The organism is Chryseobacterium caseinilyticum, assembly GCF_014837145.1.
GTDB lineage: Bacteria > Bacteroidota > Bacteroidia > Flavobacteriales > Weeksellaceae > Chryseobacterium > Chryseobacterium caseinilyticum.
The window spans coordinates 398,202-455,872 of the sequence record NZ_JACYFS010000002.1; the positions used below are offsets into that span (position 1 = coordinate 398,202).

Here is a 57,671-nt window from a genome sequence, read left to right on the forward strand (position 1 = left end):
CCATATACTTCGGGGGCATTAGCATTAACTAATCAGGATGCAGCTATTACCAATTTATTTTATGCAAATAATATGGTACACGATATTTTTTATAATTTCGGATTTACTCCAGCATTTAGAAATTTTCAAAAGAATAATTTTTCTTTAGGTGGGGTAGGAAACGACTTTGTAAATGCAGAAGCACAAGACGGTGCAGCTACAGAAGTAACAGCAACTGTTTCTAATTATAATAATGCCAATTTTGCAACTCCGCAGGATGGTGGTAGTGGAAGAATGCAGATGTATGTCTGGGTGAATAATGCACAAAAATTATTTTATAATACTCCGGCATCGGCAATTACTAGAACTCCAGCATCATTTATTGCACAGTTTGGTCCCCAGATTACTGGAGTTCCTGTAACAGGTAATGTGAAACTTTCACCAGTTTTGGATGCTTGTACGGCTCTGCCTAGTGGATCATTAACTGGTTTTATTGGGCTTGCAGAGCGTGGAACTTGTGATTTTAATGTCAAAGTTGAAAATATGCAAAATGCTGGTGCAACAGGAGCACTTATTTATAATGCACCAAGTTCTACAGCGCCTGGTAACATGGGAGGAACAAATCCAAATGTATACATAATGTCTGAGTTGATGGATAATGCAGAAGGAGAATATATTAAAAGTCAGCTTGCTAACAATATCCCTGTTAACGTATCAATGAGTTATAGCACTAAACAAGACGGTAGTTTTGATAATGGAGTAATGATTCATGAATACGGTCATGGGATTTCGACCAGGCTAACTGGAAATGGATATTCTTGTTTACAGTCTTCTCAAAGTAAAGAACAGATGGGTGAGGGTTGGTCAGACTTTTTTGCCTTAATGCTTACCAATCAACCGAATGATAATGCTTCTGTTGCAAGAGGTATTGGTACGTATGTATCTGCACAGGCTACAAGTGGTTCCGGTATTCGTCCAGCTAAGTATTCACCATCATTCAGCGTTAATGCTTATACTTATGGAAATACAAATGGTATGGAATTTACAAATTCAAATGGTCAGATTCAGACAGATGTACATTCAATCGGGTTTGTATGGGCTACAATGCTTTGGGATCTTCATTGGAAATATGTTGAAAAATATGGTTACGCATCCAACGTAATGTCAAATACAACGAATGGTAGTTCAAGAGTTTTGCAATTAGTTACGAATGCTCTTAAAATACAACCTTGTAATCCTAGTTTCGTAGAAGGACGTGATGCAATTTTAGCTGCGGAACTTGCTATGACAAATGGTGCAGATAGATGTATGATTTGGAATGTATTCGGGGCCAGAGGTTTAGGTTTAAATGCTTCTGCAGGAGTTAAAAGTAATATTAACGACCAGGTTCAGAGCTTTTTGGTTCCGACAGATTGTGTATTATCTACAGACGAAGTTAAAGATGTAAAAGCAAACGCCATCTCAATCTATCCAAACCCTGCTAAAAATGAATTCTTCATCAACTTCCCAAAAAATACTATGGGTAAAGTAAATGTTGAAATCTTCGATATGAGCGGTAAGTTGGTTGCTTCAGAATACAAAGTTTCTGCAGATGAGAAAAAAGCAATTAATACTTCATCTTTAATTAACGGAACTTATATCGTTAAAGTAAAAGGTTTAGGAATTGACACTTCTTCAAAGCTTCTAATTAAAAAATAATATTAAAAAATATTTTATAGAATTACCTCAGAAATTTCTGAGGTAATTTTTTTTGTTCAAACAAAATCAATATATCGTACCTTTGCCCGCTGAAAAAAGGTTATGAAGAAGAAAAATATTTTAAAAGGAGTTTTGTTTGTAGGTTTCGGTGCCAGTATTTATGGAATGCTTGCCACCTTCGTAAAAATGTCTTACAAAGAAGGTTTCACCACCTCAGAAGTAACGACGGCTCAGTTTGCATTGGGATTAGCGGGTCTCTTAATCCTGAATTTTATCCAGACTACGACTTCAAAAAAGAAATTACCAACTCCCAGCCGAAAAGAATACAGAACACTGTTAATGGCCGGAACATCTTTGGGTTGTACCAGCTTATTTTATTACATTTCGGTGCAGTATATTGCGGTTTCAATAGCTATTGTACTGCTCATGCAGTCCGTATGGTTCAGCGTTGTTGTCGAGAGTTTCATCACTAAAAAATTTCCAAATGCTAAGAAAGTTGTGGCAACAGTAATTGTTTTACTCGGAACAGTTTTAGCAACAAATCTCGTCAATTTAGAAGTAAAATTAGATTGGCACGGGATCTTTTGGGGATTATTGGCTGCAGCTTCATTTACAATGACCATGTTTACATCCAATACTCTGGCAACGCATTTACCGGTACTCAGGAAAAGCATGATTATGCTGACTGGAGGTTCGGTGATCGTTTTAACATTCTTGTTTTTTGCACAGATCGGACCATTGTATTCTGAAAATTTAAGATCTTTTTATCTGAATTTCACCGAAAATACACATCACATCCGACCGTTTGATTATTCTATCTTCTGGACGTATGGCTTCATTCTGGCTTTGTTCGGAACAATTATTCCACCGATTCTGTTTAATTTAGGTTTCCCAGATACAGGTTTGGGATTAGGAAGTATTATTTCTTCCCTGGAACTTCCGGTCTCTGTAACGATGGCCTTTGTTCTATTAAATGAACAGGTAATTCTTATTCAATGGATTGGAATTCTTTTAATTTTAATGGCGATTGTTTTAATGAATTTACCTTCGAAAAAGGAAAAACTCATTGCAGAAGAGCTTAATTAAAAGCATAATTAAATTATAAATAACACCAAAAACCGTTTCAATTGAGGCGGTTTTTTTAAATTTATATCTAAATTCAATTTTTCATGACCAAATTTAAAAATATTCTCACAGGAATTTCACTCACTGTCACATCGACTCTGGCATTTTCGCAGATAAAACCTTTAGATGCCACGCTTTCTAACTATCAATATCCTTTTGAAGTATATTTTAAAGATTTAAATTCTCAAAAGCAAAATCTTAAAATGGCTTACATGGATGTCAAGCCCAAAAAATCCAACGGAAAAACAATCATGCTTCTCCACGGCAAAAACTTTAACGGAGCGTACTGGGAAAAAACGGCAAAAGATTTGTCAGACAAAGGTTTCAGGGTGATAATTCCTGATCAGATTGGTTTCGGAAAATCTTCAAAACCTCAGAGCTATCAGTTCTCATTTGCACAGTTGGCGAGTAATACCAAATCGATTTTAGAGGATTTAAAAATTGAAAAGGTCATCGTTTTAGGACATTCAATGGGAGGCATGGTTGCTACGAGATTCACTTTAATGTATCCTGAAACAGTCGAAAAATTAATTCTTGAAAATCCGATTGGGTTGGAAGATTATAAAGCCCTGGCAAAATATCAGACTGTTGATGAAGCCTATCAGTCGGAATTAAAAAACACAGCAGAATCCTACAAAAACTACCAGCTCAAATTCTACTATGACAACAAATGGAAGTCGGAATATCAACCTTGGCTTGACCTCATTGCAGGTTGGACTTTACACAAAGACTACCCACAAGTCGCATGGAATGCCGCTTTAACGAGTGACATTATTTTCAGTCAACCTGTCGTTTACGAATTTAAAAACATCAAAACCCCAACTTTACTGATCATTGGAACCCGCGACCGCACAGCCATTGGAAAAGACCGTGCACACAAAGAAATTCAGGCAACCATGGGGCAATATCAGGAATTGGGTAAGAAAACACAGCAGCAAATTGCCGGTTCAAAACTCGTGGAATTAGAAAATGTAGGCCACCTTCCGCATATCGAAGTCTATGATAAATTCTGGAATGCGCTGTATGAATTTATAAAGTAGGAGGGAAGCCGGATGATGGATGCTGGAAGTTTGCAAAGGTTGAAAACGACTTTATGTAAATATAATGTCATGAACGCTGACCCATACAAATATTCCCTTTTTGAAGGATGGCGAAAATTTCAAAGAAATTTTTGCCGGTGTGGTTAAAAGGAAAAATATCATTAATAGAATTTTCCTCAGTCCCGAAGCGACGGCGCAACAGAGGATAGGATAAAATCCTATCAAAAAAAATAACATACACCAAAATAAAAAGAGACCGCTAAAAATAGCAGTCTCTTTTCGTATGTATTGTTGTCTGAATTATTTCTTTTTGTAAGCAGCGTCTTTAATTCTCGCTTTCTTACCTCTAAGATCTCTGAAGTAGTAGATTCTTGATCTTCTAACTTTACCTCTTCTGTCAACTTCAATCTTCTGTAAAGCTGGCATGTTGATAGGGAAAACTCTTTCTACACCTACATCACCAGACATTTTTCTGATTGTAAAAGTTTTTGTAGCTCCGGTTCCTCTCAACTGAATTACAGTTCCTTTAAAGAACTGAGTTCTTGTTTTCTGACCTTCCTTAATTTCGTAATACACTGTAATTGTGTCTCCTGCGCTAAACTCAGGGAAATCTTTTTTTGTAATGTACTGGTCTTGTACGTACTTTAATAAATCCATTATTAATAATAAAAATTGTTTAAGCTAACCAACTTGCACGACTATCGCTAGAGGTTGAATAACAGGTTGCAAAAATAAAACAAATTTTTCTGTCCACCAACACTTTACAAAAAATATTTCCAAAAAAATCGCACACATAAACACCCATCACCCAAGACTCAACACCCATCAATCATCAATTATCAAACATTACCCATTACCGATTACTTATCCTCTAACTCTCCAACTCCCCCATTCATCATGGCGTGCCCCTCCTTCGGTCATTCCGCTTCGCTGCATTCCTTCGCTCGGGTCGGGCTGTCCGCTGTATCTTTTTTTGGTTGCCAGTGCATTTCCCTTCCAACCAAAAAAAGGATGCCGCTTCCATCCCTCACGCAAAAGAAAAGTGGTTTATCTTTTCAATATTCATATTTTAAAAGCAACTCGATGGATTTCCAAATGAAACTATAATGAGATGCTTTTTAAGGTTTCATCGTATAAAAATTTTATCAAAAGACTTTAACTGACTTAGGAAACGGAGGCGTTAAGAAATTTTACATTATTTTCGTTAAGAAATTCCCACTGTTTGAGTGGCGGCAAAAATATTGGTTTTTGAATAACTCCTGTTTCCGCCCGGGTTTTTGAAATTTTAGAAAATAATTTAAAATTTTAGCCGGAGTTTCCAGTCTTGAATTTTTAGTTCTTTTGTTTGACTTCGTCGAATCTTCGATTTCAAGACAAAAGAACAAATAAATTTTCAATCTCAAATAAAAATACTAATTTAAGACCTCAAAATTTAATCCAGAAAATGATCGATAAAAGAGTAAAAAATGCGCAGGAAGCCATTGACGGAATTCAGGACGGAATGACCTTAATGCTGGGCGGTTTCGGCCTATGCGGAATTCCTGAAAATTCAATTAATGCATTGGTAGAGAGTAATGTAAAAGATTTGACCTGCATTTCAAACAACGCCGGAGTAGACGATTTCGGATTGGGATTATTGCTTCACAAAAGACAGATCAAAAAAATGATTTCATCTTACGTTGGCGAAAACGCGGAATTCGAAAGACAGATGTTATCAGGCGAACTCGAAGTTGAATTGACTCCACAGGGAACTTTAGCAGAAAAATGCAGAGCCGCCCAGGCAGGAATTCCGGCTTTTTATACACCCGCAGGTTTCGGAACTGAGGTTGCAGAGGGGAAAGAAGTAAAAGATTTTAACGGCAAACCGCATATTTTAGAGCATGCTTACGACGCGGATTATTCCATCGTTAAAGCATGGAAAGGTGACCATGCAGGAAATTTAATTTTCAAAGGTTCAGCCCGGAATTTCAACCATCCTATGGCCGGAGCCGGCAAAATCACCATCGCAGAAGTAGAAGAACTGGTGGCGCCTGGCGAATTGGATCCCAACCAGATTCATATTCCCGGAATTATGATCCAGAGAATTTTCCAGGGCGAAAAATTTGAAAAAAGAATTGAGCAGAGAACGGTTAGAAAAAAAGATTAACTTTCTATTCAGTTTCTTAAAAAACAATGCCCCGAAATCAACTTTCGGGGGATTTTTATTAGTAATTTACAGTGATTTCTAATTTCGAAGGAGAAATAAACTAACAATTTTTATCTGTATTTTGATTTCAGAAAATTACAATCTGTATCCAATTCTAAAACCAATTATAAAATTTACAAAATCACCGGAATCTCCTTCAGTATTGTTTTGCGAAGAGAAATTATAAAAGCCTTTGTCAATTTCATATTTTGTTTCGTCAAATCGGAGATTGGTATTTTTAATCTTTCTATTCATATAACCGATTCCTGCATAAGGCTCTAAGATAAATCTTCCTGATTTTGAAAGAGAAAATTGGTTTCCTAAAATTAAGTTAACACCTAAAGCTCTTTTTTTTACTCCAAATGTTTCTCCCTGTCCGTTTTCAAAAGTGTCATCATTTATCGGATAATAATATATGCCATCTGTTTTTTGATTTTTTCTGTAAAAAAACTGTAATCCTATAAATGGCTCATTTCTTTTAGGCTGTACTCTCTTGTGAAAGAATTTTGATATATAAAACCTTCCCTCAAGATTAGTTTTAAAACCTCTTGGTTTTAAAATTGTAGAATCACTTTTAGTAGTTTCATAGAGCTGAATTCCAGCTTCTGCACTTACGCTAAAATAGGGATTTATAATTCTCTCAGCGGAAAACATAACAGTTGGAAAAGAAAAGTCATCCACCAATTGCGTAGTGTTCAGTTTCAAAATCCATTTGTTCTCCTTTGATTCCTGAGCAAAAATCAAAATCGAAGTCGTTAAAATTAGAGCAGATAAAATTTTTTTCATTCAAATGATCTTTAGTTTATGTTTAAAATTCAATTCTTACAATTTGTAACCAATTCTAAAGCCTACTACAAGATTAAGAAAATTACCCGAACCTTTTTCTAGCATTCTGTTTCGAAAGAATTCATGATTTCCATACTGTATTTCATGTTTGGCTACGCCAAATTGCAGAGCAGTATTTTCAATTTTTCTGTTCATAAAGCCTATTCCGTAATAAGGTTCAAGAATTAATCTTTTGGATCTTAATATTGAAATTTGATTGCCCATAATTAAATTAACGCCTAAAACCCTTTTTTTAACTCCAAAATAATCCGTAAATACTTCATTATTGGGATTGTCAGATGTTGGATAATAACGAAGAATATCTGTTGTTTGGTTTTTTCTGCTAAAAAGTTGTAATGCAACAAACTGTTGATTCCTCTTGGGTGTAGTTCTCTTGTTAAAAAATTTTGAAAAATAAAATCGCCCTTCAATATTAGCTTTAAAACCTTTAGAATTCAGCATTGTAGAATCAATTTTGAAAGTTTCATAAACCTGAACTCCAGCTTCTGCACTTATACTGAAATACGGATTTATCATTCTCTCCGCTGAAACCATGACAGTTGGAAAAGAAAAAGCATCAGCCAATTGCGATGGATTTAACTTAAGAATCCATTTACTTTCTTTTTCTTCTTGAGCAAAAATTAAGGTTGAAACGAAAAATATAAGAACAGATAGAAGTTTTTTCATTTAAATCAATTTTAGGTTTATAACGATTTAAAAATACTGAAAAAATCACTCTGTTATGAAAATAAAAAGTTAATTGGCAATATTTTTTTCTAAGCTCTATTTGAACTTTTTATAACCATAATTTTAGCTAAAAAATATCTTTTTCTTTTGAAAAATATCTAATTTGAATTAATTTTGAAAAGGTATGCTCCGAAAATCTTTGATTTTCAAACTTATGTGCTCTAAAATATCCTCAATAAACTGAACTTAAAACTAATATGACCTATGTGTCAAAAACTTCCGTGTTTAAATCTGCGTCGCAGTCTTTCTTTCGCCGATCTGCTGTCTCCACATCGCGTAATACAACCCTTTTTCTTCAATCAACTGCAGGTGAGAACCGGTTTCAATAATATTTCCACGCTCCAGAACAAAAATCCTGTCTGCATGCATGATCGTACTTAAACGGTGGGCAATCAAAACCGTAATCTGTTCTTTTTCCTTTGAAATTTCTTTGATGGTGGTCGTGATTTCCTCTTCCGTAATACTGTCTAAGGCCGAAGTTGCTTCATCAAAAATAAGCAAATGTGGTTTTCTTAACAAAGCTCTGGCAATAGCAATTCTCTGTTTTTCACCACCACTTAATTTCAATCCACCTTCACCGATAACAGTTTCAATGCCATTTTCGGCACGTTCCAGAAGACCGTTGCAGCTCGATTTTTTCAAAGCAATCTGTAAATCTTCCTCAGTGGCTGACGGATTCACAAACAATAAATTTTCTCTGATTGTTCCTGAAAAAAGCTGAGTGTCCTGCGTTACAAATCCAATCTGATTTCGCAGTTCATCAAAATCAAATTCTTTTCCGTCCACATTATTGTAAAAAATAGATCCTTCTTTCGGTCTATACAAACCGACAAGCAATTTTACCAACGTACTTTTCCCTGAACCACTTGGTCCGACGAAAGCAATTGTTTCTCCATTTTTCACATCAAATGAAATGGAATTCAGTGCTTTATAATGAGCAGACTGATGCTGGAAAGAAACTTTTTCGAATTTCAAATCTTCAATCGCACCGATTGTTTTAGGATGCAAAGGCTTTGGCTCAACTTCTTTTTTCATCACTCTGTCGAAATTCTGAAGTGACGCTTCGGCTTCACGGTAGGAAATAATAATGTTCCCGATTTCCTGCATCGGTCCGAAAATAAAGAATCCATAGAATACAAGCGATAAATACTGTCCGGGAGTTACAATATTTTTAAAAATCAGTAACAACAAGGTGAAAGTGATCACCTGCTGTAAAAAATTAACCAAAGTTCCCTGTACAAAGCTCAATGAACGGATGCTTTTTACTTTTCTCAGCTCTAAATTCAGAATTTTATAAGTGTTATTGTTTAAACGCTCAACTTCCTGATTAGTTAAACCTAAACTTTTAACAATTTCAATATTTCTAAGGCTTTCGGTAGTGCTTCCTGCTAAGTTGGTAGTTTCTGAAACTATGTTTTTCTGAATTGTTTTTATTCTTTTGCTTAATAGGTTGGTAATAACAGCAATGAAAATAATACCTAAAACGTACACCGGCATAATCGACCAGTGCAAACGAATCGCATAAATCGAAACGAAAATAATGCTGACCAGAATTCCAAAAAATATGTTGATGAAGTTATTGATAAACTTCACAGAATCCTCACGAACTTTGGTCAAGATAGAAAGTGTTTCACCACTTCTCTGGTCTTCAAATTCCTGGAAAGGCAATCTCATAGAATGTTGTAGACCGTCAGTGAAAATTTTAGCCCCAAATTTTTGAATGATCACACTTACCACGTAATCCTGAAATGCTTTTGCGATACGGCTGATCATCGCGGTTCCGATTAACAGGCCTAAAAAATAGAAAACACCGTGATAAATATCCGTTCCGTACAGATATTCATTCAGGTTTCTCGGGATTAATTTTTCCTTATCAAAGTGATTTGGTTGGTTGACCAGTTTATCGAGAATATTTCCGGTAATCGCCGGAGCAAAAAGTGAAAATACCTGATTGATTGAGGCTAATAACAGCGATGCAATGATCAGCCATTTATATGGTTTTAAATAATTTAGTAGAATTTTCATTAGTAAAATTAAAAGCCAACAAATTTACGACAATTTAAGCATCAAAATTTATCATAGGATAAGAAAGAAAAAATTTCATAATTCTGAAAAAATGGCTAATTTGGCGGGATAAGATTATGGTATGCTAACGAAAGAACAAATTGCAAAAAGAATTTCAAAAGAAGTAAAAGACGGATATTATGTAAACTTAGGAATCGGAATCCCAACATTGGTGGCAAATTACGTTCCCGACAATCTTTCGGTAGAATTTCAGAGTGAAAATGGTGTTTTGGGAATGGGACCTTTTCCTTTTGAGGGCGAAGAAGATGCAGACGTCATCAATGCCGGAAAACAGACGATTACGATTTTGGAAGGTGGTTCATTTTTCGATTCTGCGTTCAGTTTTGGGATGATCAGAAGCCAGAAAGTAGATTTAACCATCCTTGGAGCAATGGAAGTTTCAGAAAACGGCGACATTGCCAACTGGAAAATTCCTGGAAAAATGGTGAAAGGAATGGGTGGTGCCATGGATCTCGTAGCTTCAGCTGAAAACATTATTGTAGCGATGATGCACGTCAACAAAGCCGGAGAAAGCAAAATCCTGAAAAAATGTACACTTCCGCTTACCGGAATTAACTGTGTGAAAAAAGTGGTAACCGAATTGGCAGTTTTAGATGTAACACCCGCAGGATTTAAATTAGTTGAGAGAGCTCCCGGAGTTTCGGTAGAACATATTATCAAATCAACGGAAGCCGATTTAATTATCGATGGAGAAATTCCTGAAATGCAGTTTTAATGATTTATAAAAATTAAAGAAGGGCGGAAAACAATATTTTTTCGCCCTTTTTTTATCTAAATTTTAACCAGTTGATTTCATTTTTAGAATCTTTTAAAAAAATCGCAAAAATTTTTTTATTTTTATATCTAATAGAATTCCAAGCATGAAATTTTCGATTTTTTTTATGTCAAAATCCTGATTTAAATTTTGGACAGCTCCTTTAAAATGGAAGTTTGTGTTTTTTAACTCAATTTAACGGGAGCTAAACCATTCCTGGGAATTTTAATTAATATCTTTACATCGTAAATCATTTTAATGCAGACATCATCCTTTAAAATTGCAACTTCTGTAGCTGCAATCTGTTTCAGTACAGTCGTTTTTGCCCAGCAGAATTATTCGGTGAGCGGAACAGTAAAAGATCAGAAAAACGGCGAATTGCTGATCGGAGTTTCCGTAAAAGTAGCTCAAGATCCCAGCATTTCAGTCATGGCAAACGAATACGGTTTTTATTCTCTGTCCCTGCCAAAAGGTTCTTATACTTTACTGGTTTCCAATCCGGGCTTTAAAGATTTTCAGCAGAGCATTACAGTTGAGAATGATTTGAAGCTGAACATTCAGCTAGGTCAGGAAGGCAATGAAAAAACATCACAGATTGATGAAGTGGTCATTTCGGCCGTTAAAAAAGATAAAAATCTCAGTTCTGCCCAAATGGGAACTGAAACTTTAAGCATTAAACAAATTGATAAACTCCCTGTTTTGTTTGGTGAAAAAGACGTGATGAAAACCATCCAGCTGTTGCCGGGAATTAAAAGCAACGGTGAGGGGAGCAGTGGTTTTTCCGTAAGAGGTGGCGCAACAGATCAGAATTTGATTTTACTGGATGAGGCAGCGGTTTACAATGCATCGCATTTGCTCGGATTTTTCAGTACATTCAACAGTGATGCTCTGAAAGACGTCAGCATCATCAAAGGAAACAGTCCGGCTCAGTATGGTGGAAGACTTTCGTCTGTTTTGGATGTTAAAATGAAAGACGGAAACAATAAAGATTACAACGTCAACGGAGGAATTGGTTTGATCAGCAGCAGATTAAGCGTTGAAGGACCGATTCAGAAAGAAAAATCTTCATTTATCGTATCCGGAAGACGGACGTATGCGGATGTTTTTCTAAAGGCAACCGATGATTTCAAAGACAGCAAACTGTATTTCTACGATTTAAATTTAAAAGCTAATTATCAGATCAACGACAACAACCGACTTTACCTTTCGGGATATTTCGGAAGAGATGTTTTAGGTCTGGGTGATACGTTCTCAACAGACTGGGGAAATACAACGGCGACTTTGCGCTGGAACAGCATTATCAGCAGTAAATTATTCTCCAATACCTCATTTATCTACAGCAATTACAATTACAATGTTGCCCTGAGCAGCAACAATAATACCTTCGGCCTCGATTCTAAAATTGAAGACTGGAATCTGAAGCAGGATTTTTCATGGTTTGCAGGAAATAAGCATTCTGTAAAATTTGGTTTACAGTCGATTTATCATACGATTACTCCTAGCAGTGCTTCGGGAACGAGTGTAAGCAGTTTCCCGAGAAATCCGAGATACTCATGGGAAAATGCATTGTACATCAATGATGATTTTAAAGCAACAGAAAAGCTGACGATTAACTACGGAGCGAGACTGGCAATCTTCTCTGTTTTGGGTGGAGATACTTTTAACACTTATCAAAACGGAGTTTTAACCGATTCTGAATATTTAGAAAAAGGAAAATTTGGTAAAACTTATGTGAATCTTGAACCAAGAATTACAGCGAATTACAGAATTAACGAAGTGAGCAGTGTTAAAGGAGGTTATTCCAGAAATACTCAGAATTTACATTTATTAAGCAACAGTGGAAGCGGAAACCCTACCGACCAGTGGATAGGAAGCAGCTACACCGTAAAACCTGAAATTGCAGACCAGATCAGCGCAGGCTACAGCCGTAATTTCAACAATAATAATTATGAACTGAATGCTGAGGTTTATTATAAATCAATGCAAAACCAAATCGACTATAAAAACGGTGCACAGATCTCTTTCGATACCGCTGCAGATGTAGAAAGCGAACTTTTATTCGGAAAGGGTAGAGCTTATGGACTGGAATTAATCGCCAAAAAGAAAAGCGGAAAACTTACAGGATGGATTTCCTATACTTTATCCAAAACCGAAAGACAGATCAACGGCATCAACGATAACGAATGGTACGATGCAAGACAGGACAAAACCCACGATCTTTCCGTAGTAGCCACATATCAGCTGAATCCGAAATGGTCTTTCTCAGGATTGTTCCTGTACAGCACCGGAAATGCAGTGACTTTCCCAACAGGAAAATATGAACTGAACGGGCAAACCATTTTCCAGTACAGCAGCAGAAACGCAGACAGAATGCCCGCTTATCACAGAATGGATCTGAGCGCAACCTATGAACCCATCACAAATAAACGTTGGAAGGGCTCATGGTCGTTCGGTGTTTATAATGTTTACGGAAGAGAAAATGCCTACACAATTACTTTTGAAGACAATCCGAATAATCCGGGAACGACAAGAGCGATGCAGACTTCACTTTTTAAATGGGTTCCGAACATCACTTATAATTTTAAATTTTAATCGAGATCGCTTTTCAACCTTTAAAAGAAGAACGGTTCTAATTAACCAAAATATAAACTCCTTATGAAAAATATATTTTTAATTATATTGACTCTGTTTTTAGTCACTTCCTGCGAAAAAGAAATCGATCTCGACCTCGAAGACCAAAGCGGACAGATCGTGATTGAAGCTAATGTGACAGATCAGGCCGGTCCTTATACCGTGAAGATTACAAAGTCGGTAGCTTTTACTCAGGCCAATCAATATCCGGCAGTTGAAAACGCACAGGTTGTTTTGAGCGACAATACCGGACAGACTGAAACTCTTCAGTACACTGGTAACGGAACTTATCAGACATCTGCTTTTGTCGGGCAACCGGGAAGAACGTATACTCTGAAAATTCAGGCTGAAGGAAAAGAATATACAGCACAAAGTTCAATGCCTCAGGCAGTCCCTTTCGACAATATTGAGCAGGATTCTTTTTTGGTCGGAGGCGAAACAAGCTATACATTATTGCCTGTTTTCACGGATCCGCAGGCTTTAGGGAACCGATATCTTTTTATTTACACTGTAAATAATAATCCCAAAAAATACTTTTCAGAGTTCTCTGATAATGTCAACAACGGATTGCCCAATCAAAGACCACTCATTCTTCCGAACGATGACGGCGATAATCCCGATGATGTGAAAGTAGTTGTAGGAGACACGATTCATGTAGAAATGCAGTGCATTGATAACAGTGTGTATCTTTTTTATTCAGCGCTTCTGCAGCTTTCCGTAGGCGGTCCCGGTGGTGGAATTACTCCGGCGAATCCTCCAAGCAATATCAGCAATGGTGCGTTGGGCTATTTTTCTGCTCATACTGTGAGGGTGAGAAATATTGTGATTAATTGAGGTAAGAAGTAAGATGGAAGTTTGAATTTTACAGATCAATTTTGATTATAAATACAAAAAGCCGAAGTGTCTGCTTCGGCTTTTGACATGTTCAAGGGGTTTTACAACTTAAAAACCTTCTTCAGATGCTTCGGATAATTTTCTAATGTTCCTGCAATATCGCCGTCTTTGAAAATATCGAAACAGTTGTAATCCGCCACCACTTCAACACCACAGAAACGGTAATTGCTGGTAATCTGAATGAGCGCATCCGCAGTACTTCTGCCTTCAAAAAGAACCTGATTAGGATCATCAAAACTCGCTTTGGGTGCATTCCATGTTGCGGAAACCATAAATTTTGTGCCATGCATTTTTCCGCCAGTTCCGTACTGTTTGGTTAAATCTTCTCTGGTTCTGCCGTCGCCAGCCAAAAATTTGGCACTCAGCAATCCGCTGTTGAAAACTTCGTCCACATATTTCTTATAAATCCACGGTGCACCAAACCAGTTGATGGGCGTTTGCAAAATAATAATGTCGGCCTGCAAATGTTTTTCAACTTCTTCATCGGCATCATAGCCATCTTCTACTTTGGTTTCCAAAACTTCAAAACCTTCTGACAGAAAAAAAACTTTTGCCTTTTGGTGGAAAGCATCATTCAGAAGGCCTTCAGACCAGTTTGGATAGTTTAAATGAGTATTGATTAGCAGTACTTTTTTAGCTGAATTCATTATGATTTTATTTGAATATTTTTAATTGATTTTAAATTTAAAGTCCGAATACTTTTTTCAGATATTTTGGATAATTTTCCAGATCTTCTTTGATGTGTTTGTTATGAAAAACATCGTAGCAATAATATCCCGGAAGTACTTCAAAGCCCACGAACGAATAGTTTGAACCGATATTGAACAGCGCGTCATCCGCAGTTTTTCCTTTCCATAATTGATTTTTCGGATTGTTGAAACTCTCTTCGGGAGCATTCCAGGTAGCGGAAAGCAGAAACTTTTTACCGTACATTTTTCCGCCGGTTCCATATTGTTTGGTTGGATCTGTTTCCGAACGACCATCACCGGTTAAAAATTTTTGACTGAACATGGCATTGGTAAAAATCTCGTCAACATATTTTTTGTAAATCCACGGCGTATTTTCCCAGTTTACAGGCGTCTGGAGAACGATGATGTCGGCTTGCAGATGTTTTTTCACTTCTTCTTCTACATTATAACCGTCTTCAATTTTCGTTTCCAAAACTTTGAAATTTTGCGACAGAAAAAATGCTTTGGCCTGATCATAAAATGCCTCGTTCAGCTTGCCTTCAGAAAAACCTTTGTACGTTAAATGCGCATTGAGTAATAAAACCGTTTGCTGTTTATTGTTGTCTTTTGCAGCCTTGTTTTGAGCACTGATTTTTGTGCCGAATGATAACATTGTTAAAATGGTTATCAATATAATTTTTCCCTTCATATTTTTATTTAAAATGATAGGACAAAGGTAAAAGCTTGTATTCCTTCACACGGAAACAGATTACTACAAAAAAAGAAACAAATTACTGATAACTGAAAACGCCTTTTTTGGAGACGTTTATTTTATATTTATTTGGGCAGCTTAATCCGCCTTCCGTTCCCGCTTTTTTGCTCTTCGTTCCTCATCACAAAAAGAGCTTCACTCAAGTCGGGCTGCAAAACACAACATTCACTCAATTCCTATTCATCGCCTGTAATCGGAATTCTTTCGGCGAAAGACTGACCTGTTTTTTAAAGAATTTAGAAAAGTAATTCGGGTATTCAAATCCCAATTCGTAAGCCACTTCAGTGGTATTCATTTTTTGATTTTCCAGCAGTAATTCTTTGGCTTTTTTAATGACAAAATCGTGGATGTTTTCCAGAGCCGATTTCTGCGTGAAATGTTTCACAATATCGCCAAGATAATTCGCCGTCAAACCCAGTTTGTCTGCAAAATACTGCACATTCGGTAGCTGCGAAACTGGCTGATTATAATAATCGATGATGCTTTGCTGAAAATCGGTAACGATGTGATTGTACTGTTTCGGATCGGTGGAAAACTGTCTTTTATAAAATGCCTCTACTAACGAAACCAACACGTTAACATAAGAAAGCAACACATTGAAATTGCGTTTTTCACTTTCGTAATATTTCATCATCAGTTTAAAAACGGCAGAAATTTCTTCCACTTCTTCGCTCGTTAAATACAAAGCTTCGTGTTGCCCGTAATCCAGATATGTTTTGAATAAATATCTGTTTTCTTCAATGAATTTCTTTGAAAGTTGCAGGTACATACCTTCGTACGTTGGCTCCACATCCCAGCCTTCATCAACCACCATATCTGGACTGTTAAAAAAGACCGCCGTAATTGGTTTTGAGTCTGGTGTATTTCTATTTTTAAGATTTATTTTAAATGAAATCCTGTAAAAATCCACCGCAATCGCCTCTGACTTCGACAACATATTTGGTGGGTCGTAAAATCCAACGTCAATGTCATTGTCTAAAGGTTTTGGCAAACCAAGGTAATCGTTGTAGGCAGTGAAGTCTTTGAAAAGTTTCATATTACAAAGGTATAAAATTGAAATTCTGTTAATTTAAATCAGCTTATCAAACGCAAAATTCTCATTTTAAGCAGGGTCTGGATTTTTAATACTCACACTACTTTTTATTTGACTTAAAATTGATTTTTTTAAGCCATTTTTCCACTTCTTCCCGAACTTTTCTTTCTTTTTTGCCCTTCATTACAAACAAAACCCCATCACGCTCTTTCCCGCCTTCTACAGAAAATCCTTCCAGAATTTTTGAATTCGGAGCTAATTCTTTTACAGTTTCAAAACTGCTTCCTGCGCCATAACCTGCGTTGGTATTGAAAGGAATAATGGTTTTGCCTTTTAAATCATATTCTTTCAGAAAACTTTTCACCGGTGGTGGCAGTTTCATTCCCCAGGTCGGAAAACCAATGAAGACAACATCGTACTTTTCGATGCTGTCGATTTTTGTTTTGAGTTTTGGAAGAAAATCGGTTTCATTTTCCTTTTGAACCTGTTCTACAATTTTTTTATAATCTTCGGGATAGGGATTTTCCAGTTCCAGTTCAACCAAATTTCCTCCAACGCTTTGGTGAATCATTTCGGCAACGGCTTTCGTATTTTTGGTTCTTGATAAATAAACAATTAAAATGTTTTTTGCATTCCTATTTTCCTGAGCTTTTGCACAACCGGACATCATTAGCAATGAGAATATGATTACAGTTAAATTTTTAATTTTTAAAATCATACTTCATTGTTTTATTTTCCAACTCTCTGCTGTAAATGCTGCGGATAACGCTCTCCAACAATTTCAATCTGAGTTAAAGACTCTCTGATTTTAGCCAAATCATCTGACGTTAATTCAACAGCGGTTGAGCCCACATTTTCCTGGAGACGGTGAAGCTTCGTAGTTCCCGGAATCGGAGCGATGAAAGGCTTCTGAGCCAACAACCACGATAAAGCAATCTGTGCTGGCGTGGCTTCATTTTCAATGGCAATTCTTTTCAGTAAATCCACCAAAGTCTGATTGGCTTTTCTGTTTTCCTCAGAAAATCTCGGAATTGTATTTCTGAAATCATCTTTTGCAAACCGAGTGTTTTCGTTGATAGCTCCCGTCAGAAAACCTTTTCCCAGCGGACTGAACGGTACAAAACCAATTTCCAACTCTTCCAGCAATGGTAGAATTTCTTTCTCCACATCAGGGAAAAACATTGAATATTCGCTTTGCAGAGCCGTTACAGGTAAAACTGCGTGTGCTTTTCTGATACTTTCAGCGCCAGCCTCGCTCATTCCAAAATATTTTACTTTCCCTTCTGCTATTAAATCTTTTACCGTCCCGGCTACGTCCTCCATCGGAACATTCGGATCAACTCTGTGCTGATACAGCAAATCGATAACATCAGTCTGAAGATATTTCAATGAATTTTCAACTACCGTTCTGATGCGTTCCGGACGGCTGTCAACACCCTTCGAAGCATCGCCATCCTGAAAACCGAATTTTGTTGCAATAATAACTTTATCTCTGAAAGATTTTACGGCTTTGCCTAACAATATTTCATTTCCACCCTGACTGTATGCCTCAGCCGTATCAAAAAATGTTACGCCTAAATCGTAAGCATTCTGAATTAATTTGACGGCTTCATTTTCATCTGTTGCAGGTCCGTAACCAAAGGTTAATCCCATACATCCTAATCCTAATTCGGAAACTTCTAAGCCCTGTGTTCCTACTATTCTTGTTTTCATATTTTTTAAATTAATTTTGATTATTCTTCTGATATTTAAGTTATTATCCTTTCAAAAATTCAAAATTCATTACTCCTGTTATGATAGCGGAACTCTCAAGCCTGTGATTTCTCCAAAATATCTTTCTCATATTATATACGAAACACATTGTGTGATGCAAAAGAAATTTTTAGTGAATGATCGTTTTTGATTTTACAAATGTCTGATGAATTGATTGGTGTTCTGTTATACAGATTACTGCTTCTTCTACCATTATTACTGATGTTCGCTCTCTGCGTAAGGGATAGAAACGGCATCCTTTTTTGTTTTTCTGCGCTGGCTCCTGAAAGGCTCAGCCTAAAATTGCTTTGGCAAAAACAAAAAAGATATAGAGGATAGCCCGACCCGCTTGCATCTTATGGGTTTGTGCGCCGGAGGATGCAAAGGGATACGCCCGAATGATACAGATTACGGATTTTCTTACCATTTTTACTGATTTGGACGGTTAACTGTAAATCATTGATTTCTATTGTCTAATTTTGTTTTATAAAATCAAAAAAGATGTCCAGAGTTGCCAACTTCAATACCATAAATGATTATAATCAATTTAATAATAACGAAACCCTGCATCCGTTGGTTAGTGTAGTTGATTTGTCTAAATCTGATCCAAGGGCCGCGCATAAAATGACTTTCAATGTTTACTGTGTGGTGCTGAAACAGACCAAATGCGGCGATTTACGATATGGGAATAATACTTATGATTATCAGGACGGAACTTTGGTGTTTTTTGCTCCCGGACAGGTGGTTGAAGTGTTGAGCGATGAGGTTTACCAGCCCACAGGATTTGCTTTGGCTTTTCATCCGGACCTTCTTCTGAATACGCCATTGGGAAGGAGAATGCAGGATTTTGGTTTCTTTTCGTATCACACCAGTGAGGCACTGCATCTTTCAGATAAAGAGAAAAAACTGGTAATGGAGTGTTTTGAAAAAGTAGCCTACGAACTGCAGCAATCTATTGACAAACACAGCAAAATGCTGATCACATCCAATATCGAACTCTTCCTGAATTACTGCATCCGGTTTTACGACAGACAGTTTATTACGAGAGACAACGCCAACAAAGGAATTCTGGAAAAATTTGAAGAGCTGATGAATGACTATTTTTCTTCAGATAAACCTCAGAATATTGGTTTGCCGTCAGTTTCCTGGTGCGCAGATGAGCTGAATCTTTCTGCGAATTATTTTGGTGATCTGATTAAAAAGGAAACCGGAAAAACAGCGCAGGAATTTATACAGACGAAGGTAATTGATGTTGCAAAAGAGAAGATTTTTGATGCTGATAAATCGATCAGTCAGGTCGCTTATGATTTAGGTTTTAAATATCCACAGCATTTTACAAGGCTTTTTAAGCAGAAAGTAGGGGTGAGCCCTAATGAATACAGGAGTTTGAATTGATCTTAAGTTTAATTTAAATGAAAAGATTAATGAAATTCTAAAACGCACTTTCTATCCAATTCAACTTATTTAAAAGATCATATTTTGAAACCTCTTTCTTTACTGGAAGAGGTTTTTGTTTTTGATTAGAATCACAGATGATAACTTAAATAAAAATCATTTTTAATCGCTCATCACAGAAAAAGGAAATAAATTCAGTATATTTAGAAAAAGTTTTAAATGTTTCCAACCTCATTTCAATTTTCTGCATCTGTTAAGGTATAAAGCCACACTATGGAACACAAACTACTGATAGAATGCCAGCGGAACGACCGCAACGCCCAGCGGAAGGTCTACGAGAAAATGGCTGGAAAGCTGTACTCGGTCTGCAAACGTTATCTGAAAAACGATGAAGATATCGAAGAAGTATTGGCCGACACGTTCTACAAAATTTTCACAAAACTGAATCAACTGCAAAATCATGAAATTTTCGAAGCCTGGGCAAAGAAAATTGCCGTGAATGAGTGTTTACAGAAATTGAGAAGCATGAAAGCGCTTGAAATTTCTTTAGATGAAGAGTTTGTAGAGTCAAAGGAAGCACCTACAGACAGTATCTCGTTTGAAAAAGATATTCTGAAGCTGTTGAATTTTCTTCCTGAAGGTTGCAGAGCCATTTTCAATCTTTTTGCGATCGAAGGTTATCCTCACAAAGAAATCGCTACCATGCTTTCCATCAGCGAAGGTACTTCAAAATCTCAACTGAATTTTGCGAGAAAAAAACTGCAGGAACTTCTGGTTAATCACAACATTTAAAATTTTTTACAATGGAAAACAATCACGATATAGATAAAAAATTCAACGAGGCTTCTCAATCTTCAGAAGAACCGGCAACTTTTCCGGGGTTTGATAAAGTTTGGGCGAAAGTTGAAGAAAAGTTAGATAAAAAAGAGGATAAAAAACGGACTGTTCCTGTTTGGTTTCCTTATGGAATCGCGGCGAGCTTGATTATTGGTTTGGGAGCTTTCTATTTTATTGATAGAAATGAAAATTCTCATATTGATAAACCTGCAATTGCTACAAATACTGTTGTACCTGAAATACAATCAAACGTAAAGACCACCGACAGCCTGATTAAATCTAATTTAGAAAAAGAATTGAGCTCGCAGTCAGAAATTCAGAAACCTGAAGTTGTAGCGTACGACGCTGTTTTGCCTCCTCCAATTCCTGTTCTCGACCCTCCTGCATTACCGCGTCATCATTCTGATCCTGCATATCAAGTGATACCTGAGGCACCTGTTTATGCGAATGTTATAACTGAATCTGAAAGTAAGCCAAAGGATATTAGAGAAGTAATTGTAACGGGAGCATTAGGACTTAAGAAAAGACAGGATGTGATTGTCAGTTCTAATGCTATTGTTGATAATTCTTACATCAGTCAAAGTACTAATCCCAATACGTATATTGCATTATCTGGAAAAGCAACGGGAATCACAATCAATTCCTCAGGTAAAAGGAAAATGAGCAAAAGCGATTCGAATAACACTTTAAATCCTCAAGTCAATCAAATTGCAGGAAACCAGAAAGGCTATTTCGACAGTACACCTTACAACAATAATGTTTTAAATTCCCTTCGTGGAACTGTAGGTGGTTTAAAAATTAATTCCGGATTTAATCAAAATATTACCATTCGGGGAGCAGGAACTTTGTCAGGAGCAAATCAGCCAATATATGTGGTAAATGGTGTAGTACAAACTGGAAATATTTTAGGTAAAATCGATCCCAAAAGTATTGAAAGCGTTCAAATTTTAAAAGACGCTTCTGCAACAGCTCTGTACGGAAGCCGTGCCGCCAATGGAGTGGTAGTGGTGACCACCAAAAAACTTTCAAGAAAAGAGAGAAAGGCATTTAAAAAACTGCAGAAAGTTCAGGACAGCATCAACAGGGCAAGACAGATTCACCAACAGAATTCTGAAGAGTATGATGCTTTTGTAGAAAATCCCTTTGAACTGACAAAAAATCAGTCTGTTTCAACATTTTCAATTGATGTGGATAAGGCTGCGTATTCCAACATCCGGAGAATGATCAACAATGGTGAAGTTGTGAACAGAAATGCTGTTCGAATCGAGGAAATGATTAATTATTTTAAGTATAATTATCCACAGCCAAAAAACAGTCAGCCATTTTCAATCAACACTGAATACAACGATTCACCTTGGAATTCTCAGCATAAATTATTGAAAATAGGTCTTCAAGGTAAAGATTTACCGATGGAAAAACTACCGAATTCAAATTTCGTCTTTCTGATTGATGTTTCAGGTTCGATGAATGCTGCGAATAAATTGCCTTTATTAAAATCATCTTTCAAAGTGCTTCTGGATCAGTTAAGACCGACCGACAAAGTAGGAATTGTAGTGTACGCCGGAAGTGCCGGAATGGTTTTACCACCGACTTCAGCCAAAGAAAAAAATAAAATCATCGAAGCTTTGGATCAACTCGAAGCAGGTGGAAGTACAGCAGGCGGTGCTGGAATTGAACTGGCGTACAAACTCGCTCAGGAAAATTTCATCAAAGGCGGAAACAACCGTGTGATCATCGCAACAGACGGAGATTTCAACGTGGGAACTTCTTCAACAGGCGACCTGCAGACCCTGATTGAGGAAAAAAGAAAATCCGGCGTCTTTCTGACCTGCTTAGGTTTTGGAATGGGAAATTTTAAAGACAACCGCATGGAAACTTTAGCTAATAAAGGCAACGGAAACTACGCTTACATCGATAATCTACAGGAAGACAATAAGTTTCTTGGGAAAGAATTTGCCGGAACTCTATACGCAATTGCGAAAGATGTAAAAATTCAGATCGAGTTTAATCCGAAATATGTAAAATCCTACCGTCTGATTGGTTATGAAAACCGAAAACTGAAGAATGAAGATTTTTCAAATGATAAAATCGATGCCGGAGAACTGGGAAGCGGTCACACGGTAACGGCTTTGTACGAAATTATTCCGGCTGATGTGAAATCTGAATTTTTACCGAAAGAATCTGACTTAAAATATACTAAAAACACAAATGATGGAAATTTCAGTGATGAACTGGCAACCGTGAAATTCAGATATAAAAAACCTGATGGCGATACAAGTTCGGAAATTGTACAGATAGTGAAAAATTCAAATGAAAATCTATCTTCTGCGAGTGATGATTTCAAATTTGCTTCTGCTGTAGCTTGGTTTGGTTTGGTTTTGAGAAATTCAGATTTAATTAAAAATAAAGATTTGAAGGAGGTTGAAAAGCTGGGAAAAAAGGGCAGAGGAAACGATGAGGATGGCTACAGAGCGGAGTATGTGAGACTCGTGGAAACATACAGGAATTCAAATAAATAAATTGAAGCATAAAAAAGAAATTTCTTCGGAGATTTCTTTTTTTTCTCTATTTTTAGACATATTATTCGTGATGAAAAAAATCTATCTGTTTCTGCCTTTATTTGCAGCTCAGCTGATGTTTGCTCAGAATTCACAGCAGTATTATTCCGGAATATTTTTAGATAAAGACAAAAAACCAAAAGCCTTTATTAAAGTTTTTAATAAAAATACAGGCATTTATGAGGAAACTGATGAAGAGGGTTTTGCCATTATTCAGGCGCAGAAGTACGATACTCTTGTCTGGAACAACGGTAAAAATATTCAGGTTGTGTATGGAGTTCAGGAATTAAAATATATTCTCGAAAACCGTATTCCGAAGAAATCTGTGTCAGCCATCAGATCAAAAGATTATGACAGCCTTATTGTAAAACCCAGGTCAGATGAATACAGCATTTCAAAGCCGGATTATTATCTTTCAAAAAACTCAGATTCTTATTTTGTTAAAATCCGAAAACTGAAGCAGAAGAATGGCGATACTTTAAAAATAAAAAAGCAGGAGCAGAACAAACTGATTATCAACGGAAGTTTCAATACTTCATTTGAGGTCAGAAACCGAAATGCAATTCCACAAACCCAGAACAGATACGTGCAGGGAAGATCTCAGAGCGGAAATCTTATCTGGCGCGGTCCCGAGACCAACGAAATTTTCAGTTATGGCCCGGATATTTCAACATTAGCCTACAATTTTCAGCCCTACGATTACGATATTAATGGTCAGCTGGTTCCGCTTTTGTCAGGAATGCCTTCTGCAAAACCGTATAACAATTCACTTTTCTCAACCACCGTAGGCTTTCACAATCAGCTGCAGATTAATGCTTTCATAAAATCAGAAGATTACAATGAAAAGGTTCGGTTCTCAATGGACTTTGGACAGCATAAAAATCAAACCTATTTTATCAGTCAGTACGACATCAACAATACTTTTAAAGCAAAAGTGAATGCAAATGTTTTGAAATTTAAAGTTCAGGCATTATTTGATTTTGATGAAACAAAGGCGACGAATACAAACAGAATTGCGCTTTTCAACCGTGCCTATCAGGAATCTCTGCTCACGCCAATTTCGTTTTCCAATAATCAGGGAAGCTTTCTTGCCAATGGCCAGCAAAGAACTTACAGTCAGTTGGGTGATAATCCGGAATTTCTTTTTGTTCAGAATAATAAATATAATTTTCTTTCAAATCAGAGAAAGTACAGTTTCAATCTCTCAAGAAGGTGGGACGATTTTACATTTGAAATCAATCAATCCTACGAAAATATTTTTTTTAGAAATATAGATATTTATAAATCATCTACAAATGGTTTTCCAAACGGATTGATCAACGAAAGACAACAGAATAACGGTTTGTATAATGCGAGTATTTTGGTAGGATATACTTTAGATCCAAACGATTTTACACACGTTTTCAGATTCAATTCTATTTTTAATGACAGGCAGACAGATATTTCACATCATTTACAAAATTTAAAGTACAACTATCAACGCACTTCTCAGGACTACATTTTCAATTACGATCTGCAGTATAATGATTCCGGCTTTGTTGCCGGTCTCAATCTCGGAAACTCATTCTACATTTCAAATACCTCTAAAAATAATAAATATTGGCTTCCAAAAGCATCGGCATTCATCGATTTCAAAGATGTTTTCGCTTGGAGTGGCACTAATCTCAAAATTCTCGGTGCATACACTCAGATGAGTTCAGAGCCAGATATTACCCGTTCGTTTTCCTCTTATGCAACTACTTTAGTGACTGCACAAAACAGCTTTCAATATTTACCTTTGCAAGAAGCAGAGTCATTCAAAAACCTGTCTACAATAGATTTTGCAGAATCTAAAGTTGGCTTTAGTTTTAATTATCGGCAAAAAGTATCCTTCGGGGTAGATTATTTTCAAAAAAAGATTATTAATGATATCTTTCCTGTTTTTGACAACAGCAAAATTTCACTCAAAAATCTCGCAGACCATACATACAAAGGCTTAGAGCTGAATGCATCTTACAGAAATTTAAGGATAGGGCAGAATTTCATGTTTTCTAACAAGGCTTCATTTTACAAATATCGGGATGTAGTTGATAAGGTTGTATCTGGATACAATAATCTTGCTTTGTCAGGTTTTCAGGATGTTTACAAAACTTTGTCCGAAGATCAGGTTTTGGGTGCTGTTGTCGGAAATTATTATGAAACGAATAATGCCGGACAAACCATTATCGATGATTTCGGATTTCCGGTAGCATCAAACAGTAAAAAAATAATTGCAGATCCTACGCCGGATTTTGTGATGAAATTTACCCATACTTTCAACTATAAAATGTTTACCCTCGACGTCAACTGGGAATGGAAAAAAGGCGGACAACTGTGGAACGGAACTCAGGCGGTGCTCGACTATTACGGGCGTTCCAAGACCTCGGGCGATGACAGAAATCTAAAAAATTATGTTTTTTCAGGAGTTCACGCAAATGGAAATGTTAATCAAATTCCCGTTGATTTCTACGATCCAAATCTGTCCGTTTTTGAAAACCGCTGGACGCGCTACGGCTTTACAGGCGTTGCAGAAAGTTATGTGCAGAATGCCGATTATGTGAGAATCAATTCAGTTTCGCTGGGAGCAAAATTTGATGTCGGGAATTTCAGACGAAGTCTGGGAGTTTCTCTTTTTGTGAATAACATAATGCTTTGGCAGGCCAATTCCGGTGCGGATCCGAGTCAGAATTTCTACGATCTCGACAGCGGTCGCGGACTGGATTTCTTTAATCTTCCGTCTTACAAAAGTTTCGGATGTATGGTTTCATTTCAATTTTAAATTATGAAAAGCAGATTTACACTTTATATATCGCTTCTGATCTTCATTTTAATGAGCTTCAGTTTAAAAGCCCAGCAGAAATTCAGCGATTTCAAAAAAGAAAAAACGTACATCCAGACCAATCATGTTTTTTACAAACCTGGTGAGGAAATGTATTTTAAAATTTATGTCGTTCAGGCAGAAAATCAGCTTCCTGCAGATCAGTCGAAGGTGGTGAATTTTGAATTGTTGGATCCCAGCGGAACCGTTGTCAAAAAAGACAAATACGCAATAACAAACGGTCACGCGGAAGGATATTTTTATTTTGGAAATGATATGAAAGGCGGCATCTACAAACTCAGAGCTTTTACCGATTGGATGCAGAATGAAACTGGAAAAAATGTATTTGAAAAAGAAATTACACTCCAGAAAATTGTCTCGCCAAGAATTTTAATAAAACTTGATTTTCCTAAAAAAGGCTATGGTGCAGGCGATGAGGTTTTAGCAGATTTCTCAATGCGAAGTCTAAGCAATCTTCCAATTCCTTTTTATGAAGCCAATTTTACGGTAATGCATCAGGGTGAAAAAATAAATGAAGGGACTTTTATTACTGATAAAGAAGGAAAATATTTGCTGAAATTTAAGCTTCCGGCAGTTTTAAAATCTTCTGATGCTCTGTTAAATATTAAGATCGATTTTGATGGTTTCACAGAATCAATTTCAAGAAATATTCCTATTGTTTTGAATAATCTTGATTTGAAATTTATGCCTGAAGGCGGAACTTTCATTAATGGAATTGAACAGAATATCGCATTCAAAGTTTTAGATGAATTTGAAAAACCTGTAGATGCAGTTTTGGGAATTTATAATCAGAATCACCAGAAACTGACAGAAGTTTCAGCCTATAATTTTGGAATGGGAAGTTTTTATTTAAATCCAAAAAATGATGAAACGTATTATGCAAAGGTTTTAAAACCGGAAAATATCAATCAAATTTATCCATTACCGACAGCGAAAAATGATGGAATTGTTTTAAATCTTAAAAAAGAAAATCAGATCATCAGTTTAAAAATTAATTCAACTTCAGAAAGAAACGTTGTAATATCCGGAAACTTTCGTGAGAAAGAGATTTATTCTAAAAATTTAAGTTTGAAAAAAGGTTTAAATCAAATTGAAATTTCAGAAAAGGAACTTCCGATTGGAATATGCAGATTTACGGTTTCAGAAAATAATCTTCCGCTTGCCGAAAGAATAGTTTTCGTTAATGAAAACAGGCAGATGAAGGTGAAAGTTACGCCTGTAAAGAAAAACTATTTGCCGAGAGAAAAAGCTGTTGTCAATATTGAAACGACAGACGAAAATAATCAACCTATTCCTGCAAACCTTGCTGTAAGCGTTGTTGATGACAAATTATGGACGTATGCTGACGATAAACAGAATCACATTCAGTCATGGCTTTTATTGGATTCCGAACTGAAAGGTAAAATTGAAAGACCTCAGTTCTATTTTGATAGAAAAGAAGAAAAAGCAACAAAAAGTTTAGAGCTGGTGATGCTGACGAATGGATACAGATATTTTGAAATGATTCCTGAAGTCGAAAAAACCGGCAAGTACAAATACCTACCCGAAAAGAGAAACCCGATTTACGGAATCGTTGAAGATGAGAATAAGAAGCCAGTCGCCGCCGAAGTTTATCTATACAGCGGAAATTCTCTGAAAAAACAAATCACCTCAGACAATGGATTGTTTTACTACTCAGACCTTAATGCCGGAGAGGGAAACAGAGTGATTGCAAAGGCCTTGCAGCCAAAAAAAGAGGTCAAAATCAGACTTCTTTCTTACAAACTTCAGATTAATCCTTTGGAAAAACAAAATCTTAAAAATATTGATGTTGAAGATGTTATAAAAGAGGCTGAAATAAAGGAAAAATCTCAAAATATTAATCAGGGAATTGAAAGTTTAATTAAAAGTAATCCATCAGTCAATTCAAGATCTGATACTTTATCAACTGATAAGTATGTTGGAGAAGTGGTTGTGACGGGGGCGATGAATAGAAAATCAGATTTAACCTCCGCTGTAAAGACTATTTACAGTACTGAAATCAGTGATAATAATATAATCTCATCCTTAGCAGGTAAAGTTCCGGGTTTGGAGATTATGCCTACTAATAGTGGTTCAGGAACTTATGATATTAAGATAAGAGGATCCAGAACACTTACGGGAGGCACCAGTCCACTTGTAGTTATAGATGGAGTAATTTCTACTTCGGCTATTCTTAAGCAATTGCCACCAAGTATTATTGAGTCTGTTACCACCTTGCTTGGGTTGCAGGGGTCTGCTTTATTTGGTTCACAAGGTGCAAACGGAGCAATCATTGTGACTTCGAAAAGTAATAGGAGTGGAAAAATTAGTTTTGACATTAGTCCAAAATCTCATTTTTTCATTCTTCATATTCCATCTGACAGCCTCACAAATTACGCCTACAGCCGTAATTTTGCCTATCCTGAATACAAAACAACCAGCACAACCTACCGCCACGATTATCGTGAGGCTTTATACTGGAATCCCATCTTAGAAACCGACAAAAATGGAAAAGCTCAGATAGAATTTTATCAGTCTGATGCCAATTCAGCGTTCAGAATTATGACTGAAGGAATTTCCGCAAAAGGTTTGATTGGAAGAGATGAAACCACATATGCTGCACAAAGTCTGATTTCAATCGATGCCAAAATTCCGCAATATCTGACCAGAACAGATCAAATGACAATTCCGGTGGTGATTAAAAATAATTCAGCTGAAACAAGAAACTTAAAACTGAATGTCATCGTTCCAAATCATATTAAACTGATGAGAGCTGACAGTTTGATTACGTTGAAACCTTTGGAATCGGGAAGACTGTTCGTCACCATGCAGACCGATAAACTCATCAGTTCAAATATTCAGTTTGCTGTAAAATCAGGAGATTTCAGAGAAACCATGATTTTACCATTGAAAGTTGAAGAGAAAGGATTTCCACATTATTTTTCGATCATCAACAATAAAAACGAAACCTACAAAATTGATGTTCCGGAATATGTGAACGGAAGTTTTATGTCTTCATATTATGTGTATCAAAATTCGGCTTTGCAGATGTTTGAAGATCTGGAAAGACTTAAAAGAGAACCTCACGGCTGTTTTGAGCAACTTTCATCAACTGTCTATCCGAATATTTTCATTCTCGATTATTTAAAAGCGACAAAAAAAATTGATGCAAATACAGAATCTACGGTCATCAGAAATCTGAAAAAAGGCTATCAGAAAATGCTGTCGTACAAAAATAAGGATGGTGGCTTCTCCTATTTTGGCTCTACTGAATCTGATGTTGCTTTATCAGCTTTCGCTCTGCTGGAATTCAGAGATTTAAAGAAATATGTGAATGTTGATGCGAAATTAACTCAGAATCTTACCTCATTTATTTTGTCTAAAAAAGGTGCAAACGGACTCTTCGAAGTTAGAAAAGAATATGAAAGAAAGACTGCTTACTCCGAATATTCATGGTCACGAAATATGTATGTTCTGTATGCCTTGTCAAAACTCGGTTTTAAAAACGAGTTGCTTCAGAACTACGACTACAGCTTAAAGAGAGTTTTGGCAACCAAAGATTCCTATCAGCTGGCGCTGATGGCAAATACAGCAAAAAATTTAGAGAAAAATGAAGATTATAATACTTTACTCAATATCTTAAATCAGCAATACGAATCGAAAAATGTGAAGTCCCAGACCACATTTACAGGATCCGGAGGGATTTCTGCCAATGCAGAAACGCTTTCTCTGTACATGATGGCACTGCAAAAAAATGAAAAGACAAATCAACTGAAAATTGCTGAAGCCGCAGATGAATTAATTAATTTTAATGGTTATTACGGTTTTGGCTCTACGCAGGCAACTGCTTTAGCTCTAGAATCGCTCTCCGTTTTCTTTGCGAAAAATGAAAAATTATTTGGAACCGAAAGACCGACTATTACAGTAAATGGTGCTGTTGTTTCAGACAAAAATATCAGTTTTTCATCTGCTTTCAGAAAAGGTGAAAATGATTTGAAGGTGGGATATTCGAGTAAAAAAGGTCTGCCTTTTAAATTAGATTATCAATACTACACTTTAGAACCTCCAAAAAGTGAAAATATTCCGGTAACACTTGAAGCAAAACTGAAATCTGAAATTTCAAAAGTAGGAGAGACCAACCGGATGACGGTAACTGTAAAAAATAAAATCAACGGAGATTTACCGATGACGACAGCAAAAATCGGAATTCCTGCAGGTCTGACTTTACAAAATGCTCTGCTGAAAGATATGGTCGATAAAAAGCAGGTTTCTTATTATGAAATTTTCGATAATTATCTGGTTCTGTACTGGGAACACTTTGATGCGAATGAAACGAAAACTGTCAATTTAGATTTAAAAGTAGAATTTGCGGGAGAATATACAGGGAAAGCAAGTAATGTGTATCTTTATTACATGCCTGAAGCTAAGTTTTGGAATGAGGGAATTAGGGCGAAGATTGAACCTTAAATAAAAAAAATATTTAAAATACTGAAACCTTTTTCAGTTTGTGCATCTATAAATAAGAGGAAAATTATAACACTATGAAAAAAATAAATATTATCATTTTAAGTTTGATGATTTTACAAGGCTGTAAAACAGCAAATACATCAGATACAAAGCCACTGAGTGTAAGAAAAGATAAAGATCAGGATAATGTTCCTAATAAAGTTGATCAATGTCCCGAAATTGCTGGTCCTGCTGAAAATAACGGCTGCCCATGGCCAGATACTGACGGTGATGGAATTGTCGATAAAGATGATGCCTGTCCTACGGTTGCGGGACCGGCAGAGAATAACGGTTGTCCGTGGCCTGATACAGATGGTGATGGTATTTTAGATAAAGATGATGCCTGTCCCACAGTTCCCGGAATGCCTGAATATAATGGCTGCCCGAAACCAAAAGCAAACGTTGCTTATGAGATTGAAAGTTCACTAGAAAATGTTGCGGTCACTGGAGCACAGAATAAGCGTAGTAAGCTCTCAAAACCTGTAAAACAACCAAAATCTGCTACAGATAAAAAAGTTTATGGAAAGAAAATAACAACTATTAAAGGCAAAAAAGGAACTCATCTAATCAGTAATACAGATGAAGAATACAATTCCTTGGTTGAAAATCCTTTTGAACTAGCTAAAAATCAGTCGGTTTCTACATTTTCAATTGATGTTGATAATGCATCTTATTCTAATATCCGAAGAATGATCAACTACGGAAGCAAAGTCGATAAAGATGCCGTGAGAGTAGAAGAAATGATGAATTATTTTAAGTATGATTATCCACAACCCAAAAGTAAAAAACCATTTTCGATCAATACAGAATACAGCGATTCGCCATGGAATCCCAATCATAGATTACTAAAAATCGGCCTTCAGGGAAAAAATATTGCGATGGAAAATTTACCAAATTCCAATATTATTTTTTTGATTGATGTTTCAGGATCGATGAGTGACGAAAATAAACTTCCTCTTTTAAAATCTTCATTTAAATTTCTATTAGATCAGCTGAGACCTCAGGATAAAGTGGGAATTGTAGTTTATGCAGGAAGTGCAGGTACAGTTTTAGAACCAACTTCGGCAGCAGAAAAAGAAACTATTTTGAAAGCTTTGGATCAACTTCAAGCAGGTGGAAGTACAGCAGGAGGGGCGGGAATTGAATTGGCTTATAAACTGGCTCAGGAAAATTTCATCAAAGGAGGAAATAATCGTGTTGTTTTGGCAACAGACGGCGATTTTAATGTCGGAATTTCATCTGAAAAAGGGCTTGAAACTTTAATCGAGGAAAAAAGAAAAACCGGAATTTTCCTCACCTGTCTCGGTTACGGTATGGGAAATTATAAAGACAACAGACTTGAAACTTTAGCTGATAAAGGAAATGGAAATTATGCCTACATCGACAATCTACAGGAAGCCAATAAGTTCCTGGGAAGGGAATTCGCAGGAAGTATGTACACAATTGCAAAAGATGTAAAGATTCAGATCGAATTTAACCCAAAATTTGTAAAGTCTTATCGGTTAATTGGTTATGAAAACAGGAAATTAAGAAATGAAGATTTTACAGATGATAAAATTGATGCTGGAGAATTGGGTAGTGGTCATACGGTAACGGCTTTGTATGAAATAATTCCGGTAAATGTAAACTCTGCATTCGCTCCGAAAGAAAATAAACTAAAATATTCTTCGACAGTAAATAATCAAAATTTTGCTGAAGAATTGGCGACCGTAAAATTCAGATACAAAAAACCAGACGGTGATGTAAGTACAGAAATCATAGAAGTAGTTAAAAACTCACCCGAATTATTGGAGCAATCAAGTCCGGACTATAAATTTGCCTCCGCTGTTGCTTGGTTCGGATTGGTGTTAAGAGAATCAAAACTGATTAAAGAAAGGGATTTAAATAAAATTGAAGATCTTGCAAAAGAAGGAAAAAATAAAGACGAAGAAGGCTTCAGGTCAGAGTTCATAAGACTTGTTCAAAGTTATAAAGCAATTCAAAAATAGAGATATAAAACAGACATTTACACAGATGTCTGTTTTTGTTTAAAATAAACTTTCAAATATTATTGAAAATTCAAAAACTATTATTATATTTGTAATAGAAATTTTAATAAAACTAAGATGCAACTTTCAGAAGCCAAAGAAAAATACATCCAAACCTGGGGAACATTCGCAACGAGTTGGGGAATCAACCGGACAATGGCGCAGGTTCACGCTCTGCTTTTGGCCAACGGAAAACCACTTTCCACCGATGAGGTAATGGAATTGTTACAAATTTCAAGAGGAAACGCCAACATGAACCTCCGGGCACTAATGGATTGGGGAATCGTGAAAAAAGAGTTCATCAAAGGCGACCGGAAAGAATATTTTACTGCAGAAAAAGATGTCTGGTTTTTGTTTAAACAAATTACGAAAGAACGTAGAAAGAGAGAAATTGAACCGGTAGTTGCTTTTCTGGAGGAATTAAAAAATATAGAAGACAACGATTCTGCAGAAGCTAAAGAATTTATCAAACTGATGGATGATTTCAGCAGTGTGACCAGCAAAATTAATAATATTATGGATCTTGCAATCAAAAGCGATGATCACTGGCTGGTAGGAAAAATCACCAACTTATTGAAATAAAAAGGACTTCAAAATCCCTTTTTTATTTCGAATTAACTTTCAAAAATTACTGAAAGTATAGTAAATAAAATTTCTGAACTGCTAAAAATTTAAATCATGAAACTCAAAATTTTAGTTACAGAATTGGTCTTTCAAATTTTATTAGGTATTGGAAGTACTCTGTGTGTTACTTATCAATATTTACAAAATGATTTTCTTCTGGCATTATTCTTTATTGGAGTTGGTAATTTATTAGGTTTTTTTATCAGACTTTCTATAGTTGAAAGCCCATTCAACAAATATTATTTCTACGGCATTGTAGTATTTTTCGTCATGACTTTTGTGCTCTACAAATTTGATTTTGGCGAAGAAATTATATTTAAATTTTTGGGAATCGGTGGTGTACTTTTCAATTTGTATTATCTGATTTACGGATTTATCAACATTAAAAAGTTATCAGACGAAACAAAGATTAATCACTAATCTTTTTTATTTAAAAATATCTTTCAAAAATTATTGAAACTATAATAACTATAAAATGTTTAACATTATTTCATACATTATTTTCCTCACCATCACCTCGTACATCACGGTTGATGTGGGCAGAAGATGCTTCAACTCAGGGAAACTGTATCTGGAATATCTCATCAAGGACAAAGATTTCTGCCTCACCGTCAATAGAATTCTGCTCGGAAGTTACTACTTAGTTAATTTGGGTTATATTTCCATCAGTTTGAGTTTCTGGGGCACAGTTTCAAGCATCGAAGAATTGCTGTACACTGTTTCCAACCGCATCGGAACCATCGTTTTAATCCTTTGTGCATTACATTTTATCAATTTGTTTACACTTTATATTCTAAGAAAAAAATTAACAATAAAATAAATTATCATGACAGCAACCATCCTTACTCAAACGTACAATTTTTCAGCGTACATGATTTACCTGCCAATTGTAATCACACTTACCGTGCTGGTTTCACAGTTTCTGTTTAAAAATTCCAAAACCTTTATGATTGATATTTTTCATCAGAAACAGGACATCGCTATGGCAACCAACTCACTTTTCAAAATTGGATTTTACCTTCTCAATCTTGGTTTTGCCCTTTGTATCATTGAATTTTTTCAGATTGAAACTGTTGAAAGACTGGTCGTAGCATTAAGCAAAAAAATCGGCGGATTCTCTATTTATTTAGGAGTGATGATGCTTCTAAACTTGTTACTTTTCTTAAAAGGTCGCAAACATGCAATGAATAAAGACAAAGTGCAAACTGAAGAAATTTCTCAACTGTAATTTTAAAATTTAATATAATGAAAAATCTAATCGTTCATCTGTTCCTCATTTTTTACTTCGGAGGAAAAACGAAGAGAATTAACTTTTAAGGTTAAACGCCATGAAAACTTTGCTGAAAATTGATTACTACGTTCAAATTACCGTGTTCTTCGGATATATCATCTTTGCTTTGATCAATTCACTGTTACAGAATGGATTTGTTCAGGTTTGGTTTAAATTTTATTTCGTGGTCGGAGGATTCCAGCTGGCTAGCTATTTTGTTAAGATCATTCTGGGATTCTGGAAAGACCTTTTTATCAAAATTTATGGAATAATGATTTTACCAATTTGGCTCGTACTTTTGCTTGAAAAATTTTATATCACTATTGACGCGCTTTTTATAATCCCGTTTTATGGCTTGTTAACCAGTCCTGTCATGGCCTTTTTTTATCTGTTGTATTGCCGGGATAAATTAAAAAATCCATTATTAAAGCTTTAGTCTGTAGTCCAAAATTTAAAACAAATCTCCATGAAAACTATCCTGAAAATTGATTATAAAATTCAGATTTTTGGATTTATAATTTTACTTTTAGGTTTTGCTGTGCAAGGTTTTGTCACTAAAGAATTCCTTATTTTTATTAGAGCATTTCTATACATATCCCTGTTACAAGTGGCAAGCATGATAGTACGATTGATAATGAATCGCAAAAATGGACTGTTTTTCTATTTTTATCTGCTGTTTTCCTCTTCTTTTTGGATGTATATTCTGTACGAAAATTCAAAGTTTAAATTTTTGCATTTACTAGAAAGTATTTGGCTCCAGCTGAGCATTTACACCGGATTTATTTATTATTATTTTTTAATATGCTATTTATTTTATCTGCACAAATCAGTAAAAAATCAGAAAACTTAAATTATAAAATCAAATTGCTGTGTTCAACCATGATTATAGAATATTTTAAAAGATCTAAGATTTGAAACCGATCTGTCTTCCAGCCATTTCAGAGATAATTTTGGAATGAATGTGTTGTATGTTTATTTAAGATTAACCTTTAAAACTCAAAAAAAATGAATCATTTGGAACTGACAAAAAAAGTTGAGTGGAAAGACCTGCGCTCTCTTTCAACAAAAGAGATGTTGATTGAAAACAACATCAGTCTGCCTTGGCTTTTAATCTCCTTATTTTTCGCATACAAAGGATATTACTGGGCAGCGCTTCCGTTTTCCGGATTTTATTTTCTGACCGCTCTGAGGCAGGTTCACAACGGCTTTCACAATTCATTGGGCACAGGAAAATTCCTGACCTGGCTGTCGATGTATTTAAACAGTATCTCAATGTTGGCATCGATTCATGCTGTAAAATTTAATCATATCAGACATCATAAATATTGTCTTTCCGATGACGATTATGAAGGGAAATCTGCTTCAATGAAATGGTTTCAGGCGATTTTATACGGCCCGAAACATATGTTTTTAATTCATTGGATGACTTTTAAACTGGCAAATAAAAACTATAGAAGAAATTTGATTTTTGAGTTGGTTTCAATTTTAGTTTTTATTTCTGTAGCACTCTATGTTCAAATAGATTTCCTGTTGTATCATATCGCAGTTATGTTTTTCGGAGAACTTTTAATGGCATTTTTTGCAGTCTGGACGGTGCATCACGATACTCACGACAACCCAAATATTGCAAGAACCCAACGTGGATTCTGGAAAAATAAATTGACTTTCAGCATGTTTTATCATATGGAACACCATCTTTTTCCCGCTGTACCGACCATCAAATTACCTGAACTGGCAGAAAGAATAGATAAAGTTTTACCGGAACGGAGTAAAAAACAAACGTTTTAAAACAAACATAAAAGTCCCAACGGGACGGCATAATAGAGGATAGGATGCAATCCTATCAACAAATGTCAGTATCATTTCATCAATTTAAAAATTAAAATCAATGTCCACAATTCATTTGGAAACCTTTATCAAAGCCGATATCCGCAAAGTTTTCGATCTGGCAAGAGACATAGATCTCCACCAAAAATCCACTTTCCAAACCGGAGAAGTGGCCATCGCTGGCCGAACTTCAGGTTTGATTGAATTGGGAGAAACAGTAACCTGGAGGGCAAAACATTTAGGAGTTGTACAAACCCATACGTCAAAAATTACAGCAATGGAAAAGCCGTATCATTTTACAGATATTATGCTGAAAGGAACTTTTAAATCCTTTAGACATCAGCATATTTTCAGGCAGGACGGCAGCAACACAGTGATGACAGATATTTTAGAATTTGAATCTCCCTTTGGAATTTTTGGTAAATTGTTTAATTATTTTTTTCTGAAAAATTATATGACTAAATTTCTCATCGAACGCAATAAATTGATCAAAATCACCGCTGAACAATAAATCTCAAATCTCAAATCTCAAATCTCAAATCTCAAATCTCAAATCAATGAAATTCCTCCAGGCCGAATGGCGAAAATTAGCCATCATCAACTACGAAATAGATCCCGAAATTCTTACAAAATACCTTCCCAAAGGCACCGAACTAGATTTCTATAAAGATAAATGTTACGTAAGTCTGGTAGGATTTATGTTTCTCAATACCAAACTGCTCGGACTGCCGATTCCTTTTCACAGAAATTTCGAAGAGGTGAACCTGAGATTTTATGTGAAGAAAAAAGAAGGTAATGAGTGGAAGAGAGGCGTAGTTTTCATCAAAGAAATTGTGCCGAAATATGCCTTGAGCATCGTTGCCAATTCGGTTTACAAAGAAAATTACAAAACCATGAAAATGAAAAACCAGATGCATTACAGCGAAGATGATCTGATTGTAAAATATTCATGGAAAGACAAAGACTGGTACTCCATGGAAATCACTGCCGAAAGCACCTCCCGAACGATGGAAGATGAGTCCGAATTTGAATTTATCACAGAACACTACTGGGGTTTTACCAAAAGAGGACAAAAAACTTCCGAATACGAAGTCTGCCACCCGAAATGGGAATGGTATATGGTGAAAAACCACCAGCTTGAAATAGATTTCAAACAGGTCTACGGAAAAGATTTCGAATGTCTCAATCATCAGAAACCTTTGTCAGTAATGCTTGCTGAAGGCTCAGAAATTGAAGTGAGAATGAAGAAGTATCTATTGGAAGAGACAAGGAAAAAGTAAAAACACCCATCATTAAGAATCAAGTAAAAAGTAAGAAGAGCCAAGGGTGGACTCGGAATATTTGTATTCAAACAAATTTTATTTTAAGTCCAAACAGATGTGTTTTTATGCAAATAAAACTTACATTGAGTCCAAACCAGTATGTTTGTACTTAAAATCAGTTTACATTAAGTCCAAACAGTAATGTTTTAACTAAAAATCAATCTAATTTTAATTTAGACAAGTGTGTTTTTCCTTTCTTGCAATCGTGCGAGAGTTAAAACAGAGGTGTTTGTCTTAAAACACAAATCTGTTTAAATTAAAACAAGACTGTTTGTCCTTTCACATTATTCTATTAGAATTAAAACAGGACTGTTTGTATTCACATGGATTTCCATTTTAGTCAAAACACACGTATTTGTATTCTCACAGTTTTCTGTTTTAATTAAAACAGGAGTGTTTCTACCCTCACAGATTTCTGTTTTACTTAAAAAACTCAAGTAAACAATCCCACAAAAAAATCTTTGATTTTTAATCTTATGTGCTCTAAAGTATTCTCAATCCATTAAACTTAAAAACTCATGTGACTCATGTGTCAAAAAACTTTTGTGCTTTTTTTTAGATATTCTCTGTCCTGATTTTCTGCCTGATTTGCACTCTCACAGAAAATCTCAGATTTTCAATCTTATGTGCTCTAAATATTCTCAATCATTTAAACTTAAACTAATGTGACTATGTGTCAAAAACTTTTGTGTCTTTTGTGGTTATTTTTAGGTATTCTATCTCCTGATTTTCTGCCAGATTTGCACTCCCATAAAAAATCTGATTTTTAATCTCCTGTGCTTTAAAATATTCTCAATATTTAAACTTAAACTAATGTGACTATGTGTCAAAAAACTTTTATGCCTTTTGTGGTTATTTTCTAGGTATTCTGTCCTGATTTTCTGCCTGGTTTGCACGCTCACAGAAAATCTCAGATTTTCAATCTAATGTGCTCTAAAATATTCTCAATCATTCAAACTTAAACTAATATGACTATGTGTCAAAAAACTTTTGTGCTTTTTTTTAGATATTCTCTGTCCTGATTTTCTGCCTGGTTTGCACTCCTACAAAAAATCTCTGATTTTTAATCTCATGTGCTCTAAAATATTCACAATCATTTAAACTAAAAACTAATGTGACTATGTGTCAAAAAAACTTTTATGCCTTTTGTGGTTATTTTATAAGTATTTTCTGTCCTGATTTTCTGCCTGTTTTGCACTCCCACAAAAAATCTATGATTTTTAATCTAATGTGCTCTAAAATATTCTCAATCACTTAAACTAAAACTAATGTGACTATGTGTCAAAAAACTTTTATGCCTTTTGTGGTAGAAAATTTCCGGTTAAATATTATTTTAGCAAAAACTAAACTTCATGTTCACCAAGCCAAAAACGAAAACGCTCTTTCTCTCATCCTTATTACTTTCATCCACCTTTTTCTCACAGGCACACAATGTTTCAGATGGCTACCAAAAACCCACCGATCCACTTGTTATTCAGAATCTTGAAAACTGGCAGGATTTAAAATTCGGACTCTTCATGCATTGGGGAACCTACAGTCAATGGGGAATTGTGGAAAGCTGGAGCCTTTGTCCGGAAGACGAATCGTGGACCCAAAGAAAACCTGAACATGGAAAATCGTACAATGAATACGTAGAAAAATACGAAAATCTGCAGAAAACATTCAATCCCACTCAGTTTAATCCACAAAAATGGACAGATGCGGCGAAAAAGGCGGGAATGAAATATGTCGTTTTTACGACCAAGCACCACGATGGTTTTGCGATGTTTGATACCAAAGAATCTGATTATAAAATAACTTCTTCAAACACTCCTTTTTCCAAAAATCCCAAGGCGGATGTGACGGAGGAAATTTTCAGTACATTCAGAAAAGAGGGCTTTAAAATCGGAGCTTATTTTTCAAAACCCGATTGGCATTCTGATAATTACTGGTGGCCGTATTTTCCACCGAAAGACCGGAATGTAAATTATGATCCGAAAAAATATCCTGAAAGATGGAACAGTTTTAAAAATTTCACTTTCAACCAACTCAACGAAATCACTTCCAATTACGGTAAAATAGATATTCTCTGGCTCGATGGAGGCTGGGTTCGTCCGTTTCACACCATCGACCAAAATGTGGAATGGCAAAGAACCATCAAGGTCGAACAGGACATCGACATGGACAAAATCGGAACGATGGCGCGAAAAAATCAACCCGGAATTATCGTCGTAGACCGCACGGTTCCCGGAAAGTGGGAAAATTATGTAACGCCCGAACAGGCTGTTCCTGAAAAAGCACTTTCAATTCCGTGGGAAAGCTGCATCACGATGGGTGATTCTTTTTCCTACGTTCCAAATGACAATTACAAATCATCTCAGAAAATTATTGAAACTTTGGTGAAAATCATTTCCCGGGGTGGAAATTATCTGATGAACATCGCTCCCGGACCAAATGGCGATTACGATGCCATCGTTTATGAAAGATTAAAAGAAATTTCGGGCTGGATGGATCATAATCAATCGGCGGTTTTTGCAACGAGAGCAGTGGCACCATACCACGATGGGAATTTTTATTATACCCAAAGCAAAGACGGTAAAACGCTGAATGTTTTTCACTTAAATGATCAATCAACCTATGAGTCTCCGTCAACGTTAATCTTTACAATTCCGGAAAAGTTTAAACCAAAATCATTAAAAGTTTTAGGTTTAAAAAATAAAACTCAATGGAAAAAATCAGGTAATTCAATTGAAGTTACTTTACCTAAAGAAAAAACTCAATTGAAATATTCAACCGTAATTCAAATAATGAAATAGTTGATTCTAACTGCTTTAAAACGACATAGGAAATCGTAGCGTTAAGAAATTTTGAAAAAATTCCGTTAAGAAATTTCCAATGTTTGAGTGGCGGCAAAGATTAATCTTAAAATGAAAAATATTTTTCCCGCCCGAGTTTTGGAAATTTTAGGAAGTTTTTCAAAATTTTAGCGGAGAGTTTCAAGTCTTGAACTTTTGGTTCTTTTGTTTCAAGACAAAAGAACAATCATTAAAATAAAAATTAGCAATGCATTTTAAACTTCGATTTAAAATTATAGTATTCTCATTTTTGAGCACAACATTTATTTCAGCTCAAAAACCGCTGTACAAAGATTCAAAACAACCGGTAGAAACCAGAGTTCAGGACTTGCTGAAACGCATGACGCCCGAAGAAAAATTCTGGCAGTGCTTCATGATTCCCGGTGATTTGGACAACGTTCCGAAAGGTCAATATTCCCATGGAATTTTCGGATTGCAGGTGAGTGCGGGAAATCAGGGCGGTGGAGTTGCCGGGCAGTTGTTAAAATACAATGCGAACGAAGACGCGGAAAGACTGGCAAAAAAGATCAACGCCATTCAAAAATATTTCGTTGAAGAATCCCGACTGGGAATTCCAATTATTCCATTTGATGAAGCTTTACACGGACTGATGCGGGAAGGAGCGACTGCTTTTCCACAGGCAATCGGTTTGTCGGCGACCTTTAATCCTGATTTGATGAAAGAAGTTTCGACGGCGATTGCAAAAGAATCAAAACTGCGGGGAATCCGTCAGATCTTGACTCCCGTGGTGAATCTTGCGAATGATGTACGATGGGGAAGGACAGAGGAAACGTATGGTGAAGATCCGTTTCTGACTTCGGTAATGGGCGTGAATTTCGTGAGTTCTTTTGAAAATATGGGGATTATTACCACTCCGAAACATTTTTTAGCCAATGTGGGTGAGGGCGGAAGAGATTCCTATCCAATTCACTGGAGCAAAAGATATTTGGAGGAAACGCATTTGGTTCCATTCCAAAAAGCCTTTCAACAGGGGAAAAGCCGTTCGGTGATGACTTCCTATAATCTGTTGGATGGTAGACCTTCAACGGCCAATCACTGGTTGCTGACTGAAAAATTAAAGAAAGAATGGGATTTTAAAGGATTTGTCATCAGCGATGCCAGTGCGGTGGGCGGTGCCAACGTTCTGCACTATACGGCAAAAGATTACGACGATGCTTCTGCACAGGCGATTAATGCAGGACTCGATGTTATTTTCCAGACAGAATATCAGCATTATAAATTGTTTATGCCGCCGTTTTTGGATGGCAGAATTTCAAAGGAAAGAATTGATGATGCAGTGGCAAGAGTTTTAAGAGCAAAGTTTGAACTCGGTCTTTTTGAAAATCCTTATGTTTCTAAAAAAGGTATTGATGAATTAAAGAAGATCAATCACAAACCTTTGGCAGAAAAAACAGCAATTGAATCTTTTGTTTTGCTTCAGAACAATCATCAGACGCTTCCAATTTCAGACAAAGTAAAAAAGATTTTAATTGTAGGAACTGATGCTGTGGACGCGAGACTGGGCGGTTATTCCGGACCCGGGAATAAAAAGGTGAGTATTTTGGAAGGAATTAAAAATTTCGTTAAAAATAAAAATATTGAGATCACCTATTCAAAAGGAATTGACTGGAATTTAAAGAATTTTACAACCGTTCCTTCCGAATTTTTATCTTCAGAAAATCAAAAAGGTTTGAAAGGTTTTTACTTTTCCAATCCTGATTTAAAAGGAAATCCCGTATTTGAAAAGCAGGATGAACAGATCAATTTCAAATGGACTTTATATTCCCCAAATCCTGAAAAACTGCAGCCAGACAGTTACAGCGTTCGCTGGACAGGAAAACTGGAAGCTCCAGATTCAGGAAAATATAAATTAGGACTTCGTGGGAATGACGGTTTCAGATTATATTTAAATGGAAAATTAGTCATCGACAACTGGGAAAAGCTGAGTTATTCAACCAAAACCATTGATATTGATTTAATTAAAGCTCAGAAATATGATATTAGCATTGAATTCCATGAAAACAGAGGTGAGGCCAACATCGAATTGGTCTGGAATTATGGTTTAAAAGATTATCAAAAAGATTTTGATGAGGCTTTAAAACTTGCTCAAAATTCAGATTACATCATTGTGACAGCCGGAATTCATGAAGGTGAATTTCAGGATCGTTCTTCACTGAGTCTGCCGGGAAATCAGGAAGGATTTATTAATGAAGTTTCCAAATTAAATAAACCGACAACCGTAGTTTTGGTGGGCGGTTCTGCCATAAAAACGACAGACTGGAAGGATAAAGTCGGAGCCATTCTGGATGTCTGGTATCCCGGCGAAGAAGGCGGAAATGCTGTGGCAAATGTGCTTTTCGGAGCAGAAAATCCTTCAGGGAAATTGCCCATCACGTTTCCGGTTGAGGAGGGTCAGCTGCCTTTGACGTACAACCACCATCCGACGGGTCGCGGAAATGATTACCACGATTTGAGCGGGGAGCCGTTGTATCCGTTTGGATTCGGTTTAAGTTATACCACTTTTGAAATTTCTGATTTGCATTTAAATAAATTAAAATTTAAAGAAAATGAGACGGTCATTGCAAAGGTCAAAGTTAAAAACACAGGTTCAAAAGCAGGAAGTGAGGTGGTTCAGCTTTATATAAAAGATTTGTTGGCTTCTGTTTCAAGACCTGTTTTGGAACTGAAGGGTTTTCAGAAAGTGTATCTGAAATCCGGTGAATCCAAAGAAATTTCAATTGAAATTCCGGTAAAAGAGTTGCAGTTTTTAGATGAAAAAATGAACTGGATTGTGGAAAAGGGAGCGTATAGAATTATGGTCGGAAATTCATCAAAAAATCTTCCTTTAAAGCAAAATATTGAGGTTGAATAATGTTTTGGATTAAATCTGAAGAGTAGCTGTAATGATAAAAAATAGTATTTTCTGATTAAGTTTATGCCTTTGTATAACTTAATAACGACCTAGATTTAAAATTCTTGTCTGACTTTGCGTTAAATAAAAAATTATATAGAAATCTAATCCATCATTTTGCAACCGTTTTCTTTTTAGGGAACGGTTTTTGCAATTTTTGAGGCAAAATATTTAACACATCACATCATTATTTTATGAAAAAATATCTTCTACCGGCAGTCGCAGTGCTGTTCTTCAGCTGTAAAGAAAATAAAAATCAGAATACTTCAGAAACCGAAGTCGTTACCAAAACAGATACTATAAAACTTCCTGCACCCGACGAGAAAGGTGCCAAAAATAAATTCAGTAACGTCATCGGATGGCCTGCAGGAAAGGCTCCGACAGCTCCTAAAGGATTTACAGTGACCCGTTTTGCCGAAAATATCAAAAGTCCGAGAAACATGATTCAGGCTGCAAATGGGGACATTTTTGTCGTCCTTTCCAACTCTGAAAGAACAAAAACCGAAAAAATTAAAAATGATATCAGCGGAAAAAGCGATGCTGAAGTCGGAGGAAAATCAGCCAACCGTATTATTTTATACAGAGATTCCAACAAAGACGGAGTTGCAGAATCTTCTTCTGTTTTTCTGGATAATCTAAATCAGCCGTATGGAATGCTGATTATTAAAGATAAATTTTATGTTGCCAACACCGATGGACTTTGGGTTTATCCATATAAAGAAGGTGATACGAAAATTACCCAGGCCGGAAAGAAAATTGTTAATTTGCCGGCCGGAGGTTACAACAATCACTGGACAAGAAATTTAATTGCCAATAAAGATCAGTCTAAAATCTATATTTCCGTTGGTTCCGGAAGTAACGTTGGCGAGAACGGGATGGAATATGAAGTTAGAAGAGCTAATATTCTGGAAGTCAATCCTGACGGAAGCGGAGAAAAAATCTACGGAGCCGGACTTCGGAATCCTGTCGGAATGAGCTGGAATCCTTCCACCGGAGAGCTTTGGACGGTTGTAAATGAAAGAGATGAATTGGGTGACGAGCTCGTTCCGGATTATCTGACCAGTGTGAAAAGAGATCAGTTTTACGGCTGGCCATATGCTTACTTCGGAAAAAATGAAGACCCAAGAAGGAAAGGTGAGAAGCCTGATTTGGTTGCAAAAACCATTGTTCCGGATGTTCCGTTGGGATCGCACACGGCATCATTAGGACTTACTTTCTACACTGGAAATCAATATCCTAAAAAATATAAAAACGGCGCATTTATCGGACAGCACGGATCTTGGAACCGATCATCTTTAGTCGGATATCAGGTAGCTTTTGTGCCTTTTGCCAATGGAAAAGCTTCAGGACCGTATCAACCTTTTTTAACTGGATTTATAGCGAATGAAGAGAAAGGTGACGTGTACGGAAGACCTGTAGGTGTTTTGCAAATTGCCGACGGATCTCTTTTGGTTGCTGATGATGTCAGCGGAATTGTGTGGAGAGTGGCACATTCTAAAAAGTAAAATTTATATCAATCCAATTCAAAAAACTATATCAAATTTTGTGGTATGAAATATGTAAGATTCAGCTTATAACCAATTAAAATTGTACTATTTTAATGATAAAAGTTAAACGTCATGAAAAAGTTATTGATATCAACCATTCTTTTACTAGGATTATCGTTCAATGCTTATGGTCAGAAACGTCCGCCAAGACCGCCTGCACCGCCACATCCGTCAAAAACTCAATTGACAAACAGCAAATCGAGTGAACTTGATAAACGATATCGAACAGAAAAGAAAATGATTATGAATCATCCGGTGGCTACTAAGAAAATGAAAAATGAACAGTTAAGAGCCTTAAACCTGAGATATCAGAATGAAAAAAAACTGCTGAGAGCGGCAAGATAATTTTAGGGATTAATCTTTTAAACGAATTAAAAATATAAAAAAGAGAATGCGAAAGTGTTCTCTTTTTTGCATTATAATAAAAATCTCATGACTTTTTCCAAAGCATAGTCATATCCATCTGTTTAGACATACAAATCCAATATTTTTCCTTAAATTCGCATAAAAATTTTAAGCTAATGAATTACGATATTATTGTCATCGGTAGTGGTCCTGGTGGATATGTTACAGCAATCAGAGCAGCACAGTTGGGTTTTAAAACTGCAATTATCGAGAAAGAAAATTTAGGAGGAATCTGCCTTAACTGGGGATGTATTCCTACAAAAGCTTTATTGAAGTCGGCTCAGGTTTTTCATTACATCAATCACGCTGAAGATTATGGTTTAAACAAAGTGGAAGCAAGCTTTGAGTTTCCAAATGTAATCCAGAGAAGCCGTGGTGTTGCCTCTAAAATGAGCAAAGGAATCGAGTTCTTGATGAAAAAGAACAAAATCGACGTAATTCTTGGTACTGCAAAAGTACAGAAAGGTAAAAAAGTTTCTGTGACTGATAAAGACGGAAAAGTAACTGAATATACTGGAACCAACATTATTTTGGCTACCGGAGCACGTTCTAGAGAATTGCCAAACTTGCCTCAAGACGGTAAAAAAGTAATCGGATACAGACAGGCATTGTCTCTTCCTGAGCAGCCAAAATCTATGATCGTTGTAGGTTCTGGAGCTATCGGTGTTGAGTTTGCTGATTTTTATAACACAATGGGGACGAAAGTAACTGTTGTTGAATTCTTACCAAACATCGTTCCTGTGGAAGATGAAGAAATCTCAAAACACTTAGAGAAATCTTTGAAAAAAACAGGGATCGAAATTATGACCAACGCATCTGTTGAAAGCGTAGACACAAGCGGAAACGGTGTGAAAGCGACTGTAAAAACAGAAAAAGGAAATATCACTCTTGAAGCTGACATCCTCCTATCAGCTGTTGGAATCGCTGCAAACATCGAGAACATCGGTCTTGAAGAAGTGGGCATCCAGACAGACAAAGGAAGAGTTTTGGTCAACGAATGGTACGAAACTTCAGTTCCTGGCTACTACGCCATCGGAGATATCATCCCAACTCAGGCTTTGGCACACGTTGCTTCTGCTGAAGGTATTACTTGTGTAGAAAAAATCAAAGGAATGCACGTTGAGAAAATCGACTACGGCAATATTCCCGGATGTACTTACTGTCACCCTGAAGTTGCTTCAGTTGGTCTTACTGAAAAGCAGGCTAAAGAAAAAGGGTATGAAATCAAAGTGGGTAAATTCCCTCTTTCTGCAAGTGGAAAAGCGACTGCCAACGGAAATACTGACGGTTTCATCAAAGTAATTTTCGATGCTAAATATGGCGAATGGTTAGGTTGCCACATGATTGGCGAAGGCGTTACCGACATGGTTGCTGAAGCTGTTGTTGCAAGAAAACTGGAAACTACAGGTCACGAAATCATCAAATCTATTCACCCGCACCCAACGGTTTCTGAAGCGATTATGGAAGCTGCTGCAGCTGCTTATGGTGAAGTGATTCACATTTAAAATATAGCTGTTTAAATGAAAAAAGTAATCAGTCTAGTCTGTCTATTATTTTTTATTTTGTCGTATAGTCAAAAGACATTCAAATATAAAGATAGACATTTTCCTGCAAGATATGTTTTAGTAGGTCGTAAAGATACTATAAGTACAAGAGTGCAAAATATTGGTTACGTTACTCATAAGAAATTTTATGCAGAGACTTATGTAGGAAGTATTCTTACTATTTCTGAAAGTGGCGAAAAGCAACGCGTTCAAGAATCTGATATTCAATATATGGAAATAATTGATTTGGAGGGCGTCAAAAGAAAGTTGTTTTCTTCACAATTAATTTTAGGAAAAAATGTAGGACTTTTGCAGAAATATAATGATGGTGAAAAAGATGGTTATGTTGATTATTATAGAGTAAGCTTAACTGGACCTCTAAGTACAAAATTTTATCCGAAAGAAGTTATTAAGTAATTTCATAAAACCACAGATTCGTCTGTGGTTTTTTGTTTTGAAAAGATTTCTACAATCATTAATATGAATAATCACAAAATCTCTGTGACCTTATTTAAGTGTTAACGCCTTTGTGAGCCTTAAAAGCAATTAGAAAGGCAAAAACTCCGTGCGCTCTGTGTTCAAATTATGTACGATATTAAAATTATTCTTACTTTATATTTTATTTCACTTATTTTCTTAATTTTATCCTTCAATAAACTACAAATTAAAATAAATTATGTTTAAAAAATTAGCTGCCGAAGCTCTGGGATTGGGAGATATAGGTAAAATCATTCCCGCTCAGGATTATGACAAAGTAGATTCTGATGATTATATTTTGTCTGAAGACAATGAGAAAATTTTTTTTCTGATTAAATCCCGTAGAGACGAATATTGCTTTACAAATAGAGCATTGATCCACATTGACGGTGCAAGTGCGATTGACAGAAAAAGAATTCTAAGAAGATATGAATACTACCAATTTCCTTTTTCAAATGTGACTTTACAAACTGCGGGAACCATCGATTTGGATGCTGAAATTGCATTCAACATCGGGAATGTCCCTTTAATGATCAGCGTTGCGAAAGGTCAGATCGATCAGCTGAAAGATCTGTACAAAGCACTTTTGGCGATTCAGCAGGAAGTTCATCACAATCATTCTTTACTGAATTTTTCCAATGACAGTATTTTAAAAGCCATTGGAAGTGTAGCATCAGGAAAGCAGGAAAATGTATCAAAAAGTCAGGAACTGAAAGCAATTAACGAATATATTTTCGCATGGAACACCAACAGTTTCGACAGATACACTCAGAAAGATTTTTCTAAAATTTTTGAGAAGTATATCAATAACTAGGATTACAATACCAATCTATAAAATTGAACCACGGATATTGTCCGTGGTTTTTTTATGTACTTAATGGTTTATGTAATTTTAAACCATTAAGAGCATTAAATTTTTAAGTTCTGTTAAGCATCAATAAAATGATTTAAGCATATGGCTTAATGATTTGTCTCAGTAACTCAAAAAGTGTTAAGCATAATTTTACGTAACAACTTAATTTGTCTTAACGGATCAAATTCTTCATTTCACAAAAACATCAGTAAACTCAAAAGTTCCGCCATTAAATAAACCTTTATCGCTCAGTTTCAATTCAGGAATAACCAGAAGTGCCATAAATGATAAACTCATGTAAGGTGCTCTCAGTTTACTTCCCAGTTCTTTGGCTTTTCGGTCTAATTTAATATATAATTCAGCGACTTCTTCGGCTGGGAGATTCGTCATAATTCCGGCTATCGGTAATTCCAAAACCATTTCCTCCGTTTCTGTCGCCAAAGAAATTCCACCTTTTGCTCTGATGATTGCATTGACGGCCTTGCAGATATCATCATCATTCGTTCCCACAGCGACGATATTGTGACAGTCGTGAGCCACACAGGATGCGATGGCACCACTTTTTAAACCTATATTTTTAATGAAAGCTGTGGCAACAGGAGCATCATTGTAACGGTTGACCACGGCTATTTTCAAAACATCTTCTTCAATATTTGATTCTGCAAAACCATCTTTTACCAAAGATTTTGTCTGGAATTCATGTGTAATTAACTGTCCGTCCAGTACTTCTATCACACGAATTAAATCACCTTCACTTTTAATTTTAAAATCTGAAGGCTGTTTTAAACTGCAGTTAAAATTATTGACAACTGGAGCTTCAACCGACTGAATGAATGACTGTCCGTTTTCTGCGACCAATTCACCTTTGATGTAGGTTTTTAAAATTTTAAAATCATCCAAATTATCAATTTCAATAAAATCGGCATTGTCACCAACCTGTAATAAACCAATCGGTAAATTGTAATGTTGAATTACATTGAGCGATGCCGCACGAAGTACATCATACAAATCATAACCAGCTTTTAAAGCACGTTTTACGTGATCGTTAATATGAGATTCAATCAGATTATCCGGATGTTTGTCGTCGCAGCAAAACATAATCTGGTCGGGATAATCTTTCAATAAAGGAATCAAAGTATCAAAGTTCTTTGCCGCACTTCCTTCCCTTATCATTACTTTCACACCATGTTTGAGTTTTTCAAGAGCTTCGGTGTGACCAAAACATTCGTGATCAGTAGTAATTCCTGCGTCGAAATACATTTTCATGCCTTCGCCCATTAATCCGGGAGCGTGACCGTCAATAGGTTTATTGTGTTTTTTTGCAGATTCTAATTTTTTTAAAACTTCCTCATCGTTATAAATGACACCAGGAAAATTCATCATTTCAGCTAAATAGACGATTTCTTTTCTGCTTAATAATTGGTCAATATCATTAGCATCAATCACGGCGCCTGCTGTTTCAAAATTTGTAGCCGGAACACAGGAAGGAGCGCCAAAATAAAAGTGAAATGGAACCTGTCGGGCATTTTCAATCATATAATCAACACCAGGAATTCCAAGGACATTGGCAATCTCATGTGGATCAGAAATAGTTCCTACAGTACCGTGTTTCACAGCAATTCTGGCAAATTCTGAAGGGACAAGCATGCTGCTTTCGATATGAACGTGGGCATCTATAAATCCAGGTAAAATGTAGGTGTGCAGTTTTTCATCAATTCTTTTGACTGATGCAATTTTTTGATTGATAATTGATACTTCTGCGGGAAAAATTTCCTTTGCAACGATGTCGATTAAATTTGCTTTTACTGTAAATTCCATTCTGAATGATTAAAATAAAAAATTCCTAATCGTGAAATTAGGAATTATTATTTGATTTTGTTTTAAATTAATTTTTGACCACCTGCGCATCCTGTCTCACAATCGTTTCACCATTGCTGTCGATGACCACTAGTGTGTAAGGTGCTTTTTGGGTAGAGTTTGTTAAATAATTTCTCCAAACCTGATAAATTGTCCCGTTGTTATTAAATTCAAAATAATAGTTTCCTCCTGAGCCATCCGGAATCACTTCTCCGTCAGAGATAATCATCGCTGGCTTAGCAGATATCTTCGTATTGGCTCCCCACGATTGATAAAGATAGTTTCCGTTGGGTTGCTTGTCAATTTTTATTTTAAACTTTTTAGTTTTAATAATAACCGTTTTCGGAATTTTTTCTTGTTTCGGACTGGTGACTTCAAATATCGAAGTAGCATCAGTAGTAACCGGAGTTGTAAAAGCCGTTGTTGGCAGAATGCCTAAGCATAAGATTATTTTCGAAATCATACTATTTGATTTTTAAGTTTTAAAATGGAATCAAATCTAAAGCCAGTTTTATTTTACATACAGCCTCATCCTCGCTTCATATTCAGGTTTTACTTTGATGAATTTCCAGATTTTCTTATCGTCAGGATTGCTCATTCTAAAATATATAATCTTATCCGCAGAATATTTAAAGTAAGGATGACTTTTCAGCCATTCTTCAGGTGCTTCAGCAAGTGAATATTTCTGAACTTTAGAAACATCCAAAGGAGCTGTATTGACCAGTTTTTGTGTAAGTTCTTTGTCGATATTGTAGGTTTCCAAAATTTGTTCTTTTGTAACAAAACCACCCAATTTTTTTCTGAAACCAATCATTGATCCTGCAGCTTTTTCATCAAAACCATATTCTAAAAGTTGCTTGAATGTGATTGAATTTAAATCTGTTTTAGCAAAATCGGTCGCACTGCTTTCAGGTTTTTTCGCTTCAGAAGACTTTATATTTGAAATTCTGATGAAAGGTTTCATTTCATTAAATTTATCTTCATTAATGACGAAACATGATTTTATTTCTTCAAGATTTTTAAAGCTCCCTTTTAAATTTCTTTCTTTGTAATTGACAATCACATTCGCCTGTTTTTCAGAAAATCCTAATTTTTGCCAGCCTTCCCGATCCAGTTCGTTGGGATCAAACGTCTTGTAATTTATTTTTTCCCTGATGGTATCTCTTTTAAATTTGTTCTTCACAAAATTGTCCGGAGTCTTTGCCGGAAGAATAAGATAAGGCTCCAGCTTTGCGTAATTTTCATCGCTGATAATAAAGCATTCTTTAAATTTTTCTTTGCTTACAAAGCTTCCGCCAAGATAATTTTTATATTTCAAAATCGCTCCAGCCTGTTTCTCAGAAAATCCCATATCTTCCCAATCTGCCTGAGAGTAACGGTCGGGATTGAATTTTCCTGAAATTCTGAGTTCTTTCTTTACGAAATTTCCGTCGGTAGAGGTGAAAGTCTTTCCTTCCTGATTCGTTTCTGGAAGTAAAATGTAAGCTTCAATTGCACTGAATTTTTCTTCAGAAATTGAGTAACATTTTTTGAGCTGTTCTTTGGAAATAAATCTTCCGCCAACAATTTCCTTATACTTTAAAATTGTAGCGGTCTGTTTCTCAGAAAATCCCAGTTTTTGCCACTGATCGGCCGATAATTCATTAGGATCAAATTCAGAAAGTGGCATTTCCTCCGAATTTTCAGTTGTAAAAGTAAGCTCAGGGAATTTCTCATTTGTACTTTCGGCGTATTTACTGTACATTGACAGTACTGCCAAAAGCATTGCAAGAATTGCAATCTTTGTATAATATTTTTTTCGCACCATGTAATAAATTTAAGAATTATTTTAATTCAAAAATCAATATATGATGATTTATTAACTTAAAAATGCATGAATTATTCAGAATCCCTTTCTGTAAGCGAATCTTTCAGTTTTAATAATTCAGCTTTCACAAATTCGAGCCTGTCGATCAGGGTTACTGTTTCAGAAATTTTAGAGTTGGTGGTTAATGCGATTTTTGCACCGTCCAGTGTGTAACCCTTTTCTTTTACCAAATGATAGATGATCTGAAGGTTTTTAATGTCTTCAGGTGTAAAATAGCGGTTTCCCTTTTTATTTTTTTTAGGTTTGATGATCGGGAATTCCTGCTCCCAATATCTTATCAATGAAGTATTTACATCAAATGCCTTGGCGACTTCGCCAATGGAGTAGTAGAGTTTGTCTGGTAAATTGATCTTCATTCCCTTAATTTTGTCTTTTGAGCTCTTGCCGTTCTCAACTTTGTCAAAGTTTTATGCGTTATGCTGATAACTTTGACAAAGTTTTCAAAGGAAACTCTTCTTTTGATTTAAACTGAATTTTCAAAGATAATTATTTTTTAAACCACTTCACAAATCGTAAATTGTAAACTTTAAATTCAGAAGAATGAAAAATATAATGATGGCAGGGCTTGTTGGTTTGTTTTTGGTATTTCAAGGTTGCAAATCAACAAAATACGATGCTATGTTTGAAAACACCGAACCGAAATTAATTTCAGATCAGTTTAAATTTACCGAAGGTCCTGCAACCGACAAATCAGGAAACGTGTATTTTACCGATCAACCCAACGATAAAATCTATGTATGGGACTGGAAGACTGACAAAATCGAACTTTTTTCAGATAAAACAGGTCGCGCCAACGGAACTTACTTCGACGATAATGATCATTTAATAACCTGTTCGGATAACGAAGGTGAAATCTGGAAAATCGGTAAAGATAAATCAGTAGAAGTTTTATCCAAAGGTTTTGAAGGGAAGAGATTAAACGGTCCTAATGATCTCTGGCTCGATGGAAATGGCGGAATTTATTTCACAGATCCTCTGTACGAAAGAGATTATTGGGAGAACTTCAAAGTAGAAATTCCTGAGAAAAATCTGTATTACAGAAATAAAGATGGAAAAATTACAAAGCTTGAAACTTTCGTTCAGCCTAACGGAATTATCGGAAGTGTCAGCCAGAAAAAACTTTATGTCTCCGATATTGATGCCGGGAAAACGTATGTTTACGATATTTTAGGCGACGGAAAATTATCTGAAAAGAAATTATTCTGCGAAATGGGTTCTGACGGAATGACTCTGGACAAAGAAGGAAACCTTTACATCACTGGAGATGGCGTGACGGTTTTTAACAGCAAAGGCGAAAAAGTGCATCACATTAAAATTCCGGAAGACTGGACGGGAAATATAACATTTGGCGGCGAAAAAAATAATATTCTGTTTATTACCGCTTCAAAATCTGTGTACACTTTGCCGACTAAGACGTCTGCTATGAAATAAGTTAAGGTTAAGGTTAAGGTTAAGGTTAAGGTTAAGGTTGCGTTGCTCAGCCTTAACCTTTGCCTCAGCCTAATAAGCCACTTCCATTTTCACTTTCTTGCCTTTCAGTTTTTCAGTGCTCAGTTTTTTCAGCAATTCTCTCACTTTGGTTCTTGAAACCGCAACATATGACGTTGTATCTTTCACTTCAATCAGGCCTAAATCTTCTTTCTGCAGTTCCCCTTTTTTCAGTAAATACCCAACGATATCCACTTTATTCACTTTATCTTTTTTTCCGGCGCTAATGTAAACCGTCTGAAAAGGCGGATTGGCAGGAACTTTCGAAAATTCTTTCACCGATTCTTCAGGTGTATCTTTTCTGATGAAAGGAAACTTTTCTTCCTCTGTCATTACCAGATAAGCAAAACCTTTAGCGTTCATCCTCGCAGTACGGCCGTTTCGGTGAATGAATGCATCTTCTGTCGTGGGTAACTGATAATGAACAATCGATTCAACTTCAGGAACGTCTAAACCACGGGCAGCCAAATCGGTCGTGATCAAAACTCTCGCCGTATCATTTCTGAATTTCAGCAGGGCACGTTCTCTTTCATCCTGCTCCATACCGCCGTGGAAGGTTTCTCTGGCAATTCCTTTATCCAAAAGCAAATCTGCAATACGGTCAACGGTTTCTCTGTGATTACAAAAAATCAGCGTCCTTTTATTTCCGATTTTACAGATTAAGTGAAATAATGTATCAAGCTTTTCCTCTGAAATCGTCATTACTTTTCTTAACTGAATATCAGGTTTATTTTCACCCAATTTTAAGAAATCAATTGTCTTTTCATCTTTCAGACCAGTAAACTTCGGAATCTCATCCATCGAGGTTGCTGAAGTAAGGATTCTCTGATAAAGATTGTACATGTTTTCAATAATATATTCCATATCTTCATGAAAACCTAGCTCCAAAGCCTTATCGAATTCGTCTAAAACTAGATTTCTAATGGTTTTTACCTCAATATTATTATTTCTCAGGTGATATGCAACTCTACCGGGAGTTCCAATTAATACAGCAGGAGCTTCTTTTAGATTGTTCATTTCAATCTTTTTATCGTGACCGCCGTAGCAAACCGTCACCTTAAAATCGGTACCCATCGATTTAAATACCTGCTCAATCTGCAAAGCCAGTTCTCTGGCCGGAACCAGAATCACAGCCTGAATTCCAGTTGCTTCCTTCTTTAAATTTCTAAGAACCGGAAACAGAAAAGCCAGTGTTTTTCCGGAACCGGTAGGCGAAAGTAAAACAACATCGGTATTGTTTTCCGTAGTTTTGTATGTAGATTTCTGCATCTGATTCATATCCTGAATCTGCAGTTTTTTGTAAATAGATTCTAATTCCATTTTGCAAAGGTAGGGGATTTTGAGGGAAAGACTAAAATCACTTTTATATAGCAATTACAAAATACGTTTTCATTAAAAAACATACGTAGCTGTTATCTAATTTTCTGCAGCAGATAATTATCCATTTACAATACTATAACGCAACTATTTAATTTTAAAGCCGGCTGGTGCTTTTAATTTCCCTTTATCATACATATTTAAATATAAAGTTACAGTGTCTTTTTTGCCTTCATAAGTTACAGAGTACATGTCTAATAATCCGCCTCCAAACGGACTGTTTTTTGTTGAAAATGCACAACAACTTCCATTTCTGACAAATGATACTGCTTCACCGTTTGGGCCGGTTAGTGAATTTAAATACTTTCTTTCATTTGAAGGTCCATTAGTTGCTCCACCCACTTTAACTGGATTTTTTTCTGTGTATCCGTAAGTTTCGTCTGAAGACACATTATTATCTTTTTTTGAATCTACACTGTTCGTAGTTGCGCAGGAAAAAACTACTAAAGTTGTCAGTAAAATTGAGATGGTTTTTTTCATACTTAAAAGAGTTTAGTTATAGTTTTAAAATTAAATCACACTTTAATAGGTCATTAGGTTCATTTTAATAAACTAACCTATATATGACAAATTCGATTAATTAGGTCTTTCAAATATAAAAAAATCACATGATAACGAAATAAGAATCGTAATAAAATATATTTATAAAAAACATTCAACGCAAGTTTCTGTACATAATAATATGAAATAGGTGAGAAAGATTATCCAAATTCTTGTAGTCCTAAATTGTTTGTAACTTTGTTTAAATTCGGCACCAAAATCTAATCTTAACAACAATTCTCAAATTTCAAACTTCAAATAAAAACGTATGACTCCCGAGAAAAAACAACTCATGACCGACAGTTTCAACCGCTCAGAAACGTTGAAATTCTACAACGCCGAACTTTTGGAAGTAGAAACCGATTTTGTCTCTATTAAAATTCCTAAAATGGAAATGATGACCAGAAGTGCAGGAATGTTCAATGGTGCCATGATCGCTTCACTGGTAGATGTTTCCTCTGGTTATGCAGCAGTAAGTCATTATCCCGAAGATGCCTATGTTGTGACGGTTGAGCTGAAAGTAAATTACCTTCGTCCTGCGATTGGCGATGCTTTGGTTTCAAAAGCATACGTCGTAAAAGGTGGAAGTAAAATAAGCGTAATCAGAACAGAAATTTACACGGTAAACGAAGAACATTCTTCCGAAAGCTATGTCGCAACTTCATTAGTTACAATGATGAAGATTAAATAGTACTATGTTCTTTTTTCTTGAAATCAAAGATTCGACGAAGAACCAAACCCGAAGCTTCGGGACAAGACTTGGATCTCTCAGCTAAAATTTTTGAAAAACTCCTAAAATTTTCAAAACTCGGGCGGAAGGACATTAATATCATAAGCATTATTTTTGCAGCTATTCACAGAGTGGAAATTTTTAACGGAATTTTTCAAAAATTTCTTAACGCTTCGATTTCCTAAGTCATTTTGTGACTAATTTTACATAGTTTAAAACAGCATTTGTTATGAAAAAAAATTAATTTTAAAAATAAAAAACATGAACATTATCATCCGACTTTTCATCACAGCCATCGTAGCATTTGTACTTACAAAACTGCTTTCCGGCGTGCATTTCGACGGTTTTACAGGAGCTGTAATTTTTGCTGCCATTTTGGGCGTTTTAAATTTAATTTTAAAACCAATTTTAAAACTTTTCGGACTTCCGTTGACCATTATTACTTTAGGATTCTTCTCTTTGGTCATCAACGCAATCATTATTCTGATAGCTGATTACTTTATAGATTCCATGAAAGTTGATGGCTTTTGGTGGGCATTTATTTTCAGTATTTTACTGTCAGTTATTACATCATTAGCCAATTCAATGTTTGCAGATAAGAATTAAAAATTTTGACGGATACTTAATTACAAAGTATTAAATATAACAGACGATAAGCCTGCCAGCGTTTTAAACGCTGGCAGGCTTATTTAGTTAGTATCAAAAAAATAAAAGATTTTTCGGATCATTTTTTTCAAACCTTATATAAGCGCTAGCGGCTTAGTGAGACTAAAACACTTTTTTTAAATAAAAATTCTGCGTAAGCTGTGTTTAAAATACCAAAGCATAAATGAAAATGAGTTACAGGATCATACTATCGGAATTTAAACTAAACCCACAATTTCCTCGCTTAATTTTATTTTAAATATTAACTTTGGCATTCTTTGAAATTAATATGAATGGATGAATAAAAAATTCTGAAATTCTTTTAAAATGATTCTTTTATGAAATTAAAACACAGTCTGCTCGCTTTGGCAGCGCCACTTTTAATGAATGCACAACAAGCAATGACTCCTGAAATCCTCTGGACTATGAAAAAAGTGGGAGTACAGGCAGTGTCTCCCGATCAGTCATCACTGATTTATAAAGTCGGGCAGGTAGATTTAAAAACTGAAAAAACAAAAAGTGAAAACTACTTTCTGAACGTGATCAATAATCAGTCTTCTAAAATTGATTTAGGCAAAAAAGCATTAATTCAGTGGGATAAAAATGGACTGTACGCTCAGGACGGTGACAAAATTTTTCTTTCAAAAGACAGCGGAAAAACGTGGGCAGAATTTTACACCATCGGTGAAGTGGATAATATTGTTATTTCTCCTGATGGAAAAAAAATAGCGTTCAGCAAACAGGTTTTGGTTGAAAAAGTGATGGGGAAAGATAAATATGCTGATACGCCAAAGACAACGGCGCAGGTTTATACTGATTTGAACCACAGACACTGGGATTATTTCAATGAAGGAAAATACAATCATGTTTTTGTGGTTGAAACTTCTTCCAATATAGATTCTGCAAAAGATTTATTGGAGGGAAAAACCTGGGATTCTCCGCAGAGACCTTTTGGCGGAGTGGAAGATTTTGTGTTCAGCCCGGATTCCACCCAACTTTTATATGTTACGAAACCAAAGAGTGGTAAAGAGTATTCAACAAGCACCAACACGGATATTTTTGCATACAACTTAGCTTCAGGAACAACAAAAAATTTGACAGAAGGAATGATGGGTTACGATGTTAATCCGAAATTTTCTCCTGATGGAAAATGGCTATCATGGCAAAGTATGGAGCGTGAGGGCT

At 35.9% G+C, this 57,671-nt stretch carries 47 protein-coding genes (2 of these 47 cut by a window edge); 31 read left to right on the forward strand and 16 right to left on the reverse strand.

Annotated elements, in window-relative coordinates; all coding sequences use genetic code 11:
• The 3 genes from IC610_RS09855 to IC610_RS09865 form a co-directional block, all read left to right on the forward strand.
• Nucleotides 1-1,677: the 3' portion of a T9SS-dependent M36 family metallopeptidase gene (locus IC610_RS09855; protein ID WP_194698909.1), read on the forward strand. It extends 951 nt beyond the left edge of the window; the window shows 1,677 of its 2,628 coding nt (coding positions 952-2,628); the start codon falls outside the window, past its left edge; its stop codon occupies nt 1,675-1,677.
• 102 nt (nt 1,678-1,779) lie between these two features.
• A complete protein-coding gene (locus IC610_RS09860) occupies nt 1,780-2,763 on the forward strand; it encodes an EamA family transporter (protein ID WP_191736698.1) in 984 nt (327 codons plus the stop codon).
• A gap of 83 nt (nt 2,764-2,846) precedes the next feature.
• Entirely contained in the window at nt 2,847-3,842 is a 996-nt protein-coding gene (locus IC610_RS09865; RefSeq protein ID WP_191736699.1) for an alpha/beta fold hydrolase, read from the forward strand.
• Nucleotides 3,843-4,142: 300 nt separating this feature from the next.
• On the opposite strand, the gene rplS is transcribed toward IC610_RS09865, so the two are convergent.
• The gene (gene rplS, locus IC610_RS09870; protein WP_191736700.1) at nt 4,143-4,499 is read right to left on the reverse strand and encodes a 50S ribosomal protein L19; all 357 of its coding nucleotides are present in this window, start codon (nt 4,497-4,499) and stop codon (nt 4,143-4,145) included.
• Between the two features lie 207 nt (nt 4,500-4,706).
• Complete coding sequence (locus tag IC610_RS09875; RefSeq protein WP_191736701.1) at nt 4,707-4,877, reverse strand: hypothetical protein; 171 nt, start codon at nt 4,875-4,877, stop codon at nt 4,707-4,709.
• Between the two features lie 409 nt (nt 4,878-5,286).
• Between IC610_RS09875 and IC610_RS09880 the strand changes: the two genes are divergently transcribed.
• Nucleotides 5,287-5,988 carry a CoA transferase subunit A gene (locus IC610_RS09880; RefSeq protein WP_056077203.1) on the forward strand — a complete coding sequence of 234 codons (702 nt, stop codon included), beginning with the start codon at nt 5,287-5,289 and terminating at the stop codon, nt 5,986-5,988.
• Nucleotides 5,989-6,123: 135 nt separating this feature from the next.
• Here IC610_RS09880 and IC610_RS09885 read toward each other — a convergent pair whose 3' ends face one another.
• The 3 genes from IC610_RS09885 to IC610_RS09895 all read right to left on the reverse strand — a co-directional run bounded on the left by IC610_RS09885 (nt 6,124) and on the right by IC610_RS09895 (nt 9,624).
• Nucleotides 6,124-6,813: a hypothetical protein gene (locus IC610_RS09885; protein ID WP_191736702.1), complete on the reverse strand. Its 690-nt coding sequence runs from the start codon at nt 6,811-6,813 to the stop codon at nt 6,124-6,126.
• A gap of 36 nt (nt 6,814-6,849) precedes the next feature.
• Nucleotides 6,850-7,539 (reverse strand): hypothetical protein, encoded by a 690-nt coding sequence (locus IC610_RS09890; protein ID WP_191736703.1) that lies wholly within the window; start codon nt 7,537-7,539, stop codon nt 6,850-6,852.
• A gap of 285 nt (nt 7,540-7,824) precedes the next feature.
• On the reverse strand, nt 7,825-9,624 hold the full coding sequence (locus IC610_RS09895; RefSeq protein ID WP_191736704.1) for an ABC transporter ATP-binding protein: 1,800 nt from the start codon (nt 9,622-9,624) through the stop codon (nt 7,825-7,827).
• A 121-nt stretch (nt 9,625-9,745) separates the two neighbouring features.
• Here IC610_RS09895 and IC610_RS09900 point away from each other — a divergent pair, with 121 nt between their 5' ends.
• From IC610_RS09900 to IC610_RS09910, 3 genes are all read left to right on the forward strand, one after another.
• The gene (locus IC610_RS09900) at nt 9,746-10,399 is read left to right on the forward strand and encodes a CoA transferase subunit B (protein WP_191736705.1); all 654 of its coding nucleotides are present in this window, start codon (nt 9,746-9,748) and stop codon (nt 10,397-10,399) included.
• A 297-nt stretch (nt 10,400-10,696) separates the two neighbouring features.
• Complete coding sequence (locus IC610_RS09905; protein WP_191736706.1) at nt 10,697-13,030, forward strand: TonB-dependent receptor; 2,334 nt, start codon at nt 10,697-10,699, stop codon at nt 13,028-13,030.
• Between the two features lie 63 nt (nt 13,031-13,093).
• Nucleotides 13,094-13,903 carry a DUF4249 domain-containing protein gene (locus IC610_RS09910; RefSeq protein ID WP_191736707.1) on the forward strand — a complete coding sequence of 270 codons (810 nt, stop codon included), beginning with the start codon at nt 13,094-13,096 and terminating at the stop codon, nt 13,901-13,903.
• Nucleotides 13,904-14,004: 101 nt separating this feature from the next.
• Here the strand turns inward: IC610_RS09910 and IC610_RS09915 are convergent, their stop codons facing one another.
• The 5 genes from IC610_RS09915 to IC610_RS09935 form a co-directional block, all read right to left on the reverse strand.
• The gene (locus IC610_RS09915; protein WP_191736708.1) at nt 14,005-14,610 is read right to left on the reverse strand and encodes an NAD(P)H-dependent oxidoreductase; all 606 of its coding nucleotides are present in this window, start codon (nt 14,608-14,610) and stop codon (nt 14,005-14,007) included.
• A 37-nt stretch (nt 14,611-14,647) separates the two neighbouring features.
• Nucleotides 14,648-15,340 carry an NAD(P)H-dependent oxidoreductase gene (locus tag IC610_RS09920; protein WP_191736709.1) on the reverse strand — a complete coding sequence of 231 codons (693 nt, stop codon included), beginning with the start codon at nt 15,338-15,340 and terminating at the stop codon, nt 14,648-14,650.
• A gap of 232 nt (nt 15,341-15,572) precedes the next feature.
• Nucleotides 15,573-16,439: a helix-turn-helix domain-containing protein gene (locus tag IC610_RS09925; RefSeq protein WP_191736710.1), complete on the reverse strand. Its 867-nt coding sequence runs from the start codon at nt 16,437-16,439 to the stop codon at nt 15,573-15,575.
• A gap of 97 nt (nt 16,440-16,536) precedes the next feature.
• Nucleotides 16,537-17,154 carry a flavodoxin family protein gene (locus IC610_RS09930; RefSeq protein WP_191736711.1) on the reverse strand — a complete coding sequence of 206 codons (618 nt, stop codon included), beginning with the start codon at nt 17,152-17,154 and terminating at the stop codon, nt 16,537-16,539.
• 11 nt (nt 17,155-17,165) lie between these two features.
• On the reverse strand, nt 17,166-18,149 hold the full coding sequence (locus IC610_RS09935; RefSeq protein ID WP_191736712.1) for an aldo/keto reductase: 984 nt from the start codon (nt 18,147-18,149) through the stop codon (nt 17,166-17,168).
• 540 nt (nt 18,150-18,689) lie between these two features.
• Between IC610_RS09935 and IC610_RS09940 the strand changes: the two genes are divergently transcribed.
• The 20 genes from IC610_RS09940 to IC610_RS10035 all read left to right on the forward strand — a co-directional run bounded on the left by IC610_RS09940 (nt 18,690) and on the right by IC610_RS10035 (nt 47,943).
• Nucleotides 18,690-19,583: a helix-turn-helix domain-containing protein gene (locus IC610_RS09940; protein ID WP_191736713.1), complete on the forward strand. Its 894-nt coding sequence runs from the start codon at nt 18,690-18,692 to the stop codon at nt 19,581-19,583.
• A 273-nt stretch (nt 19,584-19,856) separates the two neighbouring features.
• Nucleotides 19,857-20,375, forward strand: a complete 519-nt coding sequence (locus IC610_RS09945) for an RNA polymerase sigma factor (protein WP_191736714.1) — start codon at nt 19,857-19,859, stop codon at nt 20,373-20,375.
• A gap of 11 nt (nt 20,376-20,386) precedes the next feature.
• Nucleotides 20,387-22,939, forward strand: coding sequence for a vWA domain-containing protein (locus IC610_RS09950; RefSeq protein WP_191736715.1), 2,553 nt, complete (start codon nt 20,387-20,389; stop codon nt 22,937-22,939).
• A 70-nt stretch (nt 22,940-23,009) separates the two neighbouring features.
• Complete coding sequence (locus tag IC610_RS09955; RefSeq protein WP_191736716.1) at nt 23,010-25,775, forward strand: TonB-dependent receptor; 2,766 nt, start codon at nt 23,010-23,012, stop codon at nt 25,773-25,775.
• A gap of 3 nt (nt 25,776-25,778) precedes the next feature.
• Nucleotides 25,779-30,302 carry an alpha-2-macroglobulin family protein gene (locus IC610_RS09960; RefSeq protein ID WP_191736717.1) on the forward strand — a complete coding sequence of 1,508 codons (4,524 nt, stop codon included), beginning with the start codon at nt 25,779-25,781 and terminating at the stop codon, nt 30,300-30,302.
• A 74-nt stretch (nt 30,303-30,376) separates the two neighbouring features.
• Entirely contained in the window at nt 30,377-32,329 is a 1,953-nt protein-coding gene (locus IC610_RS09965) for a YfbK domain-containing protein (RefSeq protein ID WP_191736718.1), read from the forward strand.
• 117 nt (nt 32,330-32,446) lie between these two features.
• Nucleotides 32,447-32,950: a GbsR/MarR family transcriptional regulator gene (locus IC610_RS09970; RefSeq protein ID WP_191736719.1), complete on the forward strand. Its 504-nt coding sequence runs from the start codon at nt 32,447-32,449 to the stop codon at nt 32,948-32,950.
• 96 nt (nt 32,951-33,046) lie between these two features.
• Nucleotides 33,047-33,412 (forward strand): hypothetical protein, encoded by a 366-nt coding sequence (locus IC610_RS09975; RefSeq protein ID WP_191736720.1) that lies wholly within the window; start codon nt 33,047-33,049, stop codon nt 33,410-33,412.
• A gap of 55 nt (nt 33,413-33,467) precedes the next feature.
• Nucleotides 33,468-33,812 (forward strand): hypothetical protein, encoded by a 345-nt coding sequence (locus IC610_RS09980; protein ID WP_191736721.1) that lies wholly within the window; start codon nt 33,468-33,470, stop codon nt 33,810-33,812.
• 6 nt (nt 33,813-33,818) lie between these two features.
• Entirely contained in the window at nt 33,819-34,220 is a 402-nt protein-coding gene (locus tag IC610_RS09985) for a hypothetical protein (protein WP_056078268.1), read from the forward strand.
• A 1,047-nt stretch (nt 34,221-35,267) separates the two neighbouring features.
• Complete coding sequence (locus IC610_RS09990) at nt 35,268-36,050, forward strand: fatty acid desaturase family protein (protein WP_191736722.1); 783 nt, start codon at nt 35,268-35,270, stop codon at nt 36,048-36,050.
• A 100-nt stretch (nt 36,051-36,150) separates the two neighbouring features.
• The gene (locus IC610_RS09995; protein WP_191736723.1) at nt 36,151-36,600 is read left to right on the forward strand and encodes an SRPBCC family protein; all 450 of its coding nucleotides are present in this window, start codon (nt 36,151-36,153) and stop codon (nt 36,598-36,600) included.
• Nucleotides 36,601-36,646: 46 nt separating this feature from the next.
• Entirely contained in the window at nt 36,647-37,369 is a 723-nt protein-coding gene (locus tag IC610_RS10000) for a YqjF family protein (protein ID WP_191736724.1), read from the forward strand.
• A gap of 1,394 nt (nt 37,370-38,763) precedes the next feature.
• Complete coding sequence (locus IC610_RS10005; protein WP_191736725.1) at nt 38,764-40,206, forward strand: alpha-L-fucosidase; 1,443 nt, start codon at nt 38,764-38,766, stop codon at nt 40,204-40,206.
• 289 nt (nt 40,207-40,495) lie between these two features.
• The gene (locus tag IC610_RS10010; protein ID WP_228462897.1) at nt 40,496-43,117 is read left to right on the forward strand and encodes a beta-glucosidase; all 2,622 of its coding nucleotides are present in this window, start codon (nt 40,496-40,498) and stop codon (nt 43,115-43,117) included.
• Between the two features lie 233 nt (nt 43,118-43,350).
• Complete coding sequence (locus IC610_RS10015; protein WP_191736727.1) at nt 43,351-44,661, forward strand: PQQ-dependent sugar dehydrogenase; 1,311 nt, start codon at nt 43,351-43,353, stop codon at nt 44,659-44,661.
• A gap of 114 nt (nt 44,662-44,775) precedes the next feature.
• On the forward strand, nt 44,776-45,048 hold the full coding sequence (locus tag IC610_RS10020) for a hypothetical protein (protein ID WP_191736728.1): 273 nt from the start codon (nt 44,776-44,778) through the stop codon (nt 45,046-45,048).
• A gap of 176 nt (nt 45,049-45,224) precedes the next feature.
• Nucleotides 45,225-46,613, forward strand: a complete 1,389-nt coding sequence (gene lpdA / locus IC610_RS10025; protein ID WP_056082259.1) for a dihydrolipoyl dehydrogenase — start codon at nt 45,225-45,227, stop codon at nt 46,611-46,613.
• Between the two features lie 15 nt (nt 46,614-46,628).
• On the forward strand, nt 46,629-47,069 hold the full coding sequence (locus IC610_RS10030) for a hypothetical protein (protein WP_191736729.1): 441 nt from the start codon (nt 46,629-46,631) through the stop codon (nt 47,067-47,069).
• 259 nt (nt 47,070-47,328) lie between these two features.
• A complete protein-coding gene (locus tag IC610_RS10035) occupies nt 47,329-47,943 on the forward strand; it encodes a PH domain-containing protein (RefSeq protein WP_056031220.1) in 615 nt (204 codons plus the stop codon).
• Nucleotides 47,944-48,171: 228 nt separating this feature from the next.
• Here IC610_RS10035 and ade read toward each other — a convergent pair whose 3' ends face one another.
• From ade to IC610_RS10055, 4 genes are all read right to left on the reverse strand, one after another.
• Nucleotides 48,172-49,800, reverse strand: coding sequence for an adenine deaminase (ade, locus tag IC610_RS10040; RefSeq protein ID WP_191736730.1), 1,629 nt, complete (start codon nt 49,798-49,800; stop codon nt 48,172-48,174).
• Between the two features lie 67 nt (nt 49,801-49,867).
• Nucleotides 49,868-50,302 (reverse strand): hypothetical protein, encoded by a 435-nt coding sequence (locus IC610_RS10045; protein ID WP_191736731.1) that lies wholly within the window; start codon nt 50,300-50,302, stop codon nt 49,868-49,870.
• A 48-nt stretch (nt 50,303-50,350) separates the two neighbouring features.
• Nucleotides 50,351-51,646 (reverse strand): helix-hairpin-helix domain-containing protein, encoded by a 1,296-nt coding sequence (locus IC610_RS10050; RefSeq protein ID WP_191736732.1) that lies wholly within the window; start codon nt 51,644-51,646, stop codon nt 50,351-50,353.
• 71 nt (nt 51,647-51,717) lie between these two features.
• A complete protein-coding gene (locus IC610_RS10055; RefSeq protein ID WP_056078312.1) occupies nt 51,718-52,062 on the reverse strand; it encodes a MerR family transcriptional regulator in 345 nt (114 codons plus the stop codon).
• Between the two features lie 184 nt (nt 52,063-52,246).
• Here IC610_RS10055 and IC610_RS10060 point away from each other — a divergent pair, with 184 nt between their 5' ends.
• A complete protein-coding gene (locus IC610_RS10060; protein ID WP_191736733.1) occupies nt 52,247-53,137 on the forward strand; it encodes an SMP-30/gluconolactonase/LRE family protein in 891 nt (296 codons plus the stop codon).
• 69 nt (nt 53,138-53,206) lie between these two features.
• On the opposite strand, the gene IC610_RS10065 is transcribed toward IC610_RS10060, so the two are convergent.
• Together IC610_RS10065 and IC610_RS10070 are read right to left on the reverse strand one after the other, a co-directional pair.
• On the reverse strand, nt 53,207-54,514 hold the full coding sequence (locus tag IC610_RS10065) for a DEAD/DEAH box helicase (protein ID WP_191736734.1): 1,308 nt from the start codon (nt 54,512-54,514) through the stop codon (nt 53,207-53,209).
• Between the two features lie 144 nt (nt 54,515-54,658).
• Nucleotides 54,659-55,051, reverse strand: a complete 393-nt coding sequence (locus tag IC610_RS10070) for a 2-dehydro-3-deoxyphosphooctonate aldolase (RefSeq protein ID WP_194698910.1) — start codon at nt 55,049-55,051, stop codon at nt 54,659-54,661.
• 328 nt (nt 55,052-55,379) lie between these two features.
• Here IC610_RS10070 and IC610_RS10075 point away from each other — a divergent pair, with 328 nt between their 5' ends.
• The 3 genes from IC610_RS10075 to IC610_RS10085 all read left to right on the forward strand — a co-directional run.
• A complete protein-coding gene (locus tag IC610_RS10075) occupies nt 55,380-55,802 on the forward strand; it encodes a PaaI family thioesterase (protein ID WP_191736735.1) in 423 nt (140 codons plus the stop codon).
• Between the two features lie 300 nt (nt 55,803-56,102).
• The gene (locus IC610_RS10080; protein WP_191736736.1) at nt 56,103-56,447 is read left to right on the forward strand and encodes a phage holin family protein; all 345 of its coding nucleotides are present in this window, start codon (nt 56,103-56,105) and stop codon (nt 56,445-56,447) included.
• A gap of 377 nt (nt 56,448-56,824) precedes the next feature.
• Nucleotides 56,825-57,671 carry the 5' end (the start) of a S9 family peptidase gene (locus IC610_RS10085; protein WP_191736737.1) on the forward strand. 1,148 nt of this gene lie beyond the right edge of the window, so only the first 847 of its 1,995 coding nucleotides appear in the window; it begins with the start codon at nt 56,825-56,827; its stop codon lies off the right edge, out of view.

Coding starts and splice junctions, on each gene's coding strand:
- IC610_RS09860 (WP_191736698.1), top strand. CDS start 1,780: ATGAAGAAGAAAAATATTTTAAAAGGAGTTTTGTTTGTAGGTTTCGGT.
- IC610_RS09865 (WP_191736699.1), top strand. CDS start 2,847: ATGACCAAATTTAAAAATATTCTCACAGGAATTTCACTCACTGTCACA.
- rplS (WP_191736700.1), bottom strand. CDS start 4,499: ATGGATTTATTAAAGTACGTACAAGACCAGTACATTACAAAAAAAGAT.
- IC610_RS09880 (WP_056077203.1), top strand. CDS start 5,287: ATGATCGATAAAAGAGTAAAAAATGCGCAGGAAGCCATTGACGGAATT.
- IC610_RS09885 (WP_191736702.1), bottom strand. CDS start 6,813: ATGAAAAAAATTTTATCTGCTCTAATTTTAACGACTTCGATTTTGATT.
- IC610_RS09890 (WP_191736703.1), bottom strand. CDS start 7,539: ATGAAAAAACTTCTATCTGTTCTTATATTTTTCGTTTCAACCTTAATT.
- IC610_RS09895 (WP_191736704.1), bottom strand. CDS start 9,624: ATGAAAATTCTACTAAATTATTTAAAACCATATAAATGGCTGATCATT.
- IC610_RS09900 (WP_191736705.1), top strand. CDS start 9,746: ATGCTAACGAAAGAACAAATTGCAAAAAGAATTTCAAAAGAAGTAAAA.
- IC610_RS09905 (WP_191736706.1), top strand. CDS start 10,697: ATGCAGACATCATCCTTTAAAATTGCAACTTCTGTAGCTGCAATCTGT.
- IC610_RS09910 (WP_191736707.1), top strand. CDS start 13,094: ATGAAAAATATATTTTTAATTATATTGACTCTGTTTTTAGTCACTTCC.
- IC610_RS09915 (WP_191736708.1), bottom strand. CDS start 14,610: ATGAATTCAGCTAAAAAAGTACTGCTAATCAATACTCATTTAAACTAT.
- IC610_RS09920 (WP_191736709.1), bottom strand. CDS start 15,340: ATGAAGGGAAAAATTATATTGATAACCATTTTAACAATGTTATCATTC.
- IC610_RS09925 (WP_191736710.1), bottom strand. CDS start 16,439: ATGAAACTTTTCAAAGACTTCACTGCCTACAACGATTACCTTGGTTTG.
- IC610_RS09930 (WP_191736711.1), bottom strand. CDS start 17,154: ATGATTTTAAAAATTAAAAATTTAACTGTAATCATATTCTCATTGCTA.
- IC610_RS09935 (WP_191736712.1), bottom strand. CDS start 18,149: ATGAAAACAAGAATAGTAGGAACACAGGGCTTAGAAGTTTCCGAATTA.
- IC610_RS09940 (WP_191736713.1), top strand. CDS start 18,690: ATGTCCAGAGTTGCCAACTTCAATACCATAAATGATTATAATCAATTT.
- IC610_RS09945 (WP_191736714.1), top strand. CDS start 19,857: ATGGAACACAAACTACTGATAGAATGCCAGCGGAACGACCGCAACGCC.
- IC610_RS09950 (WP_191736715.1), top strand. CDS start 20,387: ATGGAAAACAATCACGATATAGATAAAAAATTCAACGAGGCTTCTCAA.
- IC610_RS09955 (WP_191736716.1), top strand. CDS start 23,010: ATGAAAAAAATCTATCTGTTTCTGCCTTTATTTGCAGCTCAGCTGATG.
- IC610_RS09960 (WP_191736717.1), top strand. CDS start 25,779: ATGAAAAGCAGATTTACACTTTATATATCGCTTCTGATCTTCATTTTA.
- IC610_RS09965 (WP_191736718.1), top strand. CDS start 30,377: ATGAAAAAAATAAATATTATCATTTTAAGTTTGATGATTTTACAAGGC.
- IC610_RS09970 (WP_191736719.1), top strand. CDS start 32,447: ATGCAACTTTCAGAAGCCAAAGAAAAATACATCCAAACCTGGGGAACA.
- IC610_RS09975 (WP_191736720.1), top strand. CDS start 33,047: ATGAAACTCAAAATTTTAGTTACAGAATTGGTCTTTCAAATTTTATTA.
- IC610_RS09980 (WP_191736721.1), top strand. CDS start 33,468: ATGTTTAACATTATTTCATACATTATTTTCCTCACCATCACCTCGTAC.
- IC610_RS09985 (WP_056078268.1), top strand. CDS start 33,819: ATGACAGCAACCATCCTTACTCAAACGTACAATTTTTCAGCGTACATG.
- IC610_RS09990 (WP_191736722.1), top strand. CDS start 35,268: ATGAATCATTTGGAACTGACAAAAAAAGTTGAGTGGAAAGACCTGCGC.
- IC610_RS09995 (WP_191736723.1), top strand. CDS start 36,151: ATGTCCACAATTCATTTGGAAACCTTTATCAAAGCCGATATCCGCAAA.
- IC610_RS10000 (WP_191736724.1), top strand. CDS start 36,647: ATGAAATTCCTCCAGGCCGAATGGCGAAAATTAGCCATCATCAACTAC.
- IC610_RS10005 (WP_191736725.1), top strand. CDS start 38,764: ATGTTCACCAAGCCAAAAACGAAAACGCTCTTTCTCTCATCCTTATTA.
- IC610_RS10015 (WP_191736727.1), top strand. CDS start 43,351: ATGAAAAAATATCTTCTACCGGCAGTCGCAGTGCTGTTCTTCAGCTGT.
- IC610_RS10020 (WP_191736728.1), top strand. CDS start 44,776: ATGAAAAAGTTATTGATATCAACCATTCTTTTACTAGGATTATCGTTC.
- lpdA (WP_056082259.1), top strand. CDS start 45,225: ATGAATTACGATATTATTGTCATCGGTAGTGGTCCTGGTGGATATGTT.
- IC610_RS10030 (WP_191736729.1), top strand. CDS start 46,629: ATGAAAAAAGTAATCAGTCTAGTCTGTCTATTATTTTTTATTTTGTCG.
- IC610_RS10035 (WP_056031220.1), top strand. CDS start 47,329: ATGTTTAAAAAATTAGCTGCCGAAGCTCTGGGATTGGGAGATATAGGT.
- ade (WP_191736730.1), bottom strand. CDS start 49,800: ATGGAATTTACAGTAAAAGCAAATTTAATCGACATCGTTGCAAAGGAA.
- IC610_RS10045 (WP_191736731.1), bottom strand. CDS start 50,302: ATGATTTCGAAAATAATCTTATGCTTAGGCATTCTGCCAACAACGGCT.
- IC610_RS10050 (WP_191736732.1), bottom strand. CDS start 51,646: ATGGTGCGAAAAAAATATTATACAAAGATTGCAATTCTTGCAATGCTT.
- IC610_RS10055 (WP_056078312.1), bottom strand. CDS start 52,062: ATGAAGATCAATTTACCAGACAAACTCTACTACTCCATTGGCGAAGTC.
- IC610_RS10060 (WP_191736733.1), top strand. CDS start 52,247: ATGAAAAATATAATGATGGCAGGGCTTGTTGGTTTGTTTTTGGTATTT.
- IC610_RS10065 (WP_191736734.1), bottom strand. CDS start 54,514: ATGGAATTAGAATCTATTTACAAAAAACTGCAGATTCAGGATATGAAT.
- IC610_RS10070 (WP_194698910.1), bottom strand. CDS start 55,051: ATGAAAAAAACCATCTCAATTTTACTGACAACTTTAGTAGTTTTTTCC.
- IC610_RS10075 (WP_191736735.1), top strand. CDS start 55,380: ATGACTCCCGAGAAAAAACAACTCATGACCGACAGTTTCAACCGCTCA.
- IC610_RS10080 (WP_191736736.1), top strand. CDS start 56,103: ATGAACATTATCATCCGACTTTTCATCACAGCCATCGTAGCATTTGTA.